Consider the following 57,671-nt stretch of genomic DNA (forward strand, 5'->3'; position numbering starts at 1 on the left):
TCAAGAGAAAACTACAGTCAAAGAAGAGATGAAAATAGCACAAGAATAGAGACTCCTACCAGAGTGGAACCAAACAGAAACGACATCGAAAACTCGAAATACAATAGAAGAGAATCAATCACAAGAAATGAAAATGAAAATAGTTTTAACAACAGAAGAAACTCAAGCTCGATAGATTATTCTCAACAAAGAACAGAACAAAGAACTGCACCCTACTCTGAAAACAGAAGATCAGAAAGCAACAGAAATAATGCTAGAAGTGAAAATCAATCTACTGGTAGACGAGAATACAAAGGCGAAAATCGCAGAATTTAAATACCTCTTCAAAAAATAAAACACGACTAATTGGTCGTGTTTTTTTTGTTATTTTTAATAATTAAATCCTTTGTTTTGTATAAAAACAGTAAATTTGAGGCAGTTTTTTAAAAAATATCCATGAGCGCATCGCACAAAGACCTACATAGCAAATTAACGCTAGGAGGTTTATTAATTTCTTTAGGAATTATTTATGGTGATATCGGGACATCACCTTTGTATGTAATGAAAGCCATTCTTGGCGAACACATCATCGACCCAGATGTTGTATTAGGAGGAGTTTCTTGTGTTTTTTGGACACTCACCCTGCAGACCACATTAAAATATGTGATTATCACACTTAGCGCAGACAATCACGGTGAAGGAGGTATTTTTGCCCTTTACGCCTTAGTAAAGAAAACAAAAATACAATGGCTTATCGTGCCTGCTATCATTGGAGGGAGTGCACTATTAGCTGATGGAATCATCACGCCTCCTATCTCGGTTTCTTCTGCTGTCGAAGGAATAAAAACGTTTAACCCTGAGATCAATACCGTTCCAATTGTAATTGGAATTTTGGTTGTCCTCTTTACCATTCAGCAGTTTGGTACTAAATTGGTTGGTAAGTTCTTCGCACCAATGATGACGATTTGGTTTAGTATGCTAGCCATTTTAGGAGCTATACAAATCACTTACCATCCTGAGGTTTTTAAAGCAATAAATCCATACTATGCTTATCATTTGTTATCTATCCATCCTGATGGCTTTTTTGTACTAGGATTTGTCTTTTTATGTACGACAGGTGCAGAAGCACTATATTCTGACATGGGACATTGCGGAAGAAAAAACATCAGAATCAGTTGGATTTTTGTAAAAACAGCCTTAGTATTGAACTACTTCGGACAAGCAGCCTACCTTATACATCACGGTGGAGAGACTTTACAAACACTAGGAGGAGAAAATGGAAACCCATTTTATTTAATTATGCCTAGTTGGTTCCAGCCTTTTGGAATTGTTGTGGCAACATTAGCAGCAGTAATTGCTTCACAAGCATTAATTAGTGGTTCATTTACCCTTATCAATGAAGCTATGCGCTTGAATTTCTGGCCAAAAGTTAGAATCAAGTATCCTACAGAGTTAAAAGGACAACTATACATACCGTCAATTAACTGGCTTTTGTTAGCAGGATGTATTGGAATAGTATTGCATTTTAGAGAATCAAGTAATATGGAACATGCATACGGTTTGGCAATTATCCTTTGTATGATTATGACCACCATTTTGCTAAATTATTACCTAATCATGAAGCGTGTAAAATGGTATTTTTTCATGCCACTGATTACCATTTATTTGTTGATAGAATTCAGTTTCTTAGCCGCTAATATTACCAAATTTGCCGAAGGGGGTTATGTTACATTGTTCATTGCAATCTTATTGATTTCAGTAATGACCATTTGGTATTTAGCCAAAAAAATCAACAAGAACTATACAAAAATTGTCAAAATTGAAGACTTCAAGAAGGTATTGGTTGAATTAAGTCGAGATTTAACCATTCCAAAATATGCAACGCATTTGGTTTACATGACCAATGCAGGGCGAGTTGATGAAATTGAAGAAAAAGTAACTTACTCTATTCTACAAAAAAGACCCAAAAGAGCAGATATTTACTGGTTTGTTCATGTTAACGTACTCAATGAACCCTATAAAAAAGAGTACAAAGTAACCGAGATTGTTAAAGACGATTTGTATCGTGTCGATTTCAATCTTGGATTTAGAGAACCTACAAAAATAAACTTAATGTTCCGTGAAGTTATCACAGACATGGTTAAAAAAGGAGAAGTAGATGTTACCAGTAGATACGAATCTCTAAACAAGAATAATATCGTAGGAGATTTTAAATTTGTGCTATCAGAGAAATTCTTATCGAATGATTCCGACTTATTATGGCATGAAAAAATAATCATGAACTCTTATTTCTTAATCAAAAAACTAAGTTTATCTGAAGAAAGCGCCTTTGGTTTAGACAGCAGTTCTGTAAAAATTGAAAAGTTCCCAATGGTACTCCATGCACCAGAAAACTTGGGGTTAACGAGAATAAAATAAACATTTTACAAAAAGCAAAAGCACTGTTCAGCAGTGCTTTTTTTTTGGTTTCTATATAAAAACCAACATTACAAACTAAAAATTTAGCATTCAATCAATAAATAGTACCTTTGCAGTTCAATTATTCAAAATGAGATTACATAGAAATTTAGTTTATACTACTATTGATGCTTTAAATGCCATATTCAACGAAGGAGAATATGCCGACAAAGTAGTTGCCCGTTCTTTAAAAAAAGATAAACGTTGGGGAAGCGCCGACCGAAAGTTTGTTGCCGAAACTATATACGAAATTGTTCGTTGGAAACGACTATACGCTGAAATTGCCGAAGTAAAAGAACCTTACGACCGAGATAATCTTTGGAGAATTTTTGCTGTTTGGGCAGTTTTAAGAGGATACCCTATTCCAGATTGGAGACAATTAGAAGGAACACCAGAACGAAAAATAAAAGGTCGATTTGATGAACTTTCCAAAATTAGAACATTCAAAGAATCAATTCCAGATTGGATGGATGAGCTAGGGGTAAAAGAATTAGGAGAAAAAGTTTGGTCAAAAGAAATAGCGGCACAAAACCAACCTGCTAAAGTGGTCCTTAGAGTTAATACATTAAAAACAACTCGAGAAAAATTAAGAGCAATTTTGATGGATTTGAACATTGAGACAGAAATGCTAAAAGACCAACCAGAAGCCTTAGTATTGAAGGAAAGAGCTAATGTGTTTTTGACCGATGCTTTTAAAGAAGGTTTGTTTGAAGTTCAAGATGCTAATTCACAACTTGTAGCCGCTTTTTTAGATGTAAAACCTGGAATGCGCGTGGTAGACACTTGTGCGGGTGCGGGTGGAAAAACATTGCATATTGCCGCTTTGATGGAAAACAAAGGACAATTAATTGCTATGGATTTGTACGAAAGTAAACTCAAACAATTAAAACTGAGAGCCAAAAGAGACGGTGCATTTAATATTGAATACCGCATTATTGATTCGACTAAAGTCATCAAAAAGCTACATCAAAGAGCCGATAGAGTTTTGATCGACGCTCCTTGTAGCGGACTTGGTGTTTTAAAAAGAAACCCCGATTCAAAATGGAAGTTACAGCCTGAGTTTATCGATAACATCCGAAAAGTACAGTCGGAGGTTTTAGAGAGTTATTCAAAAATTGTAAAACCAGGTGGAAAATTAGTATATGCTACTTGTTCCATTCTTCCTTCTGAAAACCAAGAACAAGTGAAACGTTTTTTAGGAACAGAAATCGGAAAAGAATTCACTTTTATCAAGGATCACAAAATATTGGCCTCTGAATCTGGATTCGACGGTTTTTATATGGCTTTATTAGAGCGAAAAGAAAGCCAAGAGAAAGTAATTAAATAAAATAAAAAAAGTCCCCTAGTGACTATAGCTAAAAAAAGTCCTCGAAATGTTCGAGGACTTTTTCGTTAGTATAAATCAATGGCTTCAGCCAATACGTCAAGCAAAACTTCGTGATCTATGTTTTCTAAACTAGTATAGCGTAACGATTTTACGGTATTTTGATTCTCGTACACTAGATTTGATTGGTTACGTTGCAATTGAAATCCTTTGGCGAATCCCAAATCTACAAATCCTTTTTTGTGGTTGGGCGCCAAATAACAAAAAGGTTTCTTCTTATAATAAACATAAGGAATACCCCATTTGAACAACAACTCACTATCAGGTACATTATGCTGAATCACCTGATACAAATGCAATATAATACTTTGGTACAAGTGTGGTTGATTGTAGATATAGGCTTCAGCGGGTTTCATCTTACAAGCCTTTTTGATCCATCAAATACAACAAAGAAGCCATAGTAGCTGCTCCCAATTCCAATTCTCTTTTGTTGATGGCATCAAAGGTGTCGTTGGCCGCATGATGGTAATCAAAATAGCGTTGAGAATCAGGTTTGAGTCCTGCTTTGATAATATGTTTGGATGCCAATGGCCCAATATCTGTTCCGCTATGTCCTTTTACAAAGCTATGAATCAAATAAGGTTCAAATAGTCCCTTCCAACTGCTAAATTTAGCAAACTCCTCGTCATTGCATTCGAATGAGAAACCTCTTGGCGAAAAGCCTCCTGAATCGCTTTCTAAAGCAAAAACGTGATTTTCATTATTGATTTTTGCCAATTCTGCATATTTTTTTCCGCCACGGTTCCCATTTTCTTCGTTCATGAACAATACTACACGAATCGTGTTTTTGGGCTTATAATTTAGCTGCTTCAAAATGCGTAAGGCTTCCATACTTTGCACTACTCCTGCTCCATCATCGTGAGAACCATCGGCTAAATCCCAAGAATCCAAATGACCGCCAACAACCATAATATTTTCGGGGGTTTCACTTCCTTTCAATTCGCCCACCACATTATAAGACAAAACATCGGCCATTTGTTCGCACGATTGCTTAAAGTAAAATTGCAGTTGTGGGTTTTCTTTTAACTTCTTGCTTAACAACTCTGCACCATTGGTACTGATGGCTGCTGTAGGAATCCATTGTGCTTGCGGCAAGTCTCCATAGCTTTGGTTACCTGTATGCGGAAAATCATCCAAACGCAAATTCATAGAACGCACAATTGTCCCCACAGCTCCATACTTTGCTGCTTCTCTAGCGCCAGAAGAACGTTGGTCTACACAATGCCCGTAAGCTTTAAAAGTTTCGATTTGCTCAGCATCCATTGGGCGGTTATAAAAGACAATTTTTCCTTTTAAAGCCGTTCCTAAGGTTTCTAGTTCTTTGATGCTATGCACTTCGATTACAGACGCTAGCAAACCCTTTTTCGGTGTAGCAATCGAACCTCCCAAAGCACATATTGGCACTTCAATTTTGCTTTTACCATCTTTAATATAGGCAGTTTCTTTTGGACCTCTCACCCATTTTGGCACCATCACTTCTTGCAAAAATACTCGATCTAATCCCAAGGTTTCTAGCTGTGCTTTGGTGTATTGTACTGCTTTTTCGGCATTAGCAGAGCCTGATAAGCGATGACCTATTTGGTTAGAAAGATAATCCAGCCATTGATAGCCTTGTCCTTTGATTAAAGCCGATTGATAAATAGCTTTGAGTTGCTGTTCGTCAGATGATTGAGAAAAAACAGCTCCTCCAAGGCTTAGTAATAGAGCTGTAAAAAAAGATCTCTTCATAGTTATAGGTTAGTTTTGATACATTAAAGTTGGCAGCAATTTCGGGAAAGTTTATAAATATTTAGATAGGTTGTCTAAAGTTTATGTTTTAATTGTTTAATCGTATATAGTTTGAGGTTCATTGTTAATGGTTTAAAATTGTTTAAGGTTTGTTCGGTTAATCTTTTGGGTGCTGTTGGTTGTTGGTCTTTAAACCATTTTGTGTTTAATCCGTTGGCATTAAACAATATTCTATTATTCCCTGCAAGTTTTTTTTCAACCTTTTAGGTATACAGAGTATTTATTAAAACCCTCAAGTTCTTTTTCTTGACCTTGCAGGTTGATAAGGTGATCCTTAATTTTTAAATCGGTTTTAATCAAAACCTTTTTTAAAAAAGAGACATTTCGTCTAGCCCTGATGGAAGTGGAAATCCTCTGGCTCGAGTGGCTATTTTTTGGTAGGTGGGAAAGAGCGCCCTTAGAAGCTCCTTTGCCACCCAGCCAAAAAAGCCACGCGAGACGGAGATTACAACGAACAGCAGGATAAAGCTCCTAAATATAAAAAGTATTGTCTTGGTCGAGTGGTCAAAAACTTATGAGTTCTCAAACGTTGGAGTGGGATTTTTTACTTTCAAAGAGCATAAGGCGTTCCTTATTGTGGCTGGGTTCGCGACTTTTTGCGTATTTTTATAGTTACAAAAAAAATAGAATCCAAATGAAACAATTATTTTCCTTACTGCTCCTTTGTAGCCTGAGTTGGGTGTCCGCACAAAAGGTGGAATCGCCAACGGGAACTTTGGCGCTTACGTTTCAGCTCACGCCCGACGGTCAACCGACCTATGCGGTGAGCTACAAAAATAAACCTGTGGTGCTATCTAGCGCTTTGGGAGTAAGTCTAAAAGACAAAACGGCTTTGGTTAACCATTTTGAAGTGACAGGTACAACGACTCACGCGGTCAATGAAACTTGGAAACCTGTACTAGGTGAACAAGCACAAATCGTGAACCATTACAACGAATTGATTGTAGCTTTAGTACAGAAAGATTCAAAAGTGAAACTCAATTTGGTCTTTAGAGCCTTTGACGAAGGAGTGGCATTTCGCTACGATTTCCCGAAACAAGAAAACCTGAACTATTTTATCATTTCGGACGAAAAAACGGAATTCAATTTGACCGAAAACAATAAAGTGTTTTGGATTCCGGGAGATTTTGACAGCAATGAATACGTGTACAACGAAACCAAATTCTCCGAAATTGACAACGAAAAACTGAACCTTAACAACGGAATCGGCGTAAAATCGATTCCAGGAAAATACACAGTGCAAACGCCTTTGCAAATGAAATCGCCTTCAGGGCTGTACCTCAATATTTTTGAGGCAGCAGTGGTGAATTATCCCGTAATGCATTTGGATGCCAACGTGCAAAAGTACACGCTAAAATCCACTTTAGTACCCAATGCTATTGGTGACAAAGCCTATTTGCAAGCACCTTGCGTGTCGCCTTGGCGTACGATTATGGTCAGCGACGATGCTAGAAAAATCGTGAGCTCCAAAATGATTTTGAACCTAAACGAACCGTCTAAAATCGAAGATACTTCTTGGATAAAACCAATGAAATATGTGGGGATTTGGTGGGAAATGCACGTGGGCAAATCGACTTGGGATTACGCGGGTTCTCAAAATGCGCAAAACGCTGCGGGGAATCCAATTCCAACAGGCAAACACGGCGCAACTACCGAAAACACCAAACGCTATATTGATTTTGCTGCCAATCACGGTTTCGATGGCGTGTTGGTCGAAGGTTGGAACGTAGGTTGGGAAGACTGGGTAGGCAACTGGAAAGAGGATGTTTTTGATTTTACTACGCCTTACCCTGACTTTAATTTGGCAGAAGTTTCGGCCTACGCCAAAGCAAAAAATGTAAAAATGATCATGCACCACGAGACTTCGGGTTCTGTGGGCAACTACGAACGCCACTTGGACCGCGCATTAGATTTGATGAAGAAATTCGACTATCCTGCCGCCAAAACAGGCTATGTGGGCAAAATCATTCCGCGTGGCGAATTCCATGACGGACAAGCGATGGTGAATCACTTTAATTTTGTGGCGCGTCGCTTTGCGGATAACAAATTGATGGTCAACTCACACGAATGTTCGCACCCAACAGGCTACAGCCGAACCTATCCCAACTACATCGCAGCCGAATCGGCTCGTGGGAACGAATTCAACGCTTGGAGCAACGGAAACCCACCAGCACACGAAACCATTTTGCCTTTCACGCGTCAGTTGGGCGGCCCTATGGATTACACCCCAGGGATTTTTGAAATCAAAATGAGCTACTACGATAAAAACAAAACCGAACAAGTGCACACCACTTTGGCGAAGCAATTGGCCTTGTACGTGACGATGTATTCTCCCTTGCAAATGGCGGCCGACTTGATCGAAAACTACGAGAAATATCCCGATGCGTTTCAGTTCATCAAAGACGTGGCGATGGATTGGGACGAAAGCTTGTATCTAGAAGCAGAACCCGGCGATTACCTTACCGTGGCCAGAAAAACCAAAGGCAAAGACACTTGGTTCCTAGGCGCCATCACCGATGAAAATGCCCGAACCACCGAAATCAAATTGGACTTCCTAACCAAAGGCAAAAAATACAAAGCCATCATCTACCAAGATGCCAAAAATGCACATTGGGAGAAAAATCCAATCGCTTACACCATCAAAACACAGGTAGTGACATCGGCCAGCAAACTCAAACTGCAACTAGCCGCTGGGGGAGGAACCGCCATTAGTTTCGAACCGTTACCTTAATTTTTAGGAGCAGACGTAAGTGGAGTACCACACGCGTCGTCCCGCTCTCCGCTATATCTTTTTCACAAAAAAAACCTAGTAGTAACTCACTACTAGGTTTTTTTGTAAAAAAGGATGCCGCTGCGATCAGGGCTAAGCGACACGAACTTTTTTCAGAAAGATTTTTTTGAATAGTTTTAACAAGGACCAATCACAAAGGATAAAAAATGAGGACTAAGAACTAAGGATTAATAACCTAAATTATGCTATAACTCCAGAACCCAACAACTCATCATCTTGGTACCAAGCCACAAACTGACCTTCAGTAATTGCTGATTGTGGTTCATCAAAAATTACATACATTCCTTTTTCTTCTTGATGCAAAGTAGCTTTTTGCAACGGTTGGCGGTAACGAATACGCGCCATTACTTCTTTGGTTTCACCTACAGCTAAAGCTAAATCTGTACGAATCCAATGTGTTTCAGAAGCATCAATAAACAATCCTCTTCTAAACAACCCCGGATGATTACTTGATAAACCCGTATAAATTGTATTCGTCTCCACATCTGTAGCAATAACAAACAAAGGCTCTGTTGTCCCACCAACGTTCAGCCCTTTTCGTTGTCCAACGGTAAAATAATGAGCGCCTTGTTGTTTTCCAACTACCTTGCCCATATCAGGAGTATAAGTGATTTTATGTGACAATGAAGCTAAACTTTGAGCTTCAACCGATGAAGTATAAATTGGATGATTTTTATCTATTTGAATAATTTGACCTTCTTTGGGTTGTAATTTTTGCTGTAAAAACTCCGGTAAACGTACTTTACCAATAAAACATAATCCTTGAGAATCTTTTTTCTCTGCGGTAACCAATTCCATTTCAGCCGCTATTTCACGAACTTGTGGTTTCGTTAATGCACCAATTGGGAATAAGGATTTAGCCAACTGTTCTTGTGACAATTGACATAAAAAATAAGATTGATCTTTGTTGTTATCAACGCCTGCAATAAGATGATACAATGGTTTGCCCTCAATTTCAGTTGTTCGCTTTTGACAATAATGTCCAGTTGCCACATAATCTGCTCCTAAACTCAAAGCAATTTCTAAAAAAACAGCAAATTTTATTTCTCGATTACATAATACATCTGGGTTTGGAGTACGTCCTTTCTCATATTCACTAAACATGTAATCGACTATTTTTTCTTGGTATTGTTCACTAAGATCGACCGTTTGGAAAGGAATTCCTAATTTTTCGGCAACCAATAAAGCATCGTTGCTATCTTCTAACCAAGGGCATTCATTAGAAATAGTCACAGAGTCATCGTGCCAATTTTTCATAAACAGCCCAATAACTTCATACCCCTCTTGTTGCAACAAATAAGCTGCAACACTAGAATCTACTCCTCCAGAAAGACCAACAACTACTCTTTTTTTCATCAAAACCCTTTTTAAAAATAGGGTGCAAAGTTACAAAACATTTAGCACAGAAATTATCTAAGTAAACGTTAATTCTTTTTTCGCTTTGTAAGGCCTTCAGGGAAACTCATATTTTGTTTTTTTACTAACTTATCTTTTTCATAAAACTCCCAAACGCCCTCTTTTTTACCCAACACAAAACTTCCTTTGGAAGCAATAAAACCATTAGCATCTCTAAAAATAGCTGGGCCATTGTATTGCCCCTTCTGATAAAAAGTTTCCTCCAAAAGAATACCCTTGTCCGAATATATCTTACTACTTCCATCCTTGAGACCATCAACATAATGGGTTTCTTCTGCCACTTTACCATCCGTAAAATAAACGGTTCTAACCCCTGATAATTTTCCATTTTTATAAAATTCTTTGGTCATTATCGCTTTCGAATTAAAATGATAATAGATCCATTCTCCTTCAAAAAGTTTGTTAACTACCTTACCTTCACTTACCTTAAACTTATTTTGATTGTAAAAAATAGTGTATGCCGAATTGTCTTTTTCATTAAACTCGCGAGTGGCAATAACATCGGCAGCTTTAGTATCATCAAAGTATGTAAAAATCCCAACCTCTTTGCCATGAACAAAAGTCCCTTCATATCGCAATCTCTTAGACTCTTCATAATAGCCTCTCCATAGACCATTTTTCTTTCCAGCATTGTCAACTTGATTCGTAATTGTGTTTTGTGCCAGCATAACTGAAACATGAATAAAGAAAACCAAAAGCCATCCGTTTTTAATCATCTTAATAAAAATTAATTGTAATAATAAAATTAGTTCTTTCAAATATAAAAAATACAATTTCATATTTTTTCAATCGAATCCAAATGTACAACTACTTTCTTTCTTAAAAATTGTTTAAGAGCATGAAAAACATGCAACTCTTCATTTCTATATGATTTGTTTAACACTAACACTATTAACTTAAACAAAAAAACACCTATTTATCAATAAATCACGCTTTTATGCAAATTAAACAACTACTAATCTATATATAAAATTATATTTTGTTTAACCTTTATTAAATAACTTTGAACAACAAAATAACATTAACTCTAACTCAATTAAAAAAAAAGATTATGAAAATTGCATCAAAATTAAAAATGGCTTTGGCTTGTATTACATTTTTATCATTCGCCGTGTCTTGCGACAATGATGATGACAACTCTAAACCGGTAGACAATACCATCACTGGTATTGCTGTAAAAAATTCAAATTTAAAAATTTTAGTACAAGCATTAACAAGAGCTGAACTAGCAGCTACACTCCAAGGAGCAGGACCTTTTACTGTATTCGCACCTACTGATGCAGCATTCACAAAATTCTTAACCGACAATAAATTCGCTTCTGTTAATGATGTACCCAAAGATGTTTTAACACAAATTTTGTTAAATCATGTCGTAAGTGGTACAGCCAAATCAACCGATTTGCAAACAGGTTATATTAAAACACTTGCTAAAGGTGGAGCATCTACAACAAATACTTTAAGTATGTATGTGGACTTAACTTCTGGAGTAAAATTAAACGGTGTTGCCAAAGTTACAACAGCTGATGTAATGGCTTCGAATGGTGTTATACATGTAGTGGATGCAGTAATTGGTTTACCAACAATTGTTACACATGCAACAGCTAATCCTAATTTCTCTACATTGGCAACATTATTAACCACACAAAATTTAATTTCAACATTAAGCAGTAGTGCATCACCATCACCTTTTACAGTTTTTGCACCTTTAAATTCTGCATTTGATACAGCAACAACAACTCTGTACGGTGGGTTAACAAGTGCTCAAAAAACAGCAGTGCTAACTTATCACGTTATTGGCGGAGCAAATGTACTGTCTACAGGAATTCCTGCATCGTCACCTACTTTAGAAACAGGAATTTTAAGGTTTTCAGGCGCAACAATTACCGATGAGCAAGCAAGAGTAACAAATATTGTTTTAACTGATGTACAATGTTCTAACGGAATTATTCACGCAGTAAACAAAGTTTTACTACCAACTTTGTAAAAGTGGTTATTTTTAAAAACAAAAAAACTTCCGCCAAAAGCGGAAGTTTTTTTATAAACAGAATTTGAAATATTTATTTTTTCTTTTGTTGAGCCGCTTTTTGAGCTTCAGCTTGTTCCATAGCTTCTTGTAATTTGCGTTGGAACTTACTTTGTTTTTTAGGCTCTTTCAACTTATTTTCTTGAATTTGAGCATGAATTTTATCTCCATCAATAAAATACTTTTTAATTACCAACATAATTAAAATAGTAACCAAGTTAGAAATAAAGTTATACAAACTCAAACCAGCTCCATAACTATTGAAGAAGAATAACATCATCAATGGCGAAACATAAATCATAATCTTCATCATTTTGGCCATGTCTGGCATACCTTCTTGTTGTGGCGCAGCCATTTGTTGATCTCCTGAAGTCATTTTCATATAGAAGAAAATTGCAATTGCTGCCAAAATTGGAAACAAACTGATATGATCTCCATACAATGGAATATGGAACGGTAATTTTACAATTTCATCAAAAGAAGACAAATCATCTGCCCATAAAAACCTTTGTTGTCTTAACTCAAAAGCTGAAGGGAAAAACTGAAACGAAGCCATCAAGAAAGGCATTTGTATCAATGCTGGTATACAACCCGCCATAGGATTTACTCCAGCTTTGTTGTACAACTTCATGGTTTCTTGTTGCTTTTTCATTGGGTCTTTTTTGAATTTCTCACCCAATTCAGCAATTTCTGGACGCAATACTTTCATTTTTGCTTGTGACAAGAAAGACTTGAAAGTAATAGGTGACATTGCCAATTTGATTAAAATCGTAAAAAGAATAATCGCAATACCATAAGCAATATAAGAACCTAGGAAACCAAATAAAGGCACGAAGATAAAACGGTTAATCCAACCGATGATTCCCCAACCTAAAGTGATGATTTTTTCTAGATTTTGATCATAACTAGCTAAAGTCTTATAATCAGATGGCCCTAAGTACCAGTTTAATTTATAATCTAATTCACCATTGGTAAACGCCAAAGGTAAGTTCGCTTTGAATGATTTTGTAAAAGTAGTATCCACTTTTTCATCATTCATAAGATTGGTAGAAACCAATTGTGCTTTCTCAAAAGGAGTTTTAGAAACCAATATCGAAGTAAAGAAATGTTGCTTAAAAGCAATAAATGTAGGCTTTTCAAGAGTTTCTTCTTCTTTTGCACCTAAACCAGCGTAATCAACTTTACCTTCTTTATGTTCAAAATAAATCTCAGTATATTTATTTTCGTAAGAAATACTCTTTTCATTTCTGAAAGCTTTCAAATCCCATTCTAAATCCAAAGGTTTAGCGGTATTCAATACTTGGTTCAAACCTTGAGAACGTACATCAAAACCAATCATATAATCGTTTGGTTTCACTAAGTATTTATATTCCAAAAATGAATTTGGACCTGATTTTAACTTCATAGACAACACTTGATCCGCTCCTATTTTTGTTAAAGTAGGCTCAAAAAACAAGTCTTTGGTATTTAAAGTTCGGTTGTCATTGGTTTGCAATACAATATTCAAATTAGCATTATTGTTTTTTATCAATTCTACCAACTGACCAGAACCTTTTTTGAATTTTTCAAAGTTTTTCAAAGTTGCCTCAGCGATATAACCACCTTTATTAGCAATTTTTAATTTTATCACTTCATTTTCAATCGTAGTAAAATCATTTTTTGCAGAAGGCAAAGTCGCAGAATAAGCAAAATTTCCTAATGTTTTTTGCAAAGCTACCAATTGAGTAGAATCGCCAGTGGCCACCGCAACAGTTGCTTTTTCAACTGCTTTATTTGCCAATTCTTTTGCTTTTTGAGCTTTTAAAACCAATTCTTTTTGGGCTTTTTCAGCCGCAACAACTTTAGGATCAGGTTGGTTTTGGTACATAATCCAAACCAAAATTCCAAAAATCAATATAAAACCGATAATTGAATTAATGTCAATCTTTTTTTCTTCCATTATTATCTATGTTCAAAATTCAAAACTGAAGCAGTTTACTCCAGTTTAGTGTTAGAATACAACTTAAATGCTTTGTTACAACTATTGTATTATTTCTTTTTGGCTTTTACGGCTGCTGCTACGAAACTCACAAAAATTGGGTGAGGATTCGCAACGGTACTTTTATACTCTGGATGGTATTGAACACCTATAAAGAAAGGATGATTTTCAATCTCAACGATTTCAACCAAACCAGTATCAGGATTCACACCAGAAGCTATTAAACCAGCTTTTTGTAATTCATCTACATAAGTACTATTGTACTCGTAACGATGACGGTGTCGCTCAGAAATTTGAGTTTTACCATATATTTTGTGTGCCAATGAGTCTGGTTTTATGTCACACTTCCAAGCCCCTAAACGCATTGTACCTCCTTTATCAGTTACCGTTTTTTGATCTTCCATCAAATTCACTACTGGGTGAGTCGTATTCTCATTCATTTCAGTAGAATTGGCGTCTTTGTAACCCAAAATAGTTCTTGAATATTCTATAATTGACATTTGCATTCCTAAACAAATACCAAAAAATGGAATATTATTTTCACGAACATAACGCACTGCTTCGATTTTTCCTTCGATTCCTCTTTCTCCAAATCCTGGCGCTACTAAAACCCCATCCAAACCTGCTAATTTCTCAGCAATATTTGAAGGGTCCAAATGCTCTGAATGAATCGAAATCACATTTACTTTTGTTTCATTTGCCGCTCCTGCGTGAATAAAGGCTTCCAAAATAGATTTGTAGCAATCTTGCATTTCGACATATTTCCCAACCAAACCAATATTTACAGTATGTTTTGGGTTTTTTAAACGTTTCAAAAATGTGTTCCAATTTTTTAAATCTGGAGCTGCTTTTTTAGGTAAGTCTAGCTTTTTTAAGGCTACTACATCTAGACCTTCTTCCAACATCAAATTAGGTACTTCATAAATAGTAGAAGCATCAATAGATTGAATAACAGCTTCTCTTTTTACATTACAAAACAAAGCCAATTTGTTGCGGATATCATCTGCGATTTCGTGTTCTGTTCTACAAACTAAAATATCAGCTTTAATTCCACTCTCCATCAATGCTTTTACTGAATGCTGAGTAGGTTTTGTTTTCAATTCCCCAGCTGCTGCTAAGTAGGGAACTAACGTCAAATGAATAACAATAGCATTGTTTTCTCCTAAATCCCAAACCAACTGACGAACTGACTCGATGTATGGCAAAGATTCAATATCCCCTACAGTCCCACCAATTTCTGTAATCACAATGTCATAATCGCCTGATTGACCAAGCAATTGCATTCTGTCTTTAATTTCATTGGTGATATGAGGAACTACTTGAACTGTTTTTCCTAAAAATTCTCCTCTTCTTTCTTTCTCGATAACCGAAAGGTAAATTCTACCCGTAGTAACGTTATTCGCCTGAGAAGTAGGCACGTTTAAGAAACGTTCGTAGTGACCTAAATCTAAATCTGTTTCGGCTCCATCATCGGTTACGTAACACTCTCCATGCTCGTAAGGATTTAGCGTTCCTGGGTCAACATTAATATACGGATCGAATTTTTGAATAGTCGTTCTGTACCCTCTTGCTTGTAATAATTTCGCCAATGATGCCGCTATAATTCCTTTTCCTAATGAAGAAGTCACACCGCCAGTAACAAAAATATATTTCGTTTGATTCATTCTGTTGTTGTTTGTAAAGTAGTTGTGTAAAAAAACGTGGCAAAAGTACAAATTTAATTGGAATACTTACCTGCTTGAAACGGTAGTTTTTTAGAATTTAACCACAATAAAAAAGACACCTCGGAATTTAGAATACTAGCTAAAGTATTGCTCTAATTACCAAAGTGTCGCTTTTATGGTTTAGGGTATTTCTTTTTTATGTTCCGAATTAAATCTTCTAATCCATTGGCTTTTAACTCATAAATTAATTGTAGTTGCTCACCCAAAACACCTTTGGGAAAGCCTTTGTTTCTGTACCAAACGATATAATATTCTGGGATATCAATAAGATACCAACCTTCATATTTCCCAAAAGGCATTTTAGTGTGTGCCAATTGAATCAAGTTTTTTTGATTTTGATCCAAAATAATAATTAATTGGCTTGCTTAATCGTCATATCCGAATCGTAATACAAGATATAAACGCCTTTATTCGTATAACCGCCATCTTCTTTTTTGTAGTATTCAAAACGATTTTCTACTTGTTCTGTAGCAGCACTTTCTATGGTTTCTTGAAACGTTTTGTCCTGAGCCATTCGCATTAGTGTATCAAACGTTAGGTCAAAACCTCTTGTTGCAAATGAACTCGGGTATACTTTGTTTTCTTTGCGGTATTTTTGCTCAAAAATTCTTGCCTCGCCTGATTCATTCTCACGAGTTACCGATGGATACATCAATTTTAATTTGATCAGATTTGCAAATGAAATTTCGTCTGTATCCAAAGTAGGGTTATTTTCTAAAGTTACTAATTGTACTTTGTAAGTTTTCATTACAGACAACAAAGTAGCTATAGTTGATTTGATCATCATGGTGCTACCTGTTTCTAAAATGACATAATTCAATTTATCCTTATCTAACAAACCTTTCAAAGCTTCAACATTTAAACCACCTGCAGGGGTAAGTGGTGCAATTTTTACCTCTTTTTGGAATTGGCTAAAATAATTTCTTGCGGATTCTTTTTTCTTATCCACAACCGCAATTATATTACCCTCCTTGCTTTTCATAAAATCAAAAGCCGTATTTTTAATTACATCTGCAGAAACAATGGATTGATATAAATTCGGAAATGCTATCCCCGTCTCTTTTGATAATGGCGAAATCACCGCAACATCAGTTCCACTAAGCAATTCAGCTGTTTTCTCAACATTATTTTGATAAAACGGACCGATAACTACTTGTGCATTTTCAATATTATTATTTTTGATTAATGAAGGAACCTGAGAACTCATTTTGGTCTCTTGAGAATCAAAAACCTGAACATCTACATCAATTCCTAATTGCTTCGCAGAATCTATAGCAATCAAAGCACCTGAGTAAAAATCCAAAGTCATATTCAAAAACTTATCTTTCCTTAAACGTTCAACTGTTGAGTTAACGGTATCACTTTCAATTTTTGCGATATTGAAAGGCAACAACAAAACGAGCTTTTTTTTGTCAGCGGCATTTTGCTTACTCAATTGAGTAATGCCTTTTTTAGCTTCTGGTTGCGCCATCAGTTTTATAGCTGCTGGCAACTTAATCACCTTTCCTTCTTGAACGCCATTTTTTAATTCAGGATTTAAAGCTATTAACTCTTCTTGCGACAAACCTGAAGTTTTCGTCAAACTATACAAGGTTTCTTTTGATTTTATTGTATAATTTTGAAAATTGGCCACAACTGCCTTTTTTACAGCAGTTGCAGTAAGTTCTTTTTTGTCTGCATTTACAAGAATCTCTTTGGTTTCTTTTGGACGATTTCCTTTAATCAACAAATTGAAACCAACAGGTAGATTTGCAACAATTTCTGGATTTTTTTTCTCTAATTCTTCAATAGTAATATTGTATTTCTTAGCAATCGAAAACTTAGTTTCTTGAGGTTGTACCAAATGAAAAACAGGAGTTACCGTTTTTGGAGCAGCAGTTGCTGTAGTAGTTTTCATCACAGCTCCACTTGGAATAACAAGTGTTTGCCCAATTTGCAGACCGTCTTTTTCTAAAAAAGGATTCGCTTTGAATAATGCCGCTTCGGTAACATTATACTTTTTTTGGATTCCGAATAAAGTCTCTTTTGGTGCTACCTCGTGCGTTACTTTTTTAGAAACAACCGTTGAGCTAGTTACTGTTTTAGACTGAACTTTAGCTCCTGCTTTAGGGATTAACAAAACCGTATTTTGGCTAATTCCTGCTTGGGCATCTGGATTTAATTGATAGATATCGTAGGGACTTACTTTGTACTTTTGAGCGATTTGCGCTATGGTTTCACCTTTAGCAACTTTATGAGTGGTTGCTTTGTCTTGAGCAAACAAACTACCTATAAAAAACAACCCACAAAACCAAATCTTACTATAATATTGCATCCGAATAAATTATAAATTAGTACCGTTCAAAGATAGCAAAACGGTATCAAATTTTATTCCAAAATCTGATACCGTTTTCGTATTAATTATTGTAATTCCTCTTGAAAAAGAAACTTGACAACTTATTTTATTCCCACTCGATTGTGGCTGGCGGTTTCGAACTAATATCGTAAACCACACGATTTACACCTTTTACTTTATTAATGATATCGTTAGACACTTTCATCAAAAACTCATAAGGTAGGTGAACCCAATCCGCAGTCATACCATCGGTAGATTCAACCGCTCTAAGCGCTACTACTTTTTCGTAAGTACGCTCATCGCCCATCACACCAACACTATTTACAGGCAACAAAATAGCACCTGCTTGCCAAACTTTGTCATATAGACCCCAAGATTTTAAACCATCAATAAAAACAGCATCTACATCTTGAAGAATTCTAACTTTTTCTGGAGTAATATCTCCTAGAATACGAATAGACAAACCTGGTCCAGGGAAAGGATGTCTTCCTAATAATTCTGGATCAATTCCTAAAGTAGCACCTACTCGACGTACTTCGTCTTTGAAAAGCATACGCAGAGGCTCTACAATTTTCAGTTTCATATAATCTGGTAAACCACCCACATTATGATGCGATTTGATAGTTGCAGAAGGTCCTTTTACAGAAACTGACTCAATTACATCAGGATAAATTGTTCCTTGCGCTAACCAAGTAACATCTTCTATTTTGTGTGACTCATCATCAAAAACTTCAATAAAAGCATTTCCGATGGCTTTTCTTTTTTGTTCAGGATCTGTAATTCCAGCTAGTGCATCATAAAAACGTTGCGAAGCATCCACTCCTTTTACATTTAGTCCCATACCTTCGTATTGGTCTAGAACGCTTTGGAACTCGTTTTTACGAAGCAAGCCGTTATTTACAAAAATGCAGTATAAATTTTTACCAATTGCTTTATTCAATAATACCGCAGCTACAGTAGAATCTACTCCACCAGAAAGACCAAGAACCACTTTGTCATTTCCGATTTTCTCTTTCATTTCAGCTACAATTTCTTCTACGAAAGCGTTTGGTGTAAAGTTTTGAGGCACTTCGGCAATTTTTACCAAGAAATTCTCCAACATTTTAGAACCATCTGTGGAGTGAAAAACCTCTGGATGGTATTGAATAGCGTAAGTAGTTTCGCCTTCAATTTTGTAAGCGGCAAATTCTACATCGTGAGTACTTGCTAATTTAACACCGTTGGTTGGTAATGCTTTGATACTATCACTATGGCTCATCCAAACTTGGCTATTCTCAGAAACACCTTCGAAGAAGATTTCATTTTCTTTGATGAAAGACAAATTGGCTCTACCATATTCTCTAGTATTAGAAGCTGCTACTTCTCCACCGCTAAAATGCGCTAAATATTGTGCTCCGTAACATACGGCAAGCATAGGAAGTTTTCCTCTAATTTGAGATAAATCTGGATGTGGCGCATCTTCTGAACGAACAGAAAATGGGCTTCCGCCAAGAATTACTGCTTTGTAAGATGATAAATCACTAGGAAAGTGATTGTAAGGGAAGATTTCGCAGAATATGTTTAATTCTCGAACTCTTCGCGCAATAAGCTGAGTGTATTGCGATCCGAAATCTAAAATAAGTACGTTGTGTTGCATGCGCAAAAATACTTCTAAATTTCGGAATTGAAAAATTGAATTTTGAAAAATTTTTATTTTGTAGAAAAGAATGAAATCTCACTCTTTTACCAAGAGTATAGTTCCCTTAAAACCAGTGGCTAAGTTGTCCCAATAATTTTTGGAAAGCACTTTTTTCTGGTCATCTATGATGATGATTTCGGCAGTATTGCCACCACTGGTTCCCGTATTGAGCGCCTCGAAATCTAGCTTATTAAAGCCTTCACCTAACAAAATCTTGATATCGGTAAACTCTCCACCCAAAAAAATCTGTTCTTTTAATATGGTTGCATTTTGGTATATTCGAAGTAAATCACCATCTACATAAATGTAATCTCGAACTCTTACAATCACATACTTGGACTTAGTATTGATTTGACCAAAATCGAAATTACGACGAAGCAAAGGCATATTATTTTCGTTCAACGTTTTATCGACATCTTTTTGCATCTTTTTTAAGTACTCTTCGCCTACGTTGATAAACTTCTCTTTTGGGAACATATCTACATCATTCGACTTGCTTATTGCAGTAGATGTTTTGTTTGGATTTTCTGGCGAATTAAACACGTTGGGTTGCTCTATTTTGGGCAGCTCGGCGGGCGGAATAACTTTTTTCTTTGGCGCTGCAGGAAATCTAGCTGGCGGAATTGGTTTGAATTTTGGACCAAACTCTGCTTGAGCATTTCCTTTGAATGCCAATACCAAGAATAAAAAAAGGAATAAAAAATGTTTCATTCGCTAAGATGCTTTTGTAATTTCGATTGATTGCAAAGGAAGAATCCTTTTGTGTTTACAAAACTAACTTTTTTCTTATTTTATACTAAGGTATTAGAAATATCTTAACATTTAATAGGTGTTTTACAAGTATGTTATCGATGTTCCAAGAAATATATTAAAAAATGTATACAAAAAGACTCTTTGTTTCCTGCTAGCCCCGGGAGGAGCGGCATCCTTTGCTGCCGGGGTTCGGCGGCAAAGATATAGCGTATCACGGGACGATGATGGCAAAAATGCACTTTGTCAGTGCTCCAAAAAAAACAAATGTAACTTTTATCGTATGGTAATCGTTTTTTTTTTAACGCTGATTGCCTAGTTTTGTTGTTCTATTAATAACCAAAAAGTAATTTTAAATTAGGAAAATGAAAAGACAAAATATATTGACTGGCTCACCGTGGGAGGATAAAATGGGGTACTGTCGTGCAGTTCGTATTGGAAACATTATAGAAGTTTCGGGAACTGTAGCGATAGTTGATGGCGAAAAAGTGAAGGCAAATGATGCGTATGCGCAAACGCTGAACATACTCGAAAGGGTTGAAAAAGTTTTAGAGGATTTGAATGTGGGGATGAAAGATGTGATTAGAACTCGCATTTTTACTACCGATGTTAGCACTTTTGAGGACGTGGCGAGAGCACACTCGACTTTCTTTAAAGAGGTGAAACCTACGACTGGTTTTTATGGCATCAATCAATTGGTCGCGCCAGAATATTTGGTCGAAATTGAATTTACGGCTATTGCTACTGAATAGTGGTTGAAATTTATATTGAATGCTTACATTAGCAACATCATTTGCTTTTGTTTCTCACTATGACTTTTGACGCGATAAAAAATAAAGGGCTTACGCTACTCCAATGGATTTTCGTTTGTGTAGTGGTAGGCTTTTTTTCTGGGTCAGCATCTGCGATTTTTTTGTTGGCTTTAGAAAAAGTTACCCAAATTAGAACGGATAATTTCTGGATTATTGGATTCTTGCCTTTGGGTGGATTTGCTATTGGATTGTTGTACCATTACTATGGAAAATCAGTGGTCAAGGGCAATAATTTAATTTTGGAAGAATACGACACACCGCAACAAACCATACCCTTTAGAATGGCACCTTTGGTTTTGATTACCACATTACTCACGCATCTTTTTGGAGGTTCTGCAGGACGCGAAGGTACAGCGGTACAAATGGGCGCAGCGATTTCGGACGGAATTCAGCGCTGGCTCAAATGGGCTGTTATTGACCGAAAGACTCTATTGGTACTCGGAATCAGTGCGGGTTTTGCTTCTGTTTTTGGAACACCAATTGCGGGAGCGCTTTTTGCTATGGAGGTACTGAGTTTTAAAAAAGTAACTTTAAAAACTGTTTTTTTATCTTTTGCAGTGGCTTACGCGGCTTATTATACTGTAGAATTATGGCCGGTGACGCACACTCACTACAGCATTCCGACTGTGCCTGAATTTTCGCTTGCTACTATTTTTTGGACGGTGTTGGCCAGTATTCTTTTTGGACTAGCCGCACTAGTCTTTTCGCGTTCTACTCACTTTTGGGGTCATTTATTTAACAAAACCATTACTTATGCACCATTTCGCCCTTTGGTTGGCGGATGTATTTTGGCTTTAGTGATTTTTACTTTTTCCGTTCAGCCTTATATTGGTCTAGGAGTACCAGTGATTGTTGACGCTTTTAGTACGGCAAATCCGTGGTATGCTTTTTTATTGAAAATTCTATTTACTGGTTTTACCTTAGGCGCAGGTTTTAAAGGAGGAGAAGTTACGCCTTTGTTTTTTGTAGGGGCTACTTTAGGAAGTGCTTTGTCGCTTGTTGTTCCAATGCCCATTGCGCTTTTGGCAGGAATGGGATTTGTGGCTGTTTTTTCGGGTGCCACGCATACACCTATAGCTTGCACCCTAATGGGAATAGAGCTTTTTGGCTTAGAAAGCAGTATTTATATCGCTTTGGCGTGCGTTATTGCTTATTTTTGCTCGGGAACATTAGGGATTTACAAATCACAAATTGTAAAAGGGCCTAAAGGAATTTTATATGAGAACATTAGAAGGAAACTTCCCTTTAGTTAATATCCCAAATAACTCTTAATGATTTTTACATTAGATAAAAAAATGTAATTTCGCAACTTATGAAATGAACATAACCTCTAATGGAGTTCAACACCTATAACTAAACATTTTGGTCAACAATGAAAAGGCAAAGCAGTTATTTGGTGTTCTTTAAAAAAAATCAAAATTACGAATGACAATACAAGATATTCAAGCCGTTCAAGAGTTATTAGCAACATCAAAAAAAATTGCGGTTATTCCGCACCGAGGTCCAGATGGCGATGCTATGGGTTCTACTTTGGCGCTGTATCATTTTCTGGTCAAGAACAATCACCAACCCGTTGTGATAGCTCCCAATGAATTTCCGGATTTTTTGGCTTGGCTACCGGGTTCTGAAACGGTAGAAGTTTACGAAAAAGAAAGAGAAAAATGTACTGCTATATTAAAGGAAGCGGAACTAATTTTTACTTTGGATTTTAACGCTTTGCACCGTACGGGTGAAATGGAAACGGTTTTACAAACACTTAGCGTTCCATTCATTATGATTGACCATCATCAAAAACCTGATGAATATGCCACTGTGAAGTATTCGGACACACAATTTGGTTCAACTTGCGAAATGATTTACAACTTCATTACCTATCTGGGTCAAAAATCAAGTATTGATAAAACTATTGCAACTTGCATCTACACAGGTATTTTAACCGATTCAGGGTCTTTTCGTTTTCCAAAAACAACAGGAAACACCCATCGTATTGTCGCCGATTTGATTGATTTGGGAGTAGAAAATACTGTTATTCCAACTTTGCTTTTTGATAACAGCTCCTATAATCGTTTGCAACTATTGGGAAGAGCTTTGCAGAATATGCAATTGATTCCTGAGAAACAAACTTCTTATATTACACTTACTCAAGCCGAATTGAATGAATTTCATTTTGTAAAAGGCGACACCGAAGGCATTGTCAATTATGGATTAAGTATCAAAGGAATTGTATTCTCGGCTATTTTTATTGAAAATCAAGAAGAAAAAATCATCAAAATCTCTTTCCGCTCTCAAGGTGATTTTGATGTCAATGAATTTGCTAGAAACCATTTTAATGGCGGAGGTCACATCAATGCAGCTGGAGGAAAATCTGAAGAATCGCTTAGTGCTACCGTAGCTAAATTTGTAGAATTGGTACATCAACTTAATATATAATCGTATGAACAGTATAAAAAACAGTCTTTTAGTCGTTTTATTGGCTTGCTTCCTTTGGAGTTGTGAACAAAACCAAGAAGCCCGAAGACCGCTTTCGCAAGCTTCAGGAAGTTTTATGAAAAAATCAATAGAACGCAATAAGAAATTGGTAGCTTCTGAGGAAGACCGAATTCAAGCTGTCATCAAAAAAAATGCTGGAATAGAATTCTTAGCCTCCAAAAAAGGATATTGGTACCATTTTTCGAAAAGAAATATGCAAGACACTCTTACACCAAAAAAAGGAGATGTTGCTTTTTATGACTACGAAGTAAAAGATTTGAAAGGAAACATTATTTACACTAAGGAAGAAACACAACCTCAAACTTATTACGTAGACAAACAAAACATTATGATGGGGCTAAGAGATGGTATTAAACTAATGCGTAAAAAAGAAACTTTTGTATTCTTATTTCCATCACATATGGGCTATGGCTACCACGGTGACAATAAAAAAATTGGCACTAACATACCTCTATTATGCACCGTAACTTTACGAAATTTTATGCCCGAAGCCGAACTTAAAAAACAAGAAATGCTTAGAGCTAAAGCTTTATTGAAACAACAAACGATTGCAAAAGATACCCTAAATCAATAAAAAACCTAAAATCAATTAACTAAAATGAAAAAAAGAATTGTTCTTGGATTACTAGCCTTAACAAGTTTCTTCTCTTGTAAAAATGAAGAAAAAAACGATTTACCAGATGGTTTATATGCCAAAATTGAAACCAATAAAGGTGATATCATCTTACAACTAGCGTATGATAAAGCTCCTATAACGGTAGCTAATTTTGTAACACTAGCCGAAGGAACTAATGAATTCATTACCGACCCCAATTTGAAAAATCGCCCGTATTATGATGGTTTAAAATTCCACCGCGTTATCGAAGATTTTATGATTCAAACTGGAGATCCTCTTGGAACAGGTTCTGGTGATGCAGGTTACAAATTCAAAGATGAATTTTGTGAGTTTAGATTTGACAAAGGTGGTGTTTTGGCAATGGCCAATAATGGACCAACAACCAATAGCAGTCAATTTTTTATCACGCATTTAGAAACGCCTTGGTTAGACGGAAAACACACTATTTTCGGTCAAGTTGTAGGCAACGGAATGGAAGTGGTTAACCAAATCAAGCAAGGTGACTTTATGAAAAAAGTGACCATCATCAGAAATGGTGAAGCTGCAAAAAAATTCAATGCCGTAAAGACATTCCACGATTATTATATCGTTGAAGCTGAAAATCAGAAAAAATTACAAGCCGAATTAGACGCTTATAATGCAAAATTCAAAGCCGTACAAGACCAAAAAGTAGCCGATTTCAAAGCCTTAAAAGCAAAAGCTACCAAAACCAATACAGGTTTAGAATACGTGATTACTCAAAAAAGTAATGGTAAAAAACCTACTGTTGGAACACCGGTTTATATTCACTATGCTGGATTTTTAGAAAACGGAAGCCTTTTTGATAGTAGCATCGAAAGTGTTTCAAAAACTTTCGGAAAGTTTGATGCCGCTCGTGCCGCTGCCAAACAATACTTACCAATTCCTTTTGAATATGGTAAAAAAGACGGTTTGATTCCTGGATTTATCGAAGGAATTGAAAAATTAAAATTTGGTGAAAAAGCTACCATTTTCATTCCATCTAATTTAGGCTATGGTGCTCAAGGTGTAGGACCAATTCCACCAAATGCTAACATTATTTTCGAAATTGAGTTATTAGAAAAAATATAGTACTTGGTGAATAGTAATTAGTGATTAGCTATTACTAAGCACTATTTACAACAGCTAAGGACTATGGACTAAAAACTAAGAACTAAGTACTGAGTACCTATTAAAAAAAACATCAAAAACAAATGAAATCAAAATTGCTTTTTTTATTATTCTTCGGGATAGTAAGCATCAATGCACAAGTAAAAAAAGTAGCCACTCCTGCTAAAAAACCAGCAGCAAAAAGCGCTATTAATCCAACAAAAGTAGCCTCTGGAGAAGGGTTATTTGCCAACATCGAAACCAACAAAGGAACAATAGTTTTGGCACTTGAGTTTCAAAAAACTCCGGTTACTGTAGCTAATTTTGTAAGTTTGGCAGAAGGAACTAACCCTTATGTAAACAAAGAAAAACTAAAAGGAAAACCATTTTATGATGGATTAAAATTCCACCGTGTCATCAAAGACTTTATGATTCAGGGTGGTGACCCAGAAGGTAATGGTTCTGGTGACCCAGGATACAAATTCAAAGACGAATTTACCGATTTGAAACACGATAAAGGCGGTATTTTATCTATGGCTAATTCTGGTCCCGCTACCAACGGAAGCCAATTCTTTATTACACACAAAGACACGCCTTGGCTAGACGGAAAACACACTGTGTTTGGTCACGTTACTGAAGGAATGAATGTAGTAAATGCCATTGAACAAAACGATGTAATTACTAAGGTTACCATTACACGCAAAGGCGCTTTGGCTAAAAAATTCAATGCAACCAAAGTTTTCACAGACTATTATGCCAATAAAGCAGAGGATGCCAAAAAGCAAGCCGCTATTGATGCCGAAAATAAAGCCAAAAAAGCCGCTTTAGAAGCCGAAGCCAAAAAAGCCTATGAAGCAAAATTTGGTCCAGTTATAAAAGCTAAAGCCGATTACATTAGCTCAGTTAGAGCATCAGGAACAAAAACTCCTTCAGGTGTAATTTATCAGGTTATTCAAAAAGGAAGCGATGTAAAACCTGTTGATGGGTCGACCATTTACTTTCACTACGCCGGTTATTTTGAAGATGGAAATATGTTTGACAGTAGCTACGAAGAGGTGAACAAAGCCTACGGAAAATTCGATGCGAACCGCGCCGCTCAAAATGGCTACCAACCTTTCCCGTTCGTAGCTGGTAAAAAAGAAGGTATGATTCCTGGATTTATTGAAGCGTTAAGCTTGTTACATTTAGGAGAAAAAATGATTGCTATTATGCCATCTAATTTGTGCTATGGCGAAAGAGGTGCTGGCGGAGTAATTCCACCCAATGCCAATCTCGTATTCGAATTAGAAATCATGGATAAAAAACCAGAAACAAAGTAATTCTTTTTGGAACTAAATAAAAAAACCGATAACAAGTAAAATGTTATCGGTTTTTTTATGCTTTAGGAAAGCTTATTTCTTTCCAAATTTCCAGTCAAATTCGTCTTTTTGATTGATAATTGCACCTATCTCAAATTTTACTACTTCTTCAAATTCGGTTTGTAAAATAAACCAATTCTCTTCGTTGAAGTAATTTTCAAACGTATCAAATTCTTCTTGTGTAAATTTGGTTATTCCTTTTGCAGCCAACTCTTTTTTAACCGATGCAATTGGTTTATCAATAATCAAATTACCAAACAACTCTAATTTTGGACTCGAAGCCACGATATATCCTAATCTCAAGTCTTCTTCTTGATAAAAAGTCAAACGCATTTTCAATTTGTTGTAAACCAAAATCACGTTATCATCTTCGTCTTTGTAATTGCGGTCTGGCTTACCATAAATGGCGGTCACATCATTTTGTTTCATCCCGAACAAAAGCTGCTCAATCCCGCTTTTTAAATTTATTTTCATATGAAAGTGTGTTTAAATTGTATAACTAAAGCGCAAAGGTATTTCCATTTTTTGGGATAACCACCCAATTCCAAAAAATAATATCGAAACATTATTTTATATCAGGAGCAGATACAAAAGGCTTTATCAGGCTACATCGTCCCGCTTTCCGTTACAATCTTTGCTGCCGAACCCCGGCATCAAAGGATTTCCACTGCAATCGGGGCTAAAGAGAAACATCGTACCTTTTTGGAAAGAGACTACAATTGCTTTTCCAAATTCATTTTTACCTTATCAAACCACTCGTCCTTCAAAATACTCAAAATAATACTATCTCTTCGTATTTCGGGAGTATGCGTAGGCATATGATTTCTCAAAATACCTTCCACCGTGCAACCAATACGCTTCATCGCAGCAATACTGCGTTGGTTATTGGCATCGGCTCTAAATTCTACGCGCTCCATACCTAAAGTCTCGAAAGCAAAACGAAGCAACAAATATTTGCAATGCTTGTTGAGTCCGGTTCCTCTAAAATCTTTACCATACCAAGTGTAGCCCAATTGCAGCGTTTTGAATTCAAAATTGATGTCATAAAAACGTGTGCTTCCAGCATATTTTTCCGATTGTTTATCGTAAATAATAAAAGGAAATTCTTTCCCATTTTCCTTCGCTTTTAAAGCTAATCGAATGTATTTTTCAAGATTGGCTAAACCATCGGCTTTCACTAACGAGAATTCCCAAGTTTCAGGTTCTTGCAAAGAAATATCCATAAGGTATTTAGTATCAGTAGCTTCTAGAGGACGCAACAACACTCGCTCATCTTCTAGAAGAATTTCAGAAAACAAATCAAAGTTCATAAAGCAATTTTTATAATTGATAAAGATAAAAAAGACCTTTTCTTTCCTACAAAAGAAACACTTTTTATTATTGCAAAAGCCAATAAATTAATAGTTAGCTTATAAATTAAATCCTTAAATTCGTTTCATATATGTATATTTTTTTTAGAGTTCATTTATGTATCGTCTTTTACTTATTGATGTTTGTTTGCAACAAAACTGTTGTCAATGGCGATTTCATAGTAAAATAATCAAAGCAATTTTCTTTTATGAAACCAAAAATGTTCGCTCTTTTATTGGCTTGTTTCCTAAGTCAATTTTATGTTCAAGCTCAAACCAAATCCAACACCGAATTTGATGTCCCGTTTGAAGAATACACCTTGCCCAATGGCCTTCGTGTTATTCTGCACGTTGACAAATCAGATCCTGTAGTAGCTGTAGCCTTGACTACTCATGTGGGATCCGCAAGAGAAATTCAAGGAAGAACCGGTTTTGCACATTTGTTTGAACATTTGTTATTCTTAGAATCTGAGAATTTAGGCAAAGGCGGCTTAGATAAAATGAGTGCACGAATTGGTGGTGAGGGTGCTAACGGTTCCACTAGTCGAGACCGAACCAATTATTACCAGACCGTACCCAAAGACGCTTTGGAGAAAATGATTTGGGCCGAAGCAGATAAACTAGGCTTTTTTATCAATACCGTAACCGAACCTGTTTTAGCCAAAGAAAAACAAGTGGTAAAAAACGAAAAACGTCAAAGCTATGACAATCGTCCCTACGGAAACAACCCAGCAGTTATTAATAAAAATTTATATCCTGCAAACCATCCATACAATTGGGAAGTAATTGGTTCTTTGGAAGATTTACAAAATGCCACACTCGATGACGTCAAAAATTTCTACAACAAATGGTATGTTCCCAACAATGTAATCTTGACCATTGCCGGTGATTTTGAACCCAAACAAGCCAAACAATGGATAGAGAAATACTTTGGTGAAATCAAAAGAGGACCTGCTGTTCCTGAAATGGAAAAGCAAGAAGTAAGACTTACCGAAACCAAAAAACGCTATTTTGAAGATAATTTTGCTCGAGTTCCTCAATTAACCCTTGCTTGGCCAACTGTATACGAATACCATCCTGATAGCTACGCGTTGGAAGTACTTGCTTCGTATTTATCCAAAGGAAAAAAAGCGCCTTTGTATCGTTCTTTAGTAGAAAATAAAAAAGTAACTGATGACGTAAGAATTTACCAATACAATTCAGAAATAGCAGGACAATACATGCTTACTGTAAGAGCATTTGATAAAACCGATTTAAATCTTGTAATGGAAGGCATCGAAGAAGGATTCGCTCTTTTTGAAAAAGAAGGTATTGCTCAAGAGGATTTAAACCGAATCAAAGCCAAACAAGAAACGGATTTTTATTCTGGTTTATCGAGTGTTTTAGGCAAAGGATTTCAGTTGGCACAATACGCCATTTACACCGACTCCCCTTCTTACATCAAGGAAGACATTGAGAGAATACAAGGAGTTACTGTTGATGATGTTATACGAGTTTACGAAAAATATATTAAAGGAAAACATTTTGTAGCTTCAAGTTTTGTTCCCAAAAATCAGACAAACTTGATATTGAAAAATTCGGTAGCAGAAAACATAGTCGAAGAGAAAATTATTGCTGGCAACGAAGCAGAATTTGATGCCAATGTAACCGCAACCTACCCAAAAACGCCTTCAAGTTTTGACCGTAGCATCGAACCTCCTTATGGAGATGCACCAACAGTAAAAACGCCAGCCGTATGGAAACAAAGACTTTCATCTGGCTTAAATATATATGGAATTGAAAACAATGAAGTTCCTTTAATAACTTTTAATCTACAAATAAAAGGAGGGCTTTTATTAGAAAAGAAAAACAAAATTGGGGTATCAAATCTATTGGCTAGTTTGCTTACCAAAGGAACCCAAAACAAAACTACAGAAGAATTAGAAAATGCTATTGAAATCTTGGGGGCTTCTATCCGAGTGGATGCTGCAGATAATGCGATTGTGGTTTCGGGATCTTGTTTGTCCAAAAACTATGACAAAACTATGGAATTGGTTCAAGAGATTATTACTCAACCTCGCTGGGATACAAGTGAATTTGATTTGATTAAAAAAAGTACACTAAACCAAATTAACCAACAAAAAGCGGACCCAAGTAGTATTGCAAGAAACGAATTTAGAAAACTACTTTATGGTCCAGAAAGTCAGTTATACACTGTTTTGATTGGTACTGAAGAAACAGTAAACAACATCACTTTAGAAGATCTAAAAAAATATTATGCTGAAAATTTTTCGGCCTCAGTAACCAATTATCAGATTGTGGGAGCTGTAAAAAAAGCACAAGTTATAAATGCCATCGAACGCTTGAATAAAAATTGGAATGCCCAAAAAGTAGTCATTCCAATACCAGTAATTACGAATAAAAAAACAAAATCAACACTTTATTTTTATGATGTTCCTGGAGCAAAACAATCGGTTTTACGTATTGGTTCCATTGCATTGGCTGCAACAGATCCAGAGTATCATTTGGTAGATGTGATGAATTTTCGCTTGGGTGGCGGTGGATTTGCATCACAACTTACCCAACAATTGCGTGAAGAAAAAGGATATACCTATGGAATTACGTCTAACTTCATAGGGAATACTTATAAAGGAGCTTTTGTAATTACGAGTAGCGTGCGCTCCAACATTACTTTTGAAGCCGTTTCATTGATAAAAAATATTGTGGCTGACTATGGAAAAAACTTCTCCGAATCTGATTTGGAAATCACCAAAGGTTATTTGATTAAAAGTAATGCCAGAGCTTTTGAAACCTTGGACGCAAAACTTTATATGCTAAACGATATTTGTAATTATAACTATCCGAACGATTATGTAAAACAACAAGAAACAGAAACTAAAAACGTGACGGTAGCTGATATAAAGAAACTAGCCGATAAATACCTTAATGCAAATGAAATGATATATCTAATTGTAGGTGATGCCGCAACACAATTAGAAAAATTAGAGCAAATTGGTTTTGGAAAACCAGTACTCTTGAATCCTAAACAATAAAAGTTATTTCATTAGGTACGGTATTTAGCCCAGACCGAAGTGGAAAGCCCGGAGCAAAAAAAATTGATTTTTCTTGTTCTAAAAGAGCGACTAACAGAAGCTCCTTTTAGAATGTAGAAAAATCATTTTTTTTGTGAGGACTTGTAACGGAGCGCTGGAAATAGCTCCTAAAAATTATTCGTTGAACTCGTCGTAGCGAACGGGAACTTGAGGGTCGTATACTGGACATTTGAACTCTTCGAGCGTGTCGGCCAATAGATTCATCGTTTTTCCATCGGTGCCGGAGCAGTCGATTTGAATGCTTTGCGGTGTAGTTTTGACCTGAAAAGCACCTTTGCCTTTGGTGTTTTTCCAACTATTGTCGTCTACTTTTTCCCAAGTAGCGAAAACGCTATTCAACCGATTTAAAATAACCTCAACCGGTAAATCTTCTAAACCCTCAACAATTTCTTGTTCGACCAAGGCTTCGTAAACCAAATGATGATTCAGGTAAATACCCTCTTGATAGCGCCAAAAAAGTAGTTCGTACATAGGGAAAAGGGGTTAGGGTTTAAGATTGTTTAAAATGGTTTAAAAGTTTAAGGTTTAAGGTTGTTTAAAAGATGTAATCGTCAGTTGCTTAAACCATTTTAAACTTTTAAACAATTTAGTATTCGAAAGTACCGTATTCGCTGTTGATGGTTAGTTTTTTGGCATCCGAAGCTTCTACTCTACCTACAATTTTCGCATCGACATTAAACGATTTTGAAATCGCAATAATGTCTTGTGCAATAGCTTCTGGAACGTACAACTCCATTCGGTGTCCGCAATTGAATACTTGATACATCTCTTTCCAATCGGTTTTGGATTGCTCTTGAATCAGTTGAAACAAAGGTGGCACTGGGAATAAATTGTCTTTTATAATGTGTAAATTATTGACAAAATGCAAGATTTTAGTTTGTGCTCCTCCACTACAGTGTACCATTCCGTGTACTTCGTTAGCAGAATATTTATCTAAAATAGCCTTAATAATTGGCGCATACGTTCTGGTTGGCGATAAGACCAATTTACCCGCATCGATAGGTGAATTTTCTACTGCATCAGTCAATTTTACTTGCCCAGAATAAATCAATTCTGAAGGAACAGCGGCATCGAAACTCTCAGGATATTTGGCTGCTAAGTATTTCTCGAAAACGTCGTGACGGGCAGAAGTCAATCCGTTACTTCCCATTCCTCCGTTGTATTCTTTTTCATAAGTGGCTTGACCAAAAGATGCCAAACCAACAATAACATCGCCGGCTTGAATATTGGCGTTGTCAATTACATCGGCACGTTTCATACGAGCGGTAACCGTAGAATCTACAATGATGGTACGAACTAAATCACCTACATCGGCCGTTTCGCCACCAGTAGAATGAATAGTCACTCCAAAAGTAGCCAGTTCCTGAATTAATTCTTCTGTACCGTTAATGATTGCCGAGATAACTTCAGCAGGAATTAGATTTTTATTCCTTCCGATAGTAGAAGAAAGTAAAATATTGTCGGTAGCTCCTACACACAACAAATCATCAATATTCATAATTAATGCATCTTGTGCAATGCCTTTCCAAACCGAGATATCCCCAGTTTCTTTCCAATACATGTAGGCCAATGAGGATTTTGTTCCAGCACCATCGGCATGCATGATCAAACAATAGTCTTGATCTTGGGTTAAATAATCGGGTACAATTTTACAGAATGCTTGAGGAAATAAACCTTTGTCTATATTTTTAATAGCATTATGCACATCTTCTTTGGATGCCGAAACACCGCGTTGTGCATATCTTTTAGAAGTATCTGAACTCATGAAATTAGTTTGTGTTGATGTGGTGCAAAGATAACCAGTTTTTTTAAATTCTTGGTTTAAACCAGAGGTTGCGACATAAAAAAACCGATAGATTCTAAAATCATATCGGTTTTAAAAACAAAACTAAAAAATGAAGTGGTATTTATTTCCAATCAGGCATAGATGCACCTGAAAATAAGGTTGTCCTTGAATCCGAATCAGACAAATTAACTTTCTGTATGTTTTTTGAAGAGATTCCATCATTTGAAGTATTCACAAAAATAACTTCAGCTTGATTAGGTGAGAATCTCACATCTAAATCGTTAAAACCAGAAAGCTTTTTAGACGCAATTTCTTGGGTTGTTTTGGTTATTGTGTTAAATATAAACATTCTAGAATCCAAAGATCTGTACTCAAGATTTTGAAACCCGCTTACATCTCGCGAATAAACAATACTACTTTTATCAAAACTAATATCTAATCCGCTGTATGCACCACTCATTCCAGTGGAAACGGTGTACTGAAAAGTCCCAGAAATAGATATAACGTAAACTTCGACATCATAACCAATATTATTATTTACTTTTAAAACAATAGAACTGCCATCATTACTCCAAACACATTCTGAAATAAATTTGCCATTTGGTGTTTGGTAAATTTGAGATAAGCCAGTTCCATCAGCATTAATCTTATAAAGTTTATCAAAATTTGGATAAATCAATTGACTTCCAGTTGTATTCCAGCTATAGCCTACATGTTCCATATTAAAACCTGCTATAGGAACAGTATTTGTTATTTTCTTAATTGATGACCCGTCGGTATTCATGGTGTATATATGATTTTGAGAACCATCAGAACTTATATAAGCAATTTTTCCCGAATTATTATTTCTTCTTGGGCGATAACAATTGCTATTTGAGGAAGAAATTTGTAGTTGACCTCCTAAATCATTGGCAGTAAAAATCACATTATTTGAATTAATTTTCTTAACAAATAAATATCTACCATCTGGAAATGGGAGTGTTGTAAATGAAAAAATCACACTATTCACTGGTGAATTAATACCATCAGAAACAGAAACTTGCCAAAAATATTTAGTATTATAACTTAAATTAGATAAGTCTAAGCTTGCTGTTTTCAAATCAGTATAAGTTATTGTAGCATCAGTAGCAGCATTTTTTAAAGTAACCGAGTAAGTCAAAGGATCTTTATCTATATCGGTGGCACTCCAAGTTAAATTTAAGTTTATAGATTGATTGGATGCATTATCTATAGGAGAAGATAAAACAGGAACAGTTGGAGGCTTATTATTAGTTGTAGAGGTTTCTAATTCAAAAACAACTTGACCTGTAGTATTTATAACAACATTTATAGGTTCAAATTTAGCCAAAAAGCCATCTTTTTGAGCTTGTACAGAATACTCCCCTGTTGGCACATCAACAATTGTAAAGTAACCCTCTTCATCTGTAAAAATTGTACTAGTAGTAGGACTAGTGGTAATCTTAGCATTTTCTATAGGTTCAAAATTAACTTTATCGACAACTCGACCTTTAATGGTTCCAAAACCTGTATCTTCAATTTGTTCCTCATTACAAGACAAAAGAATTATTACAAAAAATACGGTTAAGAATTTAACATATTTCATAGACTATAATTTTCAAAGATTAAAAACAACTTAAACGATAATTACTATTTGTTAAATTTTAGTTTCTTTGGAAAATAATAAGTAATCCCTAAACCAAAACGCCAATAAAAATCATCTCTAATACCATTCTTTATATAATCAAGATTATCCGTAAAAGTTATATTGTATTCTCCAAAAATTTTAACTCCAAAATTATTTGTGAGTAGATATTCTAATCCGCCTCCAAATTGAGTTTTAGCATGTACGTTTTCTAATTTTGAGTTAAAACCTGTTCCTGTTCCTATATAAAGATAAGGGCTAACAAAATTATAGGGAAGTACTAAAAATTCTAAGTTTGCATCAAGAGTAGCATAGCCAACATCAAGCTTATCTTTGTTACCAAGTCTGAATACATTGGTTGAAGCACTAACACTTAAATGAGGGGTAAAATAAAATTTCATGGCTCCTCTACCGTAAGGTTTAACTACTGGATTTGCATAATCTCCATCCATTAAGCTAACTCCTCCAGCAGCTTCAATACCAAATCTTCCTCTTTTTCTATTTCTTTCTTTAGCGTAAAGTAATTCTTCATCAGCAATTGTTTTTTGATTCTCAAAATTTGAAATAAGGTCATCAACTACTTTTTTAGGAGCTTTGGATTCCCATAATTTATCTTTCAACCCTTCAATTACAATTGTCTCTACTGCTTTTTCTATGGCCTCTGTAACGGCCAATTGCATGGGCTCATTTCTGGTAAATCCTGTTTCAACCTCTAATAATCTTTTGATATTTACATATTTGAATAAATTAGCATCTACGGATTGGGATAAAATTGTTTTTGAAATATATACCGTGTTTAAGATTTTCCCATTAGAAGTAGAAACTAATCTCAAGTAGACTGTAACACGATCTTGCTTGTATCGAACAGATCCGCCAGTGCCAAAGTATCTAGCACCAAATCCGCCAGTGAGAATATTTGAATCATAAGAAATGATTCCTCCCTCTAAAAGTACCCCTGCAAAAAGAAGTGGGGTAAGGGTTTGTTTAGAATTAGGATTAAACTCTTCTCTAGTAGATCTAATAATATTACGTTCATTTAAAAGGTTTCCAAGGTTTTCTCTTTCAATTGGTGTAAACCATTTAGAATCTTCAAGAGCATTTATCAATATAGAAGTAGCACCCTGCGTTACTGCGGTACTAAAGGAACTTCCGTTTTCGGTAGGTTTGTACTGTCCTGTTTGATCTTTAAATTTATACACTCCAACTACTATCGGTTCTTTTGGTGGAGGCAAATTCTTAAGATTTATGGTTGCTGCAGTATTTTCACCAAAATTAGCATTTTGAATACCAACTGGCTGATCTAGGTATGCTTTACAGCTTGATAATATTAATAAAATAACAAAATAGGTAAATTTGAGGTGCTTCATTGTCTAGCTCTTTGGTATTAAAACTATAGTTTGCTCTCCTGTTGATGTATTTAATATTTTAACTGACAATCCTTCTAAAGTTGTAGTCACATCAACTGCTAAATTTCCGAACACATAAGAACCAGGTTTTAGTCCATCATTACCAAATTGAAGGTTTAAAGCTAAGCTGCTAATTCTACTAAGAATTTGACTGTTTAGATTTTCTTTAAATCGTTCAAGCTCTGTTAACGTTTTACTATTAGGATCTCTTTCTTTTAATTTATTCTGAGCTTCTGCTGAACTTAATAACCATTGATAATTAAATGTGTCCCCACCAAAAGCTGGATTAATTGGTTTGTAAACCAAATCTTGACAAAACATTGCATTATAGGTTAAAAAGAAAAAACAGCTAATAAATAATCTCATAATAATAAATTAATATTGTGTTATAAATTTCTCTTGCTTTATTAGATTTTTAAAATACGTTAGAACCTCATCAGCCACATAACTGGCCATCTCTTTCAAAAAATCTTCATCTGGCTGAGTAATAAACTCCGCAATAGAGTTGTCATCTACACTAACAATTATCCTACTGGTTCTCCCAAATGATAGCTCTTCTTGTATTTTGACAATTTTTGAAGTACGTATTTTTAAATTGTTATAGGCATTAAAGAAAAACTCGTAAAATTCAGCTCCAAACTTCGTTTTTGTATCGTTAGATACTATTGCTATGGGCAATATACCATCTGGCACTTGTTTATTTTCTTGCTTTTGAGTCATTTGTTTTTGAAATACGACTCTATCCTTCCCAACTAACTTTAAATTATCATCGTATATCAATAATAAAATAATAATATCATCATCATCATTGAAGTTAACTTGCACCTTGGAAAGGTTAATTTTTTGGTTTCCTTTTAATATTACTCTACCTTCTTGATTGGTATTATTGTTGTTTTTCGAAACATTATTAGTTTTGAATACGGTTAACTTATAAGAAAAACTTTTATTGAACCCCTCAAAGTTTTCAAGAGTAGGCTCTACCATAAGTATGTTTTCTACAACTTTAATTTCAATTTTAGGCTTTATAGTTAAATCATCAGCATTTTGTGCTAATCCAGAAGAAAAGCAACAAAGAGTAATGAACTTTATAATTAAATATCTATTCATGATGAATTGATTATTTTAATTCTAAAAAAACAAATTAGTTGAGGCTAATTACTGAAACAGTTCTAGATGAACCAATTTGTTGAATTGTCATGTCCTTTGAAATTGAATTAAGACCTGTACTCAAAATGTTTAAGTTAGATCCTTTCTGAAAAAATCTTTGATTAGTATCACTATTTTTATTTTTGCCAAAATCAATAATAACATTATTACTCCCATTTTGCTCAACAAACATATTTATGGTTTTTGCATCTTTATATGAGTAAATAAAATTATTTCTTCCATCTTGGATAACATTTGTAATTGAGGAAACTTCTGCATTTTTAATAATTGTAGCATCATTAAAACTCCCAATCTGAATAATTGCTACTTGATTATCTACATTCTTTGCTTTAAAACTTGTTTCTTCTTGAGATTTTAAAAACAAAGACTTATTCTTCTGACTGGAAGTCATGAATAATTCATCTTCTTTAGACTGGGAAAATAACACGTGGCTAACACCCAAAATAAGTAGCATTAAAAAACAGCATTGTATCGAATTTACTTTTGCTTTCATTTTCAAATTTTATAAAAAGAGAGTTGGATTTACCAACTCTCTTTATTAGTTCTATTTTTTTTTTAGTTTTGTGTAACCGAACTAGTATTTGAATTACCATTTTGTAAAACAGTACTTACGTGGTTGTTTCCTGATTGAAACAAAGTAGATTTATTTGAATTTCCTACTTGTAATACATACTCTTTATTACCATTACCTTCTTGTGTAGATTTCAAAATGTTAAAATCACCATATTGAAAGCCATACGATTTATTTCCATCACCAATTTGAACTTGCTCAGATTTGTTTTTGTAACCTCCTTGTGAAACATAAGCAGTATTACTGTTACCGTCTTGAGTTTGCTCTGCTACATTAAATCCGTGATCCAACACTGGGTGACCACCAACTGGACTAACACCTACAAAAGATGAAGGAATATCTCCTCCCAATACATCGCTTGGATGTTGATTACCAGTAGATCCTTGGTCAATAGTAGCTTTATTACCATTGCCTGTTTGGGTTTGTTTCGCCCAATCATTCCCAAGAATTGCATTACCTCCTACAATTTGATCTTGCCAAATAGTTGCTGTATTTGAATCACCCAATTGAACTTGGTAAGCTTTGTTATCTGTATTACTTTGAGAAATAAACCCAGCGTTTCCAACTCCATCTTGCATTTGATCAGCTAAATTACCAGTTGCTAAGAACGTTGAAGGATTGATCCCTTGAAAAATCTCAGCTTTATTTTTGTTTGAACCAGCTGATGCTACTGCAGCTGATGCTGAACCATTATTGCTAGAATATTGTTCTTGTTTAGCAGTATTTCCGTTACCATTTTGTTTAACAGTTGCATAATTGTTGTCATATCTTTGCTTTTGAGTAGAGCTATTACCGTCACCTTTTTGGTTAGCATATGCAAAGTTATTTTCAGCAAATCCAACTCCTTGATTAATTTTAGCTTCATTGCCATTACCATTTTGAACTACCTTAGCCTTATTACCATCTCCATTTTGTTTAATGTCTGATGTATTCTTCATACCAGCTACGTCTGATGTTTGTAAAACTTCAGCATCGTTGTTTAAGGCTGTTGTAACACTACCTGTAGTCTTTTGACTAATCGTGGATTTATTTTTTCCAGTTTGTGTGACAGCTGCGGTATCACTATTACCTGTCTGAGAAACGGTACTTGTGTTCTGACCATAACTTAAACTCATTGCTAGCAATCCGAAGATGCTTAAAACTACTTTTTTCATAATAAATATATTTAATTGGTTATTAATACAATTTCTTATGTAGGTTTTTAAAAGTAATTAGGGCATTTACTTTTTAGAAATAAACATTATTAATTGTTAAACAAATAAATTTTGTTTATTTACAAAGCCAAAGATAGAATGGTTTTAATATACTTCAAAAAAGTAAAATACTGTATTTTAAGCATTTAACAAACTTTTCGATGAAATGTAAATCTTGTCCGACCAACTACAATTTCAAGAAAAAAACACGTAGGTAAAATATTATAAAAAAAATCTTTGCTGTTTTACAAAAAAAAAAGGGAACCATAATTAGGTTCCCTTTAGATGTAACTTTCAATATTTATTACTTAATAAATAATAATTCTCTGTATTTGGTTAAAGTCCATAATTCATTATCAACAAGTAACTCAAGTTTATCACAGTGGTTACGAATTTCCTCAAAATAAGGTTTTACTTTATTACAGTATGCCTCAGCCATTTCTTGTGCACTCGTTAGGCTGTTAGCAACTTTTCTTTCGTTAGTCATCAAAGCAACTTTTGAATTGATTCCTTCGATGTGACCTGAGATTTGTTTAATCAAAATGATTTGTTCTTTTGCTATATTTTCGTATTCTGATCCAAAAATATCTTTTAATCCTTTTACATTTTCTATCAAAGTATTTTGGTAACGAATTGCTGTCGGAATTACGTGATTCTTAGAAATATCCCCTAAAACACGTCCCTCTATCTGAATTTTCTTTGTATACTCTTCTAATTCAATTTCATAGCGAGCTTCAACCTCTACATGATTCATAATACCTAACTCTGAAAATAAATCTAAAGCTTTTTTAGATGCTCTAGCTTTTAGTGCCTCAGGTGTCGTTTTGAAATTACTCAATCCTCTTTTTGCTGCTTCATTAGCCCATGCTTCACTGTAGCCATCTCCTTCAAAAAGAATCTTTTTAGATTGTTTGATGTACTCTCTTATCACATTGAAAATAGCATCATCTTTTTTCATGCCTTTAGATTCAATTAAAGCATCAACTTCTACTTTAAAATCTCTCAACTGTTTTGCCACAATAGCATTCAACGTAGTCATTGCATTAGAACAGTTTGCAGAAGAACCTACGGCTCTAAACTCAAATTTATTTCCTGTAAAGGCAAATGGAGAAGTTCTATTTCTATCTGTATTATCTAAAAGTACGTCTGGAATTTTACCAACTACGTTCAATTTTAAATCTGTTTTTTCTTCTGGAGATAATTTTCCAGCCGTTACACCTTCCAATTCAGCTAACACTTTTGTTAATTGTTCTCCAATAAAAACAGAAATAATTGCTGGTGGTGCCTCATTGGCTCCTAACCTATGATCATTACTTGCGGTAGCGATCGAAGCTCTTAATAGTTCTTCATAATCATTAACAGCTTTGATTGTATTTACAAAGAAAGTCAAAAATTGCAAGTTACTCATCGGCGTTTTACTTGGGCTTAACAAGTTCACTCCAGTATCTGTAGCCAATGACCAGTTATTGTGTTTACCAGAACCATTAACACCTTTGAATGGTTTTTCGTGAAGTAAAACTTTGAAATCATGTCGTTCAGCCACTTTTCCCATCACATCCATCAATAAACAATTGTGGTCAACCGCTAGGTTCGTTTCTTCAAAAATTGGCGCTAACTCAAATTGGTTTGGAGCAACCTCATTATGACGTGTTTTAACAGGAATCCCAAGCAACATGCACTCTTGCTCAAGATCTCTCATAAAAGTTAAAGCTCGTGATGGAATAGAACCAAAATAATGATCATCCAACTGTTGCCCTTTTGCTGAAGTATGCCCTAATAAAGTTCTACCTGTCATCATCAAGTCGGGACGAGAATTTGCCAAAGATTTATCGATTAAGAAATATTCTTGCTCCCAACCTAAAGTTGCCGTTACTTTCTTTACATTTTTATCAAAATACTTACACACTTCAGTCGCAGCTTCATCCATAGCTGATAAAGCTCTTAATAATGGAATTTTATTATCTAACGCTTCGCCAGTATACGAAATAAAAATGGTTGGTATACACAAAGTTGTACCATAAATAAAAGCTGGAGATGTTGGATCCCAAGCAGTATAACCTCTTGCCTCAAACGTATTTCTTATCCCTCCATTTGGAAAACTTGATGCATCTGGCTCTTGCTGTACCAATTGTGCTCCACCAAATTTTTCTACGGGATCACTTCCATCATAAGAAGTTTCAAAAAAAGCATCATGCTTCTCCGCTGTAGTACCCGTTAATGGTTGAAACCAATGTGTGTAATGAGTAACTCCTTTAGACAAGGCCCACTCTTTCATTCCCATTGCTATGTAATCTGCAATTTTTCTATCAATTTTGGTTCCATGCAAAATGGCACCTTTTACTGCTTTGTAAGCATCTGAAGTCAAATATTGCTTCATGGCTTTATCATTAAAAACATTCGAACCAAAAAGAGATGACTTCCTATCTGATTCCTCAAATTTTACCGGCTTTCTATTCGATGCTTCTCTTAAAGCTTGAAAACGTATTGTAGACATAGTAATGATTTTTAGTTGTTAGTACATTATTTTTTTATTGTAACAAATATAAGTAATTACACTTTTAGAGTCGAACATTAAAATTTAATAATTGGACAAAAAAGCAACAGAATAAAAAAAATCAATTCCATAAGCACATTGAAAAAAAATGATACGGATAATTCAAATAAAATTTAAAAAAAGTAAAATTAACACTATCAAAAAACGCCAAGTTCAAAACAAAAAATTTTCATAAAAACAAACAACTTTCAATACAAAAACAACTTTTTTACAAAAATATAACAAAAAAATCAGTTATTTTATATAAAAAACACTTTTTCATCAATAACAACCTCGAATAGCTAATCAAAAAAAGACGAATATTATGAATTTGTGTTTTTAGCAGGTAAAAAATTATTTTTTTTTAAATATACCCCCTTCAAAATTACACTTAATTAAAATCCATCAACAAAAGCATAATTATTACCCCCTATTTTTTAGTAGTAAAAAAAATAAATATATATTTGACCCAGAAAAAAAATAATACAAATTCATATAGTTATGGCTAAAATTAAATTAGAGTATATCTGGTTAGACGGATACGAACCAACACAAAATTTAAGAAGTAAAACAAAAGTTGAAGAGCATGAAAATTTCAAAGGAACTTTAGAAGAATTAGGCAACTGGTCTTTCGATGGCTCCTCTACAAAACAAGCTGAAGGAGGATCTTCTGATTGTCTTTTAGTACCTGTTGCTATTTACCCTGACCCAACTCGTATCAACGGTTGGTTAGTAATGTCTGAAGTTATGTATGCTGATGGTACACCTCACCCTTCTAACGGAAGAGCTACTATTGATGATGAAGATGACGACTTCTGGTTTGGATTCGAGCAAGAATACTTTATAATGGATACCAAAACACAACTTCCACTTGGATTCCCTGTTGGAGGATACCCTGCTCCACAAGGTATGTACTACTGCTCTGTTGGAGGAAAAAACACACACGGAAGAAAATTAGTTGAAGAACACGCTGACCTTTGTATTGCTGCAGGAATTAACTTTGAAGGAATAAACCAAGAAGTAGCTTGTGGACAATGGGAATTCCAATTATTCGCTAAAGGTGCTAAGAAGGCCGGAGACGAAATTTGGGTAGCACGTTACTTATTAGATCGTTTAACTGAAAAATACGGTTACTACATTGAGTACCACCCAAAACCTCTAGGAGATACTGACTGGAATGGTTCTGGAATGCATGCTAACTTCTCAAATAGTGTACTTAGAACATGTGGTTCTAAAGAAGTATACGAAAAAATATGTGAAGCTTTCCGTCCAGTAACTGCTGAACACATCGCTGTTTATGGAGCTTATAACGATCAACGTTTGACTGGTAAACACGAAACTGCATCTATCCATGATTTCTCTTACGGAGTATCAGATAGAGGTTGTTCAATCCGTATTCCTTTAATGACTGTACAAAAAGGTTGGAAAGGTTGGTTAGAAGACAGAAGACCAGCATCGAATGGTGACCCATACAAAATTGCTGCAAGAATTATTAAAACAGTTAAATCTGCATTGTAATTTCTCAATACTTATACAAAAAGTGCTAACTATCATGGTTAGCACTTTTTTTATGAATAAAAAAGTAAAAAGTTACAACTTACATCACCAATATTTAGCCACTGATTAAAAGAACATTTGAGCAAACAAAATGAATGATTCAAAAAAATGTATTTATTTTTTATATACCTTTTCAAGTCAAATTTCAAAAACTATCTTTGCATCTCACTAAAAACAAACTACTATGTTGATTTGGACTCTCTTTTTGGTTTTTATCATGGGGATTTTAGCTCTAGATTTAGGTGTTTTCAATAAAACACCTCATATAATTAACACTAAAGAAGCCAGCAAATGGACTTTAATTTGGTTCACTTTGTCGATGCTTTTTTCAGGAGTAATCTATTGGCTTTATACTTATGGGTATGTTGAAAATCCCACTGCATTAAAACCTACCGTAGCCTCCATGAAATTTATTACTGGTTACTTAATAGAATTATCATTAAGTGTCGATAATATTTTTGTTATTGCAATAATTTTTTCAGCTTTCAAAATCCCACAAAAATACCAACATCGTGTCCTTTTTTGGGGAATTTTAGGTGCTATTGTTTTTAGAGGACTAATGATTTTCTTTGGCGTATTAATCATTAATAAATTTGCTTGGACTACTTATTTATTTGGAGCCTTCTTGCTTTTTACAGCTATAAAAATGTTTTTTGCAGGTGAAGATGACGAATTTGAACCTAAAGAATCTTTTATATACAAAACTCTTGGCAAAATCATGCCCTTAACTTCACATACTGACAAAGAACATTTTTTTATTAAAATCAAAGACAAGAAGCACGCTACTCCTCTTTTTGTCGCTTTAATTGTTATTGAAGTAATGGATGTTTTATTTGCTGTTGATAGTGTTCCAGCTATTTTAGCAATAACCTCAGACCCTTTTTTAGTATTTAGCTCTAATATTTTTGCCATACTAGGTTTACGTTCGATGTATTTCTTCTTAGCAAATATGCTTGCGAAATTTAGCTATTTAGAATATAGTTTAATCGCTATTTTGAGCTTTGTAGGCTTAAAAATGCTACTTCATGATTATATTGAAGTTCCTGAGTGGGCTTCTTTAGGTTTTATTGCTCTTTCCTTACTTACTGGAGTACTTGTTTCTTTAAGACTTAGCAAAGAAGAAGATATTATCGAATAATAAAAAAAAAGCTGTGAATTAAAATTTCACAGCTTTTTTTTTCTCTTGACAAATCATCTACAATCTTATTTGTTGCACTTGACTTTCTTTTATATTTAAGGCTTTCATTACCGACAGATAATTATTAGTATCTAGCGTTTTTGAGAAATAACCTGGTACAATCACAATTCTAAAAGTTTGATTATTTAAAAATTGTGGTGTTAAAGCCAAATTATAATTCCCTCCTGCGTAAATTGTAAAATCATTTTTACTAAAATCAAAATCATAATCCAATTCGCCTTGAGATGTAAACACTGTTCTTGGAATTTGTTGCCAAACCGGTGTTGAAGCATCTATTGTACCAATCATTCTGTAAATCAAAATAACATCAGAAGGAAAAATTTGAGGATTTAAGGTTCTATAAATATTATAACCATCTGTAGCGTTAAAATCAAAATTTACATTTTTCAACTCAAACACTTCGGCAATAGTATCTGAATCCACATTGTCATCATTCGTTGTACAACCAGAAAATGCTACTAATCCTATAATAGCAAATATTGTAATTATTCGTTTCATAATTTTTTAATTTTTAAGTTATATAATACGCTGTTCAAAAATCGAACCAAAATTTTAAAACATACCAAAACGGCTATTTTCTAGAAATTATTTTATTAAAAAATAAAATATGAAAAGGCAATGCATTTTCCCAATATTCCCAAGTGTGTGCACCTGGCCTTTCTGTATAATCATGTGCCACTTTGTTATACACCAATCTTCGATGCAATTCTCTATTGGGTTCAATTAAAAAATCATCTACACCACAATCAATAATTAAAGGTAATTTATTTTCTTTGATAATATCAAGCATTCTTAATACAGCATATTTTACATACATCTCTGGGTTTGCGCTTTGCTCCCCAAAAACTGGCTTCATTAATTCTATCACTTGAGCAGATGATTCTCTGTTAAGCATAACACTCATATCAACAGCACCACTCATACTACCTGCCGCACAAAACAAATCGGGATGTTTGGCCGACAAATAGAGAGCACCATGCCCTCCCATTGATAAACCTGTAATTGCTCGAGCTCGTTTATCAGCAATTGTCCTATATGTTTTATCTACAGCACCTATCACTTCCTTAGTGATAAACGTCTCAAATTGACTACCCGAATTAACTGGACTGTCAATATAAAAACTAAAAGTTTCACCTTCTGGCATTACAATAATCATATCGTATTGATCAGCTAGATTTTTAACTGTTTCTTTATTTGGGGTTTTACTCAACCAATCATTAAAATGACCATAGGCGCCATGTAGCAAATACAAAACTGGATAAGCTATTTTGCTTTTCGCATAAGAATTAGGAAGTACAACCGCAGCTTTATAGGTTTTATTCATTGCTACACTTGTCACTTGTAGTGTATCAACTTTGGCCGCAAAAAGAAATGTGCTGCAAAAAAACAAACACACATAAATTATGGATTTCAACTTTTTCATTTTGTAAAACATATTTCATGCAATTTACAAAACTTAAAGATTTAAATTTCGGTAAAATATGACAACTTACTTTAAAATTGTTTTCAATTCGTTACGATATTGAGAAGCACTTTTACCTGTATAAGCTTTAAACGATTTATTGAAATGACTAAAATTATTAAATCCACTTTCAAAACACACCTCATTTATACTCATTGGCTTTTCGGCCAAAAGTTTGGATGCGTGAACAATTCGATATTCGTTTACAAAAGTGGTAAAAGTTTTATTGGTAATTTTCTTGAAGTACCTACAAAAGGAAGGAATCGTCATGCTTACTAAATCAGCTACTTCTTCTAAAGCAATGGGTTCTTGAAAATGATCTTTTACATAATTAAAGACTACATTAATCCTATCATTGTCTTGAACTTGCAGTTCTAAAGAAAAACCAACAGCATTCAAGATAATACTTTCGTTAGACTCACTCATATCTTTTAGCACTTCCCAAAGCGCAATCAATCTATCAAAAGGATCCAATTGGTGCATAATTTCAATTTTAGCTCCAATCTTAGCTTTGGCTTCTCCTAAAAAAGCTATTCCAGCTTTGGCTTGCTGTAACAAATTCTTCACTGCTGCCATTTCTGGAATATTAAAAAATTCGTTTCCAACAAAATCAGGTTTCATTTGAATAACCGTTTCTGATTTATTACCAGTTTGCGCATTGGTAAAACCACAATGCGGCAAGTTACTACCTATTAATATAAGATCACCATCTGTAAAATAAGAAAGATGACTTCCAATTTGTCTTTTCCCAGTTCCTCCCTGAACATAAACCAATTCAATTTCTGGATGATAGTGCCATAAATGAGATTTACTATTGGTTTTCTCATCATACTTAGCTATGGTAAACGAACTACCATAAGAGGGAGATATAACTTCTAATGCAGCTTCAATTTTTTTCATATGATTAAGAATTGGTTACAAACAAAGCTATTAAAAATTGATACAATTTTACCTTTTTTAACATATAACGTTTTCGTAAATGGTAATTTAGCATAGAATATTGAAAAAAGTGTTGCGCAAAACTTTGTAAAACCACAGTAATTTAGCAAAATAAATAATGACTAATAATTAAAAAAATTGAACATATGAAATTGATGAATAAATTGGGTTTAGTTGCACTTTTTGCATTGACAAGTTTAAACACTTATGCAGTTGACGGAGATTTTTTACTTAATGTAAAAAAAGGAAAAGGAAACGAAATTAGCTTTGCTATGAATGGCATTAATAAAGCTTATATAGCGATTTATGATGCAGAAAACAACTTAGTTTATTCTGAAAACGCTAAAGGTCAGAATGGAATTGTAAAAAACTATAATCTAGATGAACTACCAATGGGAACCTATTCATTAGTAGTAAAAACTGATCTTAAAGAAGTAACACACGAAATTAAAGTAAAAGCATCAGAAGCTACTTTAAGCAAAAGAGCGTATCTAGAGGTTTACAAAACTTCTTTTACGAATCAAAATGTTGCTTCTAATTAATTAGTACTTCGACCATAAAAAATTCATACTTTTTGAAAGCTGTCATTCTTTGGCAGCTTTTTTTTTATCGTCTACTTCCAAAAAAACAAAGCATCTATATATTATTTTCAGGAAATACATCAAATCAATAAAGTTAAATCATCAAAATAAATATTTCATTGATTTTTTTGCATAAAAAAATCAACTTTGAAAAATAACATCTATCCTATTTTACCACAAATATGTGCTTTTTTACCCAAAATAACACTATATCGTTTTCGAGAAGTTAATTTAACATCAGAATTAGAAAATATTGTTGTGTTGCTTTAATAAAGCTTCTTCTAAATTAGTCATAGACAATTAACCAACAACTTAAAACAAGAATTATGAAAACAATCTCAAAATTAAGTGTAGTGGCATTATTCGCATTAGCAAGTCTTAACACCTATGCAATCGACGGCGATTTTTTACTAAACGTAAAAAAAAGACAAGGAAACGAAATTAGCTTTGTTCTCAATGGTCAACAAAAAGCTAAGGTTACGATTTATGACATGAACCACAATGCATTGTTTTCTGAGAATGCCGCTGGAGAAAAAGGGATATCAAAAACGTACAATTTAGATGAATTCCCTGATGGTAAATACTATTTAATTGTATCTACCGATTTCAAGTCTGTTAAACATGAAATTAAAATCAATGCTTCAACAGCTGTTTTAAGCAAAAAACCTATATTAGAGGTATACTTAAAAGAAGGAACTAATAAACAATTAGTTGAAATAAAATAACGTTTTTTTTTAATCATAATAGACCGCCTCAAATAGGCGGTCTTTTTTTTATCCTCTCTCTGGAGACAAATTACAGATTTGACAAAAATTCACATTAATAAAAATTGTTTGAATAAAAAAATTAAGGAGATTTTATTATATTCAACAAAAATCAAATTTTAACATAAATAACATAATAAAAATAACAATAAAAGCATTTTTTTTGAGCATAATTCATGATTTTGTTGAATTTTAAAAAATAGCAACTATACAAAATTACCAAATCACTATACTATATTAACCAAATTAACACTATATCGTTTTCGAAATGTGAAAATACAACCTAAATTAGAAAATTCTGTTGTGTTAAGATTTTGATTGTTAGGCTACTTTAGCATTAGAAATTTTAACTAACAACTTAAAACAAAGAATTATGAAAACAATCTCAAAATTAAGTTTAGTAGCAGTATTTGCTTTAGTTAGTCTAAACACTTACGCAATTGAAGGCGATTTTTTACTTAATGTAAAAAAAGGAAAAAGAAACGAAATTAGCTTTGCTCTCAATGGACAACAAAAAGTTACAGTTTCTATTTATGATTCAGAAAACAATCTTCTATTCTCAGAATATGCTTCAGGTAAAAAAGGAATTGCTAAAACTTATAGCTTAGACGAATTTCCTGAAGGAAAATACATTTTGGTAGTAGAAAATAATTTAAAAACCGTAAAACATGAAATTGTTGTTTCAAAAAATGAAACGGTTTTGAACAGAAAAGCAATAGCAGAGGTTTACAAAAACAGTGCAAAAAAATCTCTTGCCGTTGCGAATAACTAAAAATTGGTTTTTTAAAGTGTGTTTAAAAAGAAAGGCTGTCAGTATTGACAGCCTTTCTTGATTTATTGCAATTGAAAGTATTACATATTTCTTCTATACTGCCCTCCTACTTCAAACAATGAGGCCGTGATTTGCCCTAAAGAACAAACCTTTGTGGCTTCCATCAAATGATCAAAGATGTTTTCATTGTTGATGGCTGCCTCTTGTAAGGTTTTTAAATGTTGGGTTACCAAATCAGCATTGGCTTTTTGCAAATTATTCAACATGGTGATTTGGTATTGCTTTTCTTCTTCGGTAGCACGAATCACTTCAGCAGGAATCACCGTTGGCGATCCTTTAGAACTCAAGAACGTGTTAACTCCAATAATTGGGAACTCACCTGTATGTTTCAATGTTTCGTAATACAAACTTTCTTCTTGAATTTTAGAACGTTGGTACATCGTCTCCATAGCCCCAAGTACACCACCACGTTCTGTAATTCTATCAAATTCTTGTAAAACCGCTGCTTCCACCAAATCAGTCAATTCTTCGATTATAAAGGCTCCTTGAATTGGATTCTCATTTTTAGCCAAACCTAACTCTTTATTAATAATCAACTGAATAGCCATAGCTCTACGCACCGATTCTTCTGTTGGCGTAGTAATCGCTTCGTCGTACGCATTAGTATGTAGGGAATTACAGTTGTCATAAATCGCATACAAAGCCTGCAACGTCGTACGAATATCATTAAAATCAATTTCCTGAGCATGCAAAGAACGCCCTGAAGTTTGTATGTGGTATTTCAACATCTGAGCTCTTTCGTTGGCTCCATATTTATTTTTCAAAGCTTTCGCCCAAATTCTTCTGGCCACGCGTCCGATTACAGCATATTCTGGATCGACACCATTCGAGAAAAAGAACGATAAATTCGGTCCAAAATCATTAATATTCATCCCTCTACTCAAGTAATATTCTACATAAGTAAAACCATTGGCCAAAGTAAAAGCCAATTGCGTAATAGGATTAGCCCCAGCCTCGGCGATATGGTAACCAGAAATTGAAACCGAATAGAAATTTCTAACATTATTTGCAATAAAATACTCCTGAACATCCCCCATTAGTCGCAAGGCAAACTCCGTAGAGAAAATACAAGTGTTTTGTGCTTGGTCTTCTTTTAAAATATCGGCTTGAACGGTACCACGAACTTGCGCTAGCGTTTTGGCTTTTATTTCATTATAAACTTCTAAAGGCAACACTTGATCTCCGGTTACTCCCAAAAGTAGCAATCCCAAACCATTATTACCCTCTGGTAAATCACCTTGATATTTTGGACGCTCTACCCCTTTTTCTTGGTAAATCGCTTTTATCTTAGCTTCCACTTCTTCCACCAAATCATTCTGCTTGATATAGATTTCACATTGCTGATCGATGGCTGCATTCATAAAAAATCCAAGTAACATAGGCGCCGGCCCATTGATAGTCATACTCACCGAAGTCATAGCGTGCACTAAATCAAAACCAGAATACAGTTTTTTAGCATCATCCAAGCAACAAATAGAAACTCCTGCATTTCCGATTTTCCCATAAATATCAGGACGAATGTGTGGATCGTTTCCGTACAAAGTCACACTATCAAAAGCTGTCGAAAGTCTTTTGGCTGGTAAACCCGCACTTACATAATGAAAACGTTTGTTCGTTCTTTCCGGACCACCTTCACCAGCAAACATACGAGAAGGATCTTCACCTTCACGTTTGAAAGGATACAATCCTGCAGTAAATGGAAATTCTCCTGGAACATTTTCTTGTAAACACCAACGCAAAATATCACCCCAAGCTTTATACTTTGGCAAAGCAACTTTAGGAATTTGCGAATGCGATAAACTCTCGGTATGTGTCGCCATTTTGATTTCACGATCTCTAACTTTAAAAGTATAAACAGGATTTTTATACTTATTTACTTTTTCATTCCAAGTCAGAATCATTTCCCAATTGTAAGGATCTAAATCCATTTTTACTTTGTCGAATTGATTCAAAAGTAAATTCAAAAAGATACGGTTTTCATCATGCGACGCTGTAGCAGATGGCAATACAGACGCGTCATCAATTCCAGCTTTATTGAGTACTGGCTTCTTATTAGAAACTGTTTCGATTGTTTTATAAATTCCGTATAACTTTTGAGCCACTTGCTCTTGACTCAAAGCCGTTTCATCATACTTACGGTTGTTCTCAGCAATTTCGGACAAATAACGGGTGCGGTGTGGTGGAATGACAAAAATTTTCTCGCTCATTTCGCGCGTAATTTCGAAAGTTGATTTTAAATCTGAACCGGTTTTCTCTACAATTTTATCCATAATCGATTTGTAGAGCGTGTTCATTCCTGGATCGTTAAACTGAGAAGCAATAGTACCAAAAACCGGCATTTCATCTGGATTTACATCCCATAAATTATGATTGCGTTGGTATTGTTTTTTCACATCTCTAAGCGCATCCAAAGCACCACGCTTATCGAATTTATTCAAGGCTACTAAATCGGCAAAATCAAGCATGTCAATTTTTTCCAATTGCGTAGCTGCTCCAAACTCAGGTGTCATTACGTATAATGAAACATCTGAATGGTCCATAATTTCAGTATCCGATTGCCCGATTCCTGAAGTTTCTAAAATAATAATATCGTATTTCGCCGCCTTAAGCACCTGAATCGCTTCGGCTACATATTTAGACAAAGCCAAATTAGATTGACGTGTTGCCAAAGAACGCATATAAACTCTAGGATTATTAATTGCATTCATACGAATTCTATCGCCTAACAAGGCGCCACCTGTCTTACGTTTTGATGGGTCTACAGAGATTAATCCAATGGTTTTCTCTGGAAAATCAATTAAAAAACGACGAACCAATTCATCTACCAAAGAGGATTTTCCTGCACCACCGGTTCCTGTGATTCCTAGCACAGGAATTTTAGAAGTTTCATTTTTAGTATGAATCTGATCAAAAACTGGTTTTGCAATTTCAGGAAAATTCTCTGCAGCCGAAATAAGCCTTGCAATCGCAGTTTGTGTTTTATCTTCAATTAATTCCAATTCATTGGTTAATTGATTGCCAATAGCAAAATCAGAACGTTCCACCAAATCATTAATCATGCCTTGTAATCCCATAGCACGACCGTCATCTGGAGAATAAATTCTAGTGATACCGTACTGATGTAATTCTTCAATTTCTGAAGGCAAAATAACGCCTCCGCCTCCGCCAAAAATCTTGATATGTCCTGCTCCTTTTTCTTGAAGCAAATCATACATATATTTAAAGTATTCGTTATGTCCCCCTTGATAAGAAGTCATTGCAATCGCATTGGCATCCTCTTGAATGGCAGTATTCACAACTTCTTCTACACTTCGATCATGCCCCAAATGAATCACCTCCACTCCAGTTGATTGAATAATACGGCGCATAATATTTATGGCGGCATCATGACCATCAAAGAGAGAGGCTGCGGTAACAATTCTTACTTTATTAACAGGAATATAAGGTTTTTGTGGTTCCATTTTATGAATATGATAATTAATAGCGCCAAATTACACATTTTTTAAAATAAAAATTAGCATTTTATTGAATTACTATAAAACAACCAAATGCTGCTATTTCTTAAAAAAAATAAGTTAGTTTTGGTAAAAAAGGATAACTAATCGCAATAGAATCAAAAGAAAACGTTTTCTTTTGATTTTAAAACAAACCAAATTTTGTCCTCAAATAAACAAAAAAATAGTCATTCGGTACGTTTAATGATAAAAACATTTTAAAACCTAGCAATAAAGCACAATTAAAAGAAAAAATGCAAAAAATTACCATCCTCATACATTGTAAAGATCAAAAGTCAATTATAGCCTCAGTTACTAACTATATCGCCTCTATAGAAGGAAACATTATTTATTTGGACCAACACGTTGATGCCGATGAAAATGTTTTTTTTATGCGATTGGAATGCGAATTAGAGTCGGAAAAATGGACAATAGAAGCTATAAAAGCTGACTTTGAAACCAATCTCGCCCTTCCCTTTGCTATGGATTGGAAAATTTATCCGCAACAGCAAAAACCGAGAATGGCTTTGTTTGTTTCTAAATACGATCATTGTTTATACGATATTTTGGGACGCTATAGCGCTGGCGAATTACCACTTGAAATTCCTTTAATCATTAGTAATCACGAAGATTTAAGAAAAGTAGCCGAACAATTTGCTATTCCTTTTTATTGTGTTCCTTTCACCAAAGAAATTAAAGAAATTGGCGAAAAGAGACAAATAGAATTGCTAGAAGAATTCAATATCGACTTCATTGTACTGGCGCGCTATATGCAAATCATTACCCCAAAACTGATTAAAAAATACCAAAACAACATTATCAATATCCATCATTCTTTCTTACCCGCTTTTCCTGGGGCTAAACCTTATCATTCCGCTTTTAAACGCGGTGTAAAAATCATTGGGGCTACTAGTCATTATGTGACTGAAGAACTTGATGAAGGACCAATTATCGAACAAGATATCACTCGAGTTACCCACAGTCACTCCATTGAGGATTTTATAATAAAAGGAAGAGATTTGGAACGCATGGTTTTGGCAAGAGCCATTACATTGCATGCAGAACGAAAAACTATGGTGTATAACAACAAAACTGTAGTATTTTTGTAGCCTTTTCAATTAAAAAAACCCAAAATCCTAATGAAAAAATTTTTAATCCTACTTATTTTATTACCTGCTATTAGTAACGCTCAATTCAAAAACATTCTAAAAAAATCATCAGAAACAGCAACCGGTATTTTAAACAAAAACGGAAAAGTAGATATTGCTGCTGGGCTAAAAGAAGCTTTAAACAAAGGAATCACCGAACAGGTTTCGAAATTGACGCAAGTAGACGGTTTCTACAAAAATGAATTGGTCAAAATCGTAATGCCAGAAGAGTTAACCAAAGTCGACAAAACATTACGTAAACTAGGAATGGGTTCGCTAGCAGATGACGGAATAAAAGCCCTGAACAGAGCCGCAGAAGACGCTGTAAAAGAAGCAACTCCAGTGTTTGTAAACGCCATAAAAAACATCAAAATTGCAGATGCCAAAACCATTTTAATGGGCAATGAAAATGCTGCAACAACCTATTTACAGCAATCTACCAATAAAGAATTATATACTAAATTCCTTCCTGTAGTTCAACAATCCATCGGAAAGGTTGGTGCCGATAAAATTTGGAATGGAATCATTCAAAAATACAACACGGTGCCTTTGGTTTCAAAAATCAATCCTGACTTGAATGATTATGTCACCAACAAAGCACTAGAAGGCGTTTTTAAAATGATTGCTATTGAAGAAAAAAACATTAGAACTGATTTACAATCAAGAACTTCGACTGTTTTAAAGAAGGTTTTTGCTATGCAAGATTAACATAATATAACAAGAAAAAAACACCAAAAAAACGTTGTTAATTAGACTTAACTTATTGACAACAAAGTAATAACATAATTTTAACAAAAACATCTCAACTTATTCCTGACCTTTGTAGTGTAATAAACTGGTTATTTATTATTTGGTTTTGGTTAGTTATAAAAATGTCGATATCTCAGGATGTCGGCATTTTTTATTGTGCAGTATTTAGAAAAGAAAGTACAGCTGTATTGAAAGCCACGGGTTGTTCAACATTCACCACATGACCGCATTTTTCAATAACAAAAAGCTTAGAAGAACGATAGTGATTTTCGACAACTTTTCGAACAGAAGGCAAAAACATATAATCTTCTTCTCCCATAACGTAAAGAGTTGGAATATTCAACTCTACTTGTCTGAACCACTTCAAAACAGGATTGATTTCAGCTGTGAGTTTAAACCATTTTATAAACTCTTTTTGGTATAATTTTTTAGCTTCATTGATAAACAGTACTCTCGATTGCTTATGACTTTTCTTGGGCATAATGACAAAAGCAAAAAAGCGATACAATACCAAGTAAGGCAATACATATTTGAAAGCATTACCCAAACGCATTAAAATTTGAGAACGGAAATTCATTTTCAAAATGGCACCACCCAAAATCATACTTTGTACTTTTTGAGGATACATTTCTGCCAATTGACGAATCAAAATCGTTCCTAATGAAATACCCACAAAATGAGAACGTTCAATTTTCAAATGCTCTAAAACTTCTACAATATCATTCGCCAAAGCCGAGAAAGTATATTTCTGTTTAAAAGCCGTTTTTAGGGTTGGTTTAGATTCTCCGTGTCCTCTGAGGTCCAAAAGTAAAACATTGTATTGCTTCTGAAAATCTCGAATTTGCTTAAACCATATCGACGAGCTTCCTCCTGCACCATGGACAAAAGTTACCCATTGTGTACTTGTTTCATTCTTGTAGATAGTGTAATTAAGCATTCGTTAGTTTTTTTTGTAAAAATAGAATAATAATTTTAAAAGCCAATTACTATCTTGAAATTAGCCATCTAAATACAAATCACTATTTTACCAACAACTTAAACATCAAAAACCAACGCTTGATGCCATTTTTTGAAATAAGAAATAGCCTTCAACAAGCGGCTGCCGTGCCAAGAGAAGTACTCGCCATCGACCAATCGTATTTTGGCGTTTGGAAAAAAGGAAGTGAATTCAGCTACATCTTCATCCTTAAATGGATAAGGTTCCGAAGAAAGCAACACCAAATCGACAGCATCAAATCGGGTTGATAAATCAATAGCAATTTCAGGATAACGAGATTGTGTGCCAAAAAAATTATCGAATCGATTCAATTGCAGCAACTCGTTGATAAATGTGCCAGAACCTGCGACCATATATGGCTTTTTCCAAATAAAATAGGCTACTTTTTGAGTAGGAATGGTTGCTATAAAAGTTGTAAAATCAGCCAAGGCCAAAGCTATACTTTGATTCAAGACTTGGGATTCGGCTGTTGTATCGAAAAGCAATCCAAAATCGGTAATCATTTGATTATTATCTGCAATGGTAACTACATTGGTTACCCAAACTGGCGCAATTGCAGAAAGCTCTTGCACCATTTCTAGTGTGTTTTCTTCTTTGTTGCAGATAATAATATCCGGTTGTAAGGCTTTGATTTTATCAAAATGAACTTGTTTTGTACCGCCAACTATTTTCTTGGTTTTAAGTAAATGTTTTGGATGCACACAAAACTTGGTAATTCCAACGATTTGGTCTTCTAATCCTAAATCAAACAACAACTCCGTTTGTGAAGGAACCAACGAAACAATTCGACGTGGTGTCGATTCAAAAAAATGAGAAGTACCGATTTGATCTGTTAGTTGTTTCATATTGTTTGAGCTTAAACACAAAAAAATTTAACCGCAAGGGTCGCAAAGTATAACATAAAGCTTTGTGCTGCTTCGTGACTTCTTAGTTTTTCTTCGTGGTAAAAAAACTTAACCGCAAAGGTCGCAAGGATTTACGCAAGGGTCGCAAAGAAAAACTTTAACATCCTTAAATGCCTTAAATGTTTGAAAAATTTAACCGCAAAGGGCACAAAGGTTTACACAAGGTTCACAAAGAAAAAACTTCAATGACCTTATATGTCTTATATGGTTGAAAAACTTAATAGCAAAGTTCGCAAAGGTTTACGCAAGGTTCACAAAGAAAAAACTTCAATGACCTTATATGTCTTATATGGTTGAAAAATTTAACCGCAAAGCACGCAACGGTTCAACAAACAACATTAAACTTTTAAACCTTAAACTTTAAACGTTTAAACTAAGAATCTCCTCCATTTCCTGTTGCATTTTCAACGCTTCGTTTCTAGCAACTTCGGCAAAATCTTCTTTATTCGAAGCATAAATAATAGCGCGAGACGAGTTGATCAACAAACCTACTTGACTATTCAAACCATATTTGCAAACCTCAGTCAAACTTCCGCCTTGTGCGCCAACACCAGGAACCAACAAGAAACTATCAGGTACAATTTTACGAATTTCAGTAAAGTATTCGGCTTTTGTGGCACCAACCACATACATCAAGTTATGACTGTTTTTCCACGATTTTGAAGTTTCCAAAACCTGTTTGTACAATTCTGTACCATTTACCGATAAAGTTTGAAAATCAAAAGCGCCTTCGTTAGACGTCAAGGCCAACATAATGGTGTGTTTATTCTCAAAAGCTAAAAAAGGCTCCACCGAATCTTTTCCCATATACGGCGCTACCGTTACACTATCAAAATTCAAATCCTCAAAAAAGGCTTTGGCATACATTGAAGACGTATTCCCAATATCGCCACGTTTTGCATCTGCAATCGTAAAGAGTTCAGGATAATTGGCATTGATGTATTCGATAGTTCTTTGCAACGACTGCCAACCTTTTATGCCATACGCTTCAAAAAAAGCCGTATTGGGTTTGTAGGCCACACATAAATCGTGCGTCGCATCAATAATGGCTTTATTGAATTCGAAGATTGGATCTTCCGTTGCTAATAAATGAGAAGGTATTTTATTCAAGTCAACATCTAAGCCTACGCATAGAAAAGACTTTTTCAATTGGATTTGTTCTAGTAGTTGTTGTGTTGTCAAAACAGTTGTTGTTTATTGTTTGTAGTTTGTAGTTTGTTGTTGTTGTTGTTGTTGTTGTTGTTGGCAAAGTTCGCAAAGTTTTTTCCAAAGTTCGCAACCTGTTAAAAAAAATGCCAAACATTTCAGTATGGCATCTTTTCTATTATCTTAATCTTAACACTTAATACTTAGTACTTAATACTTAGTTAATTAAAAAACCTCGCTAGCTTCTTTCAGTTTTTCCATATTGTTCACCAATTGTAATTCGGCCACAATTTTATGGATATCCCCATTCATTATGTTACCCAAATCATATAAGGTCAAACCAATTCGGTGATCCGTTACACGACCTTGTGCGTAGTTGTACGTACGAATTTTAGCAGAACGGTCACCAGAACTTACTTGCGAAGAACGTTTTGAGGCATCTTCAGCTTGTTTTTTGGCCAATTCCATTTCGT

General features: G+C 34.7%; 48 protein-coding genes (2 of these 48 cut by a window edge). 19 read left to right on the top strand and 29 right to left on the bottom strand.

Annotation, left to right across the window (positions count from 1 at the left end; translation table 11 throughout):
• The 3 genes from ACZ1AQ_RS03895 to ACZ1AQ_RS03905 all read left to right on the top strand — a co-directional run.
• Positions 1-315, top strand: the end of a protein-coding gene (locus tag ACZ1AQ_RS03895; protein WP_489631635.1) for a hypothetical protein. 861 nt of this gene lie to the left of the window's left edge; 315 of the gene's 1,176 nt are visible here — the last part of the coding sequence; its start codon lies off the left edge, out of view; its stop codon occupies positions 313-315.
• 120 nt (positions 316-435) lie between these two features.
• Positions 436-2,397, top strand: a complete 1,962-nt coding sequence (locus tag ACZ1AQ_RS03900; protein WP_489631636.1) for a KUP/HAK/KT family potassium transporter — start codon at positions 436-438, stop codon at positions 2,395-2,397.
• A 130-nt stretch (positions 2,398-2,527) separates the two neighbouring features.
• Complete coding sequence (locus ACZ1AQ_RS03905) at positions 2,528-3,763, top strand: RsmB/NOP family class I SAM-dependent RNA methyltransferase (RefSeq protein ID WP_489631637.1); 1,236 nt, start codon at positions 2,528-2,530, stop codon at positions 3,761-3,763.
• 65 nt (positions 3,764-3,828) lie between these two features.
• Here ACZ1AQ_RS03905 and ACZ1AQ_RS03910 read toward each other — a convergent pair whose 3' ends face one another.
• The gene (locus ACZ1AQ_RS03910) at positions 3,829-4,176 is read right to left on the bottom strand and encodes a DUF1801 domain-containing protein (protein WP_489631638.1); all 348 of its coding nucleotides are present in this window, start codon (positions 4,174-4,176) and stop codon (positions 3,829-3,831) included.
• 1 nt (position 4,177) lies between these two features.
• Positions 4,178-5,548: a M20/M25/M40 family metallo-hydrolase gene (locus ACZ1AQ_RS03915; RefSeq protein ID WP_489631639.1), complete on the bottom strand. Its 1,371-nt coding sequence runs from the start codon at positions 5,546-5,548 to the stop codon at positions 4,178-4,180.
• 694 nt (positions 5,549-6,242) lie between these two features.
• On the opposite strand from ACZ1AQ_RS03915, the gene ACZ1AQ_RS03920 reads away from it, so the two are divergent.
• On the top strand, positions 6,243-8,339 hold the full coding sequence (locus ACZ1AQ_RS03920; RefSeq protein ID WP_489631640.1) for a glycoside hydrolase family 97 protein: 2,097 nt from the start codon (positions 6,243-6,245) through the stop codon (positions 8,337-8,339).
• Between the two features lie 240 nt (positions 8,340-8,579).
• On the opposite strand, the gene mnmA is transcribed toward ACZ1AQ_RS03920, so the two are convergent.
• Entirely contained in the window at positions 8,580-9,755 is a 1,176-nt protein-coding gene (gene mnmA, locus ACZ1AQ_RS03925; protein WP_489631641.1) for a tRNA 2-thiouridine(34) synthase MnmA, read from the bottom strand.
• A 68-nt stretch (positions 9,756-9,823) separates the two neighbouring features.
• On the bottom strand, positions 9,824-10,594 hold the full coding sequence (locus tag ACZ1AQ_RS03930; protein WP_489631642.1) for a toxin-antitoxin system YwqK family antitoxin: 771 nt from the start codon (positions 10,592-10,594) through the stop codon (positions 9,824-9,826).
• Positions 10,595-10,866: 272 nt separating this feature from the next.
• On the opposite strand from ACZ1AQ_RS03930, the gene ACZ1AQ_RS03935 reads away from it, so the two are divergent.
• Positions 10,867-11,799 carry a fasciclin domain-containing protein gene (locus ACZ1AQ_RS03935; RefSeq protein WP_489631643.1) on the top strand — a complete coding sequence of 311 codons (933 nt, stop codon included), beginning with the start codon at positions 10,867-10,869 and terminating at the stop codon, positions 11,797-11,799.
• Between the two features lie 73 nt (positions 11,800-11,872).
• On the opposite strand, the gene yidC is transcribed toward ACZ1AQ_RS03935, so the two are convergent.
• The 6 genes from yidC to ACZ1AQ_RS03965 all read right to left on the bottom strand — a co-directional run bounded on the left by yidC (position 11,873) and on the right by ACZ1AQ_RS03965 (position 20,264).
• Positions 11,873-13,777 carry a membrane protein insertase YidC gene (gene yidC / locus ACZ1AQ_RS03940; protein WP_489631644.1) on the bottom strand — a complete coding sequence of 635 codons (1,905 nt, stop codon included), beginning with the start codon at positions 13,775-13,777 and terminating at the stop codon, positions 11,873-11,875.
• 89 nt (positions 13,778-13,866) lie between these two features.
• Complete coding sequence (gene pyrG, locus ACZ1AQ_RS03945) at positions 13,867-15,480, bottom strand: CTP synthase (protein WP_489631645.1); 1,614 nt, start codon at positions 15,478-15,480, stop codon at positions 13,867-13,869.
• A gap of 173 nt (positions 15,481-15,653) precedes the next feature.
• On the bottom strand, positions 15,654-15,884 hold the full coding sequence (locus ACZ1AQ_RS03950) for a DUF3820 family protein (protein ID WP_489631646.1): 231 nt from the start codon (positions 15,882-15,884) through the stop codon (positions 15,654-15,656).
• A gap of 8 nt (positions 15,885-15,892) precedes the next feature.
• Positions 15,893-17,854 carry a LysM peptidoglycan-binding domain-containing protein gene (locus ACZ1AQ_RS03955; RefSeq protein WP_489631647.1) on the bottom strand — a complete coding sequence of 654 codons (1,962 nt, stop codon included), beginning with the start codon at positions 17,852-17,854 and terminating at the stop codon, positions 15,893-15,895.
• A 127-nt stretch (positions 17,855-17,981) separates the two neighbouring features.
• A complete protein-coding gene (guaA, locus tag ACZ1AQ_RS03960) occupies positions 17,982-19,511 on the bottom strand; it encodes a glutamine-hydrolyzing GMP synthase (protein WP_489631648.1) in 1,530 nt (509 codons plus the stop codon).
• 78 nt (positions 19,512-19,589) lie between these two features.
• The gene (locus tag ACZ1AQ_RS03965) at positions 19,590-20,264 is read right to left on the bottom strand and encodes a hypothetical protein (RefSeq protein WP_489631649.1); all 675 of its coding nucleotides are present in this window, start codon (positions 20,262-20,264) and stop codon (positions 19,590-19,592) included.
• Positions 20,265-20,668: 404 nt separating this feature from the next.
• Between ACZ1AQ_RS03965 and ACZ1AQ_RS03970 the strand changes: the two genes are divergently transcribed.
• The 6 genes from ACZ1AQ_RS03970 (at position 20,669) to ACZ1AQ_RS03995 (ending at position 26,647) form a co-directional block, all read left to right on the top strand.
• The gene (locus ACZ1AQ_RS03970) at positions 20,669-21,055 is read left to right on the top strand and encodes a RidA family protein (RefSeq protein WP_489631651.1); all 387 of its coding nucleotides are present in this window, start codon (positions 20,669-20,671) and stop codon (positions 21,053-21,055) included.
• Positions 21,056-21,114: 59 nt separating this feature from the next.
• The gene (locus ACZ1AQ_RS03975) at positions 21,115-22,368 is read left to right on the top strand and encodes a voltage-gated chloride channel family protein (protein WP_489631739.1); all 1,254 of its coding nucleotides are present in this window, start codon (positions 21,115-21,117) and stop codon (positions 22,366-22,368) included.
• 172 nt (positions 22,369-22,540) lie between these two features.
• Complete coding sequence (locus tag ACZ1AQ_RS03980) at positions 22,541-23,545, top strand: DHH family phosphoesterase (protein WP_489631652.1); 1,005 nt, start codon at positions 22,541-22,543, stop codon at positions 23,543-23,545.
• Between the two features lie 4 nt (positions 23,546-23,549).
• Entirely contained in the window at positions 23,550-24,179 is a 630-nt protein-coding gene (gene gldI, locus ACZ1AQ_RS03985; RefSeq protein ID WP_489631653.1) for a gliding motility-associated peptidyl-prolyl isomerase GldI, read from the top strand.
• A gap of 24 nt (positions 24,180-24,203) precedes the next feature.
• Positions 24,204-25,310 (top strand): peptidylprolyl isomerase, encoded by a 1,107-nt coding sequence (locus ACZ1AQ_RS03990; protein WP_489631654.1) that lies wholly within the window; start codon positions 24,204-24,206, stop codon positions 25,308-25,310.
• A gap of 122 nt (positions 25,311-25,432) precedes the next feature.
• A complete protein-coding gene (locus ACZ1AQ_RS03995) occupies positions 25,433-26,647 on the top strand; it encodes a peptidylprolyl isomerase (protein WP_489631655.1) in 1,215 nt (404 codons plus the stop codon).
• A 72-nt stretch (positions 26,648-26,719) separates the two neighbouring features.
• On the opposite strand, the gene ACZ1AQ_RS04000 is transcribed toward ACZ1AQ_RS03995, so the two are convergent.
• Complete coding sequence (locus tag ACZ1AQ_RS04000) at positions 26,720-27,160, bottom strand: hypothetical protein (protein WP_315139859.1); 441 nt, start codon at positions 27,158-27,160, stop codon at positions 26,720-26,722.
• A gap of 239 nt (positions 27,161-27,399) precedes the next feature.
• Complete coding sequence (locus tag ACZ1AQ_RS04005; RefSeq protein WP_489631656.1) at positions 27,400-27,996, bottom strand: GNAT family N-acetyltransferase; 597 nt, start codon at positions 27,994-27,996, stop codon at positions 27,400-27,402.
• 248 nt (positions 27,997-28,244) lie between these two features.
• Between ACZ1AQ_RS04005 and ACZ1AQ_RS04010 the strand changes: the two genes are divergently transcribed.
• Positions 28,245-31,067 carry a M16 family metallopeptidase gene (locus tag ACZ1AQ_RS04010; RefSeq protein WP_489631657.1) on the top strand — a complete coding sequence of 941 codons (2,823 nt, stop codon included), beginning with the start codon at positions 28,245-28,247 and terminating at the stop codon, positions 31,065-31,067.
• A gap of 174 nt (positions 31,068-31,241) precedes the next feature.
• Here ACZ1AQ_RS04010 and ACZ1AQ_RS04015 read toward each other — a convergent pair whose 3' ends face one another.
• From ACZ1AQ_RS04015 to ACZ1AQ_RS04055, 9 genes are all read right to left on the bottom strand, one after another.
• Positions 31,242-31,598: a hypothetical protein gene (locus ACZ1AQ_RS04015; protein ID WP_489631658.1), complete on the bottom strand. Its 357-nt coding sequence runs from the start codon at positions 31,596-31,598 to the stop codon at positions 31,242-31,244.
• Positions 31,599-31,713: 115 nt separating this feature from the next.
• Entirely contained in the window at positions 31,714-32,892 is a 1,179-nt protein-coding gene (locus tag ACZ1AQ_RS04020; RefSeq protein WP_489631659.1) for an AIR synthase related protein, read from the bottom strand.
• A gap of 142 nt (positions 32,893-33,034) precedes the next feature.
• Positions 33,035-34,516, bottom strand: a complete 1,482-nt coding sequence (locus ACZ1AQ_RS04025; RefSeq protein ID WP_489631660.1) for a carboxypeptidase regulatory-like domain-containing protein — start codon at positions 34,514-34,516, stop codon at positions 33,035-33,037.
• A gap of 44 nt (positions 34,517-34,560) precedes the next feature.
• Positions 34,561-35,922 carry a CsgG/HfaB family protein gene (locus ACZ1AQ_RS04030; RefSeq protein WP_489631661.1) on the bottom strand — a complete coding sequence of 454 codons (1,362 nt, stop codon included), beginning with the start codon at positions 35,920-35,922 and terminating at the stop codon, positions 34,561-34,563.
• 3 nt (positions 35,923-35,925) lie between these two features.
• Positions 35,926-36,327 carry a curli production assembly/transport component CsgF gene (locus ACZ1AQ_RS04035; RefSeq protein WP_489631662.1) on the bottom strand — a complete coding sequence of 134 codons (402 nt, stop codon included), beginning with the start codon at positions 36,325-36,327 and terminating at the stop codon, positions 35,926-35,928.
• Between the two features lie 9 nt (positions 36,328-36,336).
• Positions 36,337-37,068 carry a CsgE family curli-type amyloid fiber assembly protein gene (locus ACZ1AQ_RS04040; RefSeq protein ID WP_489631663.1) on the bottom strand — a complete coding sequence of 244 codons (732 nt, stop codon included), beginning with the start codon at positions 37,066-37,068 and terminating at the stop codon, positions 36,337-36,339.
• Positions 37,069-37,102: 34 nt separating this feature from the next.
• The gene (locus tag ACZ1AQ_RS04045; protein WP_489631665.1) at positions 37,103-37,621 is read right to left on the bottom strand and encodes a hypothetical protein; all 519 of its coding nucleotides are present in this window, start codon (positions 37,619-37,621) and stop codon (positions 37,103-37,105) included.
• 62 nt (positions 37,622-37,683) lie between these two features.
• A complete protein-coding gene (locus tag ACZ1AQ_RS04050; RefSeq protein WP_489631666.1) occupies positions 37,684-38,853 on the bottom strand; it encodes a hypothetical protein in 1,170 nt (389 codons plus the stop codon).
• 343 nt (positions 38,854-39,196) lie between these two features.
• On the bottom strand, positions 39,197-41,386 hold the full coding sequence (locus ACZ1AQ_RS04055) for a glutamine synthetase III family protein (RefSeq protein WP_489631667.1): 2,190 nt from the start codon (positions 41,384-41,386) through the stop codon (positions 39,197-39,199).
• Positions 41,387-41,926: 540 nt separating this feature from the next.
• On the opposite strand from ACZ1AQ_RS04055, the gene ACZ1AQ_RS04060 reads away from it, so the two are divergent.
• Entirely contained in the window at positions 41,927-42,943 is a 1,017-nt protein-coding gene (locus tag ACZ1AQ_RS04060; RefSeq protein ID WP_489631668.1) for a glutamine synthetase beta-grasp domain-containing protein, read from the top strand.
• Positions 42,944-43,166: 223 nt separating this feature from the next.
• Positions 43,167-44,120, top strand: coding sequence for a TerC family protein (locus ACZ1AQ_RS04065; protein ID WP_489631669.1), 954 nt, complete (start codon positions 43,167-43,169; stop codon positions 44,118-44,120).
• Between the two features lie 57 nt (positions 44,121-44,177).
• Here the strand turns inward: ACZ1AQ_RS04065 and ACZ1AQ_RS04070 are convergent, their stop codons facing one another.
• From ACZ1AQ_RS04070 to ACZ1AQ_RS04080, 3 genes are all read right to left on the bottom strand, one after another.
• Positions 44,178-44,678, bottom strand: coding sequence for a hypothetical protein (locus ACZ1AQ_RS04070; protein ID WP_489631670.1), 501 nt, complete (start codon positions 44,676-44,678; stop codon positions 44,178-44,180).
• 73 nt (positions 44,679-44,751) lie between these two features.
• Positions 44,752-45,603: an alpha/beta hydrolase gene (locus ACZ1AQ_RS04075; RefSeq protein ID WP_489631671.1), complete on the bottom strand. Its 852-nt coding sequence runs from the start codon at positions 45,601-45,603 to the stop codon at positions 44,752-44,754.
• 66 nt (positions 45,604-45,669) lie between these two features.
• Positions 45,670-46,542, bottom strand: a complete 873-nt coding sequence (locus ACZ1AQ_RS04080; RefSeq protein ID WP_489631672.1) for an AraC family transcriptional regulator — start codon at positions 46,540-46,542, stop codon at positions 45,670-45,672.
• 185 nt (positions 46,543-46,727) lie between these two features.
• On the opposite strand from ACZ1AQ_RS04080, the gene ACZ1AQ_RS04085 reads away from it, so the two are divergent.
• The 3 genes from ACZ1AQ_RS04085 (at position 46,728) to ACZ1AQ_RS04095 (ending at position 48,698) form a co-directional block, all read left to right on the top strand.
• Positions 46,728-47,123, top strand: a complete 396-nt coding sequence (locus tag ACZ1AQ_RS04085; protein WP_489631673.1) for a T9SS type A sorting domain-containing protein — start codon at positions 46,728-46,730, stop codon at positions 47,121-47,123.
• A 365-nt stretch (positions 47,124-47,488) separates the two neighbouring features.
• Complete coding sequence (locus ACZ1AQ_RS04090; RefSeq protein ID WP_489631674.1) at positions 47,489-47,887, top strand: secretion protein; 399 nt, start codon at positions 47,489-47,491, stop codon at positions 47,885-47,887.
• A 412-nt stretch (positions 47,888-48,299) separates the two neighbouring features.
• On the top strand, positions 48,300-48,698 hold the full coding sequence (locus ACZ1AQ_RS04095; protein ID WP_489631675.1) for a T9SS type A sorting domain-containing protein: 399 nt from the start codon (positions 48,300-48,302) through the stop codon (positions 48,696-48,698).
• 80 nt (positions 48,699-48,778) lie between these two features.
• On the opposite strand, the gene ACZ1AQ_RS04100 is transcribed toward ACZ1AQ_RS04095, so the two are convergent.
• Positions 48,779-52,219 (bottom strand): methylmalonyl-CoA mutase family protein, encoded by a 3,441-nt coding sequence (locus ACZ1AQ_RS04100; protein ID WP_489631676.1) that lies wholly within the window; start codon positions 52,217-52,219, stop codon positions 48,779-48,781.
• A 287-nt stretch (positions 52,220-52,506) separates the two neighbouring features.
• Here ACZ1AQ_RS04100 and purU point away from each other — a divergent pair, with 287 nt between their 5' ends.
• Positions 52,507-53,361: a formyltetrahydrofolate deformylase gene (gene purU / locus ACZ1AQ_RS04105; RefSeq protein ID WP_489631677.1), complete on the top strand. Its 855-nt coding sequence runs from the start codon at positions 52,507-52,509 to the stop codon at positions 53,359-53,361.
• Positions 53,362-53,391: 30 nt separating this feature from the next.
• Positions 53,392-54,108, top strand: a complete 717-nt coding sequence (locus tag ACZ1AQ_RS04110) for a DUF4197 domain-containing protein (protein WP_489631678.1) — start codon at positions 53,392-53,394, stop codon at positions 54,106-54,108.
• A 193-nt stretch (positions 54,109-54,301) separates the two neighbouring features.
• On the opposite strand, the gene ACZ1AQ_RS04115 is transcribed toward ACZ1AQ_RS04110, so the two are convergent.
• The 4 genes from ACZ1AQ_RS04115 to prfA form a co-directional block, all read right to left on the bottom strand.
• Entirely contained in the window at positions 54,302-55,087 is a 786-nt protein-coding gene (locus ACZ1AQ_RS04115) for an alpha/beta fold hydrolase (RefSeq protein ID WP_438062142.1), read from the bottom strand.
• A 98-nt stretch (positions 55,088-55,185) separates the two neighbouring features.
• A complete protein-coding gene (locus ACZ1AQ_RS04120) occupies positions 55,186-55,992 on the bottom strand; it encodes an ABC transporter substrate-binding protein (RefSeq protein WP_489631679.1) in 807 nt (268 codons plus the stop codon).
• A gap of 420 nt (positions 55,993-56,412) precedes the next feature.
• Entirely contained in the window at positions 56,413-57,234 is an 822-nt protein-coding gene (gene pyrF, locus ACZ1AQ_RS04125; RefSeq protein WP_489631680.1) for an orotidine-5'-phosphate decarboxylase, read from the bottom strand.
• 189 nt (positions 57,235-57,423) lie between these two features.
• On the bottom strand, positions 57,424-57,671 hold the 3' end of the coding sequence (gene prfA / locus ACZ1AQ_RS04130; protein ID WP_489631681.1) for a peptide chain release factor 1. The gene runs 829 nt beyond the window's last position; 248 of the gene's 1,077 nt are visible here — the last part of the coding sequence; the start codon falls outside the window, past its right edge — the gene reads right to left on this strand; it ends in the stop codon at positions 57,424-57,426.

This window comes from Flavobacterium sp. UM26, from assembly GCF_057922445.1.

Excerpts from the sequence above, each read along its gene's own strand:
- ACZ1AQ_RS03900 (WP_489631636.1), top strand. The coding sequence starts at position 436 with ATGAGCGCATCGCACAAAGACCTACATAGCAAATTAACGCTAGGAGGT.
- ACZ1AQ_RS03905 (WP_489631637.1), top strand. The coding sequence starts at position 2,528 with ATGAGATTACATAGAAATTTAGTTTATACTACTATTGATGCTTTAAAT.
- ACZ1AQ_RS03910 (WP_489631638.1), bottom strand. The coding sequence starts at position 4,176 with ATGAAACCCGCTGAAGCCTATATCTACAATCAACCACACTTGTACCAA.
- ACZ1AQ_RS03915 (WP_489631639.1), bottom strand. The coding sequence starts at position 5,548 with ATGAAGAGATCTTTTTTTACAGCTCTATTACTAAGCCTTGGAGGAGCT.
- ACZ1AQ_RS03920 (WP_489631640.1), top strand. The coding sequence starts at position 6,243 with ATGAAACAATTATTTTCCTTACTGCTCCTTTGTAGCCTGAGTTGGGTG.
- mnmA (WP_489631641.1), bottom strand. The coding sequence starts at position 9,755 with ATGAAAAAAAGAGTAGTTGTTGGTCTTTCTGGAGGAGTAGATTCTAGT.
- ACZ1AQ_RS03930 (WP_489631642.1), bottom strand. The coding sequence starts at position 10,594 with ATGAAATTGTATTTTTTATATTTGAAAGAACTAATTTTATTATTACAA.
- ACZ1AQ_RS03935 (WP_489631643.1), top strand. The coding sequence starts at position 10,867 with ATGAAAATTGCATCAAAATTAAAAATGGCTTTGGCTTGTATTACATTT.
- yidC (WP_489631644.1), bottom strand. The coding sequence starts at position 13,777 with ATGGAAGAAAAAAAGATTGACATTAATTCAATTATCGGTTTTATATTG.
- pyrG (WP_489631645.1), bottom strand. The coding sequence starts at position 15,480 with ATGAATCAAACGAAATATATTTTTGTTACTGGCGGTGTGACTTCTTCA.
- ACZ1AQ_RS03955 (WP_489631647.1), bottom strand. The coding sequence starts at position 17,854 with ATGCAATATTATAGTAAGATTTGGTTTTGTGGGTTGTTTTTTATAGGT.
- guaA (WP_489631648.1), bottom strand. The coding sequence starts at position 19,511 with ATGCAACACAACGTACTTATTTTAGATTTCGGATCGCAATACACTCAG.
- ACZ1AQ_RS03965 (WP_489631649.1), bottom strand. The coding sequence starts at position 20,264 with ATGAAACATTTTTTATTCCTTTTTTTATTCTTGGTATTGGCATTCAAA.
- ACZ1AQ_RS03970 (WP_489631651.1), top strand. The coding sequence starts at position 20,669 with ATGAAAAGACAAAATATATTGACTGGCTCACCGTGGGAGGATAAAATG.
- ACZ1AQ_RS03975 (WP_489631739.1), top strand. The coding sequence starts at position 21,115 with ATGACTTTTGACGCGATAAAAAATAAAGGGCTTACGCTACTCCAATGG.
- ACZ1AQ_RS03980 (WP_489631652.1), top strand. The coding sequence starts at position 22,541 with ATGACAATACAAGATATTCAAGCCGTTCAAGAGTTATTAGCAACATCA.
- gldI (WP_489631653.1), top strand. The coding sequence starts at position 23,550 with ATGAACAGTATAAAAAACAGTCTTTTAGTCGTTTTATTGGCTTGCTTC.
- ACZ1AQ_RS03990 (WP_489631654.1), top strand. The coding sequence starts at position 24,204 with ATGAAAAAAAGAATTGTTCTTGGATTACTAGCCTTAACAAGTTTCTTC.
- ACZ1AQ_RS03995 (WP_489631655.1), top strand. The coding sequence starts at position 25,433 with ATGAAATCAAAATTGCTTTTTTTATTATTCTTCGGGATAGTAAGCATC.
- ACZ1AQ_RS04000 (WP_315139859.1), bottom strand. The coding sequence starts at position 27,160 with ATGAAAATAAATTTAAAAAGCGGGATTGAGCAGCTTTTGTTCGGGATG.
- ACZ1AQ_RS04005 (WP_489631656.1), bottom strand. The coding sequence starts at position 27,996 with ATGAACTTTGATTTGTTTTCTGAAATTCTTCTAGAAGATGAGCGAGTG.
- ACZ1AQ_RS04010 (WP_489631657.1), top strand. The coding sequence starts at position 28,245 with ATGAAACCAAAAATGTTCGCTCTTTTATTGGCTTGTTTCCTAAGTCAA.
- ACZ1AQ_RS04015 (WP_489631658.1), bottom strand. The coding sequence starts at position 31,598 with ATGTACGAACTACTTTTTTGGCGCTATCAAGAGGGTATTTACCTGAAT.
- ACZ1AQ_RS04020 (WP_489631659.1), bottom strand. The coding sequence starts at position 32,892 with ATGAGTTCAGATACTTCTAAAAGATATGCACAACGCGGTGTTTCGGCA.
- ACZ1AQ_RS04025 (WP_489631660.1), bottom strand. The coding sequence starts at position 34,516 with ATGAAATATGTTAAATTCTTAACCGTATTTTTTGTAATAATTCTTTTG.
- ACZ1AQ_RS04030 (WP_489631661.1), bottom strand. The coding sequence starts at position 35,922 with ATGAAGCACCTCAAATTTACCTATTTTGTTATTTTATTAATATTATCA.
- ACZ1AQ_RS04035 (WP_489631662.1), bottom strand. The coding sequence starts at position 36,327 with ATGAGATTATTTATTAGCTGTTTTTTCTTTTTAACCTATAATGCAATG.
- ACZ1AQ_RS04040 (WP_489631663.1), bottom strand. The coding sequence starts at position 37,068 with ATGAATAGATATTTAATTATAAAGTTCATTACTCTTTGTTGCTTTTCT.
- ACZ1AQ_RS04045 (WP_489631665.1), bottom strand. The coding sequence starts at position 37,621 with ATGAAAGCAAAAGTAAATTCGATACAATGCTGTTTTTTAATGCTACTT.
- ACZ1AQ_RS04050 (WP_489631666.1), bottom strand. The coding sequence starts at position 38,853 with ATGAAAAAAGTAGTTTTAAGCATCTTCGGATTGCTAGCAATGAGTTTA.
- ACZ1AQ_RS04055 (WP_489631667.1), bottom strand. The coding sequence starts at position 41,386 with ATGTCTACAATACGTTTTCAAGCTTTAAGAGAAGCATCGAATAGAAAG.
- ACZ1AQ_RS04060 (WP_489631668.1), top strand. The coding sequence starts at position 41,927 with ATGGCTAAAATTAAATTAGAGTATATCTGGTTAGACGGATACGAACCA.
- ACZ1AQ_RS04065 (WP_489631669.1), top strand. The coding sequence starts at position 43,167 with ATGTTGATTTGGACTCTCTTTTTGGTTTTTATCATGGGGATTTTAGCT.
- ACZ1AQ_RS04070 (WP_489631670.1), bottom strand. The coding sequence starts at position 44,678 with ATGAAACGAATAATTACAATATTTGCTATTATAGGATTAGTAGCATTT.
- ACZ1AQ_RS04075 (WP_489631671.1), bottom strand. The coding sequence starts at position 45,603 with ATGAAAAAGTTGAAATCCATAATTTATGTGTGTTTGTTTTTTTGCAGC.
- ACZ1AQ_RS04080 (WP_489631672.1), bottom strand. The coding sequence starts at position 46,542 with ATGAAAAAAATTGAAGCTGCATTAGAAGTTATATCTCCCTCTTATGGT.
- ACZ1AQ_RS04085 (WP_489631673.1), top strand. The coding sequence starts at position 46,728 with ATGAAATTGATGAATAAATTGGGTTTAGTTGCACTTTTTGCATTGACA.
- ACZ1AQ_RS04090 (WP_489631674.1), top strand. The coding sequence starts at position 47,489 with ATGAAAACAATCTCAAAATTAAGTGTAGTGGCATTATTCGCATTAGCA.
- ACZ1AQ_RS04095 (WP_489631675.1), top strand. The coding sequence starts at position 48,300 with ATGAAAACAATCTCAAAATTAAGTTTAGTAGCAGTATTTGCTTTAGTT.
- ACZ1AQ_RS04100 (WP_489631676.1), bottom strand. The coding sequence starts at position 52,219 with ATGGAACCACAAAAACCTTATATTCCTGTTAATAAAGTAAGAATTGTT.
- purU (WP_489631677.1), top strand. The coding sequence starts at position 52,507 with ATGCAAAAAATTACCATCCTCATACATTGTAAAGATCAAAAGTCAATT.
- ACZ1AQ_RS04110 (WP_489631678.1), top strand. The coding sequence starts at position 53,392 with ATGAAAAAATTTTTAATCCTACTTATTTTATTACCTGCTATTAGTAAC.
- ACZ1AQ_RS04115 (WP_438062142.1), bottom strand. The coding sequence starts at position 55,087 with ATGCTTAATTACACTATCTACAAGAATGAAACAAGTACACAATGGGTA.
- ACZ1AQ_RS04120 (WP_489631679.1), bottom strand. The coding sequence starts at position 55,992 with ATGAAACAACTAACAGATCAAATCGGTACTTCTCATTTTTTTGAATCG.